Source organism: Clostridium sp. CAG:265 (assembly GCF_000436575.1).
Lineage (GTDB): Bacteria > Bacillota > Clostridia > Clostridiales > Clostridiaceae > Clostridium > Clostridium lentum.
This window is the reverse complement of record NZ_FR886585.1, coordinates 1-48,652: the sequence shown is the minus strand read 5'-3', so window position 1 is coordinate 48,652 and position 48,652 is coordinate 1. Positions and strand designations below refer to the sequence as shown.

Annotated in this window: 40 protein-coding genes, 2 tRNA genes, 1 pseudogene and 3 other annotated features; of the genes and pseudogenes, 8 read left to right on the top strand and 35 right to left on the bottom strand. The window is 29.8% G+C overall.

Annotated elements, in window-relative coordinates:
- Positions 1–436: 436 nt before the first annotated feature.
- On the top strand, positions 437–1,468 hold the full coding sequence (locus Q5O29_RS02340; protein WP_022211416.1) for a DUF5050 domain-containing protein: 1,032 nt from the start codon (positions 437–439) through the stop codon (positions 1,466–1,468).
- Between the two features lie 19 nt (positions 1,469–1,487).
- Here Q5O29_RS02340 and murD read toward each other — a convergent pair whose 3' ends face one another.
- The 3 genes from murD to Q5O29_RS02325 all read right to left on the bottom strand — a co-directional run bounded on the left by murD (position 1,488) and on the right by Q5O29_RS02325 (position 4,855).
- Positions 1,488–2,867, bottom strand: a complete 1,380-nt coding sequence (gene murD, locus Q5O29_RS02335; protein WP_022211415.1) for a UDP-N-acetylmuramoyl-L-alanine--D-glutamate ligase — start codon at positions 2,865–2,867, stop codon at positions 1,488–1,490.
- A gap of 160 nt (positions 2,868–3,027) precedes the next feature.
- Positions 3,028–4,419, bottom strand: a complete 1,392-nt coding sequence (locus tag Q5O29_RS02330; RefSeq protein WP_022211414.1) for a glycine--tRNA ligase — start codon at positions 4,417–4,419, stop codon at positions 3,028–3,030.
- A gap of 49 nt (positions 4,420–4,468) precedes the next feature.
- Positions 4,469–4,636, bottom strand: a binding site (T-box leader).
- Between the two features lie 144 nt (positions 4,637–4,780).
- A tRNA-Asn gene (locus Q5O29_RS02325) sits at positions 4,781–4,855 on the bottom strand.
- A 221-nt stretch (positions 4,856–5,076) separates the two neighbouring features.
- Here Q5O29_RS02325 and Q5O29_RS02320 point away from each other — a divergent pair.
- The 3 genes and pseudogenes from Q5O29_RS02320 to Q5O29_RS12030 all read left to right on the top strand — a co-directional run bounded on the left by Q5O29_RS02320 (position 5,077) and on the right by Q5O29_RS12030 (position 6,892).
- Positions 5,077–6,045: a polysaccharide deacetylase family protein gene (locus Q5O29_RS02320; protein ID WP_022211413.1), complete on the top strand. Its 969-nt coding sequence runs from the start codon at positions 5,077–5,079 to the stop codon at positions 6,043–6,045.
- A gap of 89 nt (positions 6,046–6,134) precedes the next feature.
- Positions 6,135–6,648, top strand: a pseudogene (locus Q5O29_RS12035) (transposase); the annotation flags it as partial.
- Positions 6,649–6,790: 142 nt separating this feature from the next.
- A complete protein-coding gene (locus tag Q5O29_RS12030) occupies positions 6,791–6,892 on the top strand; it encodes a hypothetical protein (RefSeq protein ID WP_022211410.1) in 102 nt (33 codons plus the stop codon).
- 34 nt (positions 6,893–6,926) lie between these two features.
- Here the strand turns inward: Q5O29_RS12030 and lysS are convergent, their stop codons facing one another.
- The 29 genes from lysS to purR form a co-directional block, all read right to left on the bottom strand.
- On the bottom strand, positions 6,927–8,438 hold the full coding sequence (lysS, locus tag Q5O29_RS02305) for a lysine--tRNA ligase (protein WP_022211409.1): 1,512 nt from the start codon (positions 8,436–8,438) through the stop codon (positions 6,927–6,929).
- A 14-nt stretch (positions 8,439–8,452) separates the two neighbouring features.
- Positions 8,453–8,935: a transcription elongation factor GreA gene (greA, locus tag Q5O29_RS02300; protein WP_022211408.1), complete on the bottom strand. Its 483-nt coding sequence runs from the start codon at positions 8,933–8,935 to the stop codon at positions 8,453–8,455.
- Between the two features lie 191 nt (positions 8,936–9,126).
- Positions 9,127–10,110 (bottom strand): tRNA dihydrouridine synthase DusB, encoded by a 984-nt coding sequence (dusB, locus tag Q5O29_RS02295; RefSeq protein ID WP_022211407.1) that lies wholly within the window; start codon positions 10,108–10,110, stop codon positions 9,127–9,129.
- Between the two features lie 5 nt (positions 10,111–10,115).
- A complete protein-coding gene (locus Q5O29_RS02290) occupies positions 10,116–10,895 on the bottom strand; it encodes a type III pantothenate kinase (protein WP_022211406.1) in 780 nt (259 codons plus the stop codon).
- 132 nt (positions 10,896–11,027) lie between these two features.
- Complete coding sequence (locus tag Q5O29_RS02285; protein ID WP_022211405.1) at positions 11,028–12,698, bottom strand: formate--tetrahydrofolate ligase; 1,671 nt, start codon at positions 12,696–12,698, stop codon at positions 11,028–11,030.
- 236 nt (positions 12,699–12,934) lie between these two features.
- Complete coding sequence (ftsH, locus tag Q5O29_RS02280; protein ID WP_022211404.1) at positions 12,935–14,740, bottom strand: ATP-dependent zinc metalloprotease FtsH; 1,806 nt, start codon at positions 14,738–14,740, stop codon at positions 12,935–12,937.
- Positions 14,741–14,768: 28 nt separating this feature from the next.
- Complete coding sequence (gene hpt, locus Q5O29_RS02275) at positions 14,769–15,305, bottom strand: hypoxanthine phosphoribosyltransferase (RefSeq protein ID WP_022211403.1); 537 nt, start codon at positions 15,303–15,305, stop codon at positions 14,769–14,771.
- A gap of 5 nt (positions 15,306–15,310) precedes the next feature.
- The gene (gene tilS / locus Q5O29_RS02270) at positions 15,311–16,705 is read right to left on the bottom strand and encodes a tRNA lysidine(34) synthetase TilS (protein ID WP_022211402.1); all 1,395 of its coding nucleotides are present in this window, start codon (positions 16,703–16,705) and stop codon (positions 15,311–15,313) included.
- Between the two features lie 113 nt (positions 16,706–16,818).
- Positions 16,819–19,203: a stage II sporulation protein E gene (gene spoIIE / locus Q5O29_RS02265; RefSeq protein ID WP_022211401.1), complete on the bottom strand. Its 2,385-nt coding sequence runs from the start codon at positions 19,201–19,203 to the stop codon at positions 16,819–16,821.
- Between the two features lie 253 nt (positions 19,204–19,456).
- Positions 19,457–19,543: transfer RNA gene (locus Q5O29_RS02260), tRNA-Leu, on the bottom strand.
- Between the two features lie 223 nt (positions 19,544–19,766).
- Positions 19,767–20,171, bottom strand: coding sequence for a S1 domain-containing RNA-binding protein (locus Q5O29_RS02255; RefSeq protein ID WP_022211400.1), 405 nt, complete (start codon positions 20,169–20,171; stop codon positions 19,767–19,769).
- Between the two features lie 79 nt (positions 20,172–20,250).
- A complete protein-coding gene (locus Q5O29_RS02250) occupies positions 20,251–20,526 on the bottom strand; it encodes a septum formation initiator family protein (protein ID WP_022211399.1) in 276 nt (91 codons plus the stop codon).
- A gap of 78 nt (positions 20,527–20,604) precedes the next feature.
- Complete coding sequence (yabQ, locus tag Q5O29_RS02245) at positions 20,605–20,994, bottom strand: spore cortex biosynthesis protein YabQ (protein ID WP_022211398.1); 390 nt, start codon at positions 20,992–20,994, stop codon at positions 20,605–20,607.
- Positions 20,995–21,002: 8 nt separating this feature from the next.
- The gene (yabP, locus tag Q5O29_RS02240; RefSeq protein ID WP_022211397.1) at positions 21,003–21,299 is read right to left on the bottom strand and encodes a sporulation protein YabP; all 297 of its coding nucleotides are present in this window, start codon (positions 21,297–21,299) and stop codon (positions 21,003–21,005) included.
- 53 nt (positions 21,300–21,352) lie between these two features.
- Complete coding sequence (locus Q5O29_RS02235; RefSeq protein WP_022211396.1) at positions 21,353–21,613, bottom strand: RNA-binding S4 domain-containing protein; 261 nt, start codon at positions 21,611–21,613, stop codon at positions 21,353–21,355.
- A 100-nt stretch (positions 21,614–21,713) separates the two neighbouring features.
- Entirely contained in the window at positions 21,714–21,989 is a 276-nt protein-coding gene (locus Q5O29_RS02230) for an HU family DNA-binding protein (RefSeq protein WP_022211395.1), read from the bottom strand.
- Between the two features lie 232 nt (positions 21,990–22,221).
- A complete protein-coding gene (mazG, locus tag Q5O29_RS02225) occupies positions 22,222–23,670 on the bottom strand; it encodes a nucleoside triphosphate pyrophosphohydrolase (protein ID WP_022211394.1) in 1,449 nt (482 codons plus the stop codon).
- Between the two features lie 29 nt (positions 23,671–23,699).
- Entirely contained in the window at positions 23,700–25,235 is a 1,536-nt protein-coding gene (locus Q5O29_RS02220) for a polysaccharide biosynthesis protein (RefSeq protein ID WP_022211393.1), read from the bottom strand.
- A gap of 119 nt (positions 25,236–25,354) precedes the next feature.
- Positions 25,355–25,903: a stage V sporulation protein T gene (spoVT, locus tag Q5O29_RS02215; protein ID WP_022211392.1), complete on the bottom strand. Its 549-nt coding sequence runs from the start codon at positions 25,901–25,903 to the stop codon at positions 25,355–25,357.
- Positions 25,904–26,141: 238 nt separating this feature from the next.
- Positions 26,142–27,194 carry a peptidylprolyl isomerase gene (locus tag Q5O29_RS02210; RefSeq protein ID WP_022211391.1) on the bottom strand — a complete coding sequence of 351 codons (1,053 nt, stop codon included), beginning with the start codon at positions 27,192–27,194 and terminating at the stop codon, positions 26,142–26,144.
- Positions 27,195–27,294: 100 nt separating this feature from the next.
- The gene (mfd, locus tag Q5O29_RS02205) at positions 27,295–30,801 is read right to left on the bottom strand and encodes a transcription-repair coupling factor (RefSeq protein WP_022211390.1); all 3,507 of its coding nucleotides are present in this window, start codon (positions 30,799–30,801) and stop codon (positions 27,295–27,297) included.
- Positions 30,802–30,824: 23 nt separating this feature from the next.
- The gene (pth, locus tag Q5O29_RS02200) at positions 30,825–31,400 is read right to left on the bottom strand and encodes an aminoacyl-tRNA hydrolase (RefSeq protein WP_022211389.1); all 576 of its coding nucleotides are present in this window, start codon (positions 31,398–31,400) and stop codon (positions 30,825–30,827) included.
- Between the two features lie 124 nt (positions 31,401–31,524).
- Positions 31,525–32,637, bottom strand: a complete 1,113-nt coding sequence (locus Q5O29_RS02195) for a S1C family serine protease (protein WP_022211388.1) — start codon at positions 32,635–32,637, stop codon at positions 31,525–31,527.
- 27 nt (positions 32,638–32,664) lie between these two features.
- Positions 32,665–34,068 (bottom strand): HAMP domain-containing sensor histidine kinase, encoded by a 1,404-nt coding sequence (locus Q5O29_RS02190; RefSeq protein WP_022211387.1) that lies wholly within the window; start codon positions 34,066–34,068, stop codon positions 32,665–32,667.
- Entirely contained in the window at positions 34,068–34,754 is a 687-nt protein-coding gene (locus Q5O29_RS02185; RefSeq protein WP_022211386.1) for a response regulator transcription factor, read from the bottom strand. Before Q5O29_RS02185 ends, Q5O29_RS02190 begins: the two co-directional genes overlap by 1 nt.
- Before the next feature lie 181 nt (positions 34,755–34,935).
- A complete protein-coding gene (locus Q5O29_RS02180; RefSeq protein ID WP_022211385.1) occupies positions 34,936–35,898 on the bottom strand; it encodes a ribose-phosphate diphosphokinase in 963 nt (320 codons plus the stop codon).
- A 59-nt stretch (positions 35,899–35,957) separates the two neighbouring features.
- Positions 35,958–37,328, bottom strand: coding sequence for a bifunctional UDP-N-acetylglucosamine diphosphorylase/glucosamine-1-phosphate N-acetyltransferase GlmU (gene glmU, locus Q5O29_RS02175; RefSeq protein ID WP_022211384.1), 1,371 nt, complete (start codon positions 37,326–37,328; stop codon positions 35,958–35,960).
- Positions 37,329–37,539: 211 nt separating this feature from the next.
- Complete coding sequence (gene spoVG / locus Q5O29_RS02170; protein ID WP_022211383.1) at positions 37,540–37,821, bottom strand: septation regulator SpoVG; 282 nt, start codon at positions 37,819–37,821, stop codon at positions 37,540–37,542.
- A 120-nt stretch (positions 37,822–37,941) separates the two neighbouring features.
- On the bottom strand, positions 37,942–38,757 hold the full coding sequence (purR, locus tag Q5O29_RS02165) for a pur operon repressor (RefSeq protein WP_022211382.1): 816 nt from the start codon (positions 38,755–38,757) through the stop codon (positions 37,942–37,944).
- A 250-nt stretch (positions 38,758–39,007) separates the two neighbouring features.
- Between purR and murC the strand changes: the two genes are divergently transcribed.
- Positions 39,008–40,384 (top strand): UDP-N-acetylmuramate--L-alanine ligase, encoded by a 1,377-nt coding sequence (gene murC / locus Q5O29_RS02160; protein ID WP_186835486.1) that lies wholly within the window; start codon positions 39,008–39,010, stop codon positions 40,382–40,384.
- Positions 40,385–40,412: 28 nt separating this feature from the next.
- Complete coding sequence (locus Q5O29_RS02155) at positions 40,413–41,231, top strand: purine-nucleoside phosphorylase (protein ID WP_022211380.1); 819 nt, start codon at positions 40,413–40,415, stop codon at positions 41,229–41,231.
- Positions 41,232–41,266: 35 nt separating this feature from the next.
- On the opposite strand, the gene Q5O29_RS02150 is transcribed toward Q5O29_RS02155, so the two are convergent.
- The gene (locus tag Q5O29_RS02150; protein WP_022211379.1) at positions 41,267–42,343 is read right to left on the bottom strand and encodes a Xaa-Pro peptidase family protein; all 1,077 of its coding nucleotides are present in this window, start codon (positions 42,341–42,343) and stop codon (positions 41,267–41,269) included.
- Between the two features lie 137 nt (positions 42,344–42,480).
- On the opposite strand from Q5O29_RS02150, the gene Q5O29_RS02145 reads away from it, so the two are divergent.
- Entirely contained in the window at positions 42,481–43,179 is a 699-nt protein-coding gene (locus tag Q5O29_RS02145; RefSeq protein WP_022211378.1) for a metallophosphoesterase, read from the top strand.
- A gap of 162 nt (positions 43,180–43,341) precedes the next feature.
- Positions 43,342–43,575 (top strand) — a binding site (T-box leader).
- Positions 43,576–43,626: 51 nt separating this feature from the next.
- A complete protein-coding gene (gene asnS / locus Q5O29_RS02140) occupies positions 43,627–45,021 on the top strand; it encodes an asparagine--tRNA ligase (protein WP_022211377.1) in 1,395 nt (464 codons plus the stop codon).
- A gap of 210 nt (positions 45,022–45,231) precedes the next feature.
- Here asnS and argS read toward each other — a convergent pair whose 3' ends face one another.
- Both argS and Q5O29_RS02130 read right to left on the bottom strand, forming a co-directional pair.
- The gene (gene argS / locus Q5O29_RS02135; RefSeq protein WP_022211376.1) at positions 45,232–46,989 is read right to left on the bottom strand and encodes an arginine--tRNA ligase; all 1,758 of its coding nucleotides are present in this window, start codon (positions 46,987–46,989) and stop codon (positions 45,232–45,234) included.
- 48 nt (positions 46,990–47,037) lie between these two features.
- Positions 47,038–47,255: a binding site (T-box leader), on the bottom strand.
- Between the two features lie 73 nt (positions 47,256–47,328).
- A complete protein-coding gene (locus tag Q5O29_RS02130) occupies positions 47,329–48,369 on the bottom strand; it encodes a helix-turn-helix domain-containing protein (protein ID WP_022211375.1) in 1,041 nt (346 codons plus the stop codon).
- Positions 48,370–48,652 lie beyond the last annotated feature (283 nt).

The following is a 48,652-nucleotide window of genomic DNA, read 5'->3' as shown; positions in this document are numbered from 1 at the left end:
GACTTAAAAGAATTGCTGGTTTTATATTAACTATATTCTGTTTAATTTTCAAAGATCATCTCGCGTCTCTCGACTGCTTTTTTATGATAACATTTCTGTTTTCATCTGTCAACATATTTTTTTAAATTCTTTTTTAGAACTTTTTTCTACATGCTAACCTTTCTTTCGAGGAAGTTTGTTTGCTCCCTGGAACGCTTATTATCTTAACATTTTAAATAGGCTATATAAACTTATTTATTATTATTTTTGATTATTTATTCTTTATATACTCATTATATCTTTATTTTTCTAACAAATTCATATATAGATACACCTGGAACGGTGTTACTGATTTAATCTCATAATTCATAATAATCATCTATTCCTTAAAGTTAAACATCAATTACTACGAAAATTAAGTATATATTAAGATATAAATTGTAGGAGGGCTTATATTTTGAAAAAACTAATTTTAATACCTTTAATTTATTGTGTTTTATTAATAGGGTGTAGTAAAGCTAGCGATCCAACTACTACTGATTCAACTTCCAAAACTTCATCTAATGCAGAAAGTAGTTCTTATTCAAGTACTAAAGTAACATTGCCATCTAAAACAATTAATTATAATGAAAGTACTCAAAACTTAAATTTTATTGCCTCTGACTTATCCTATAGTAAATTTATATCCATTGGACAATTGCTATTCTTTTCAGACAGCAATAATAACAATAAACTTTCAGTAACATCTTCATCATTATCAAAAAATTATATCGAAGATGAAAATATACAAGATATCTATGATTATTCAGTAGAATCTATGACCTCTATTGATAATATAATATACTTTACAAACACATCAGAAAATAATAACTTATATAAATTAGATTATGAAAAAAAATCAATAACATTAGTTTCGTCTGATAGCTTTAGTAAAATAGCTAGTTCAGCAAATGATATAATTTATATAAATAAAGCTATGGGTGACACTCTTGGATGTTATAATACAAAAAATAACACTTCCATACAACTATCTTCAGATAAATGTGGTTCCTTCATCGTTAACGGTGAATATATACTTTATCAAAACTTAAATGATAATTTATCATTATATGTAATAAAAAAAGATGGCTCTGGAAGACAAAAACTTACCAGCACAGGCGTAGATAGTTTTGCTACATATAAAAACTTTATAATTTATATAAATGCTGAAGATAACTATCTATATTCATTAAATCTATCATCAAAAAAAAGTCAAAGAATTGATTTATTAAAGGGTACAAATTTAAAGCATCATAATGAATCCTTTTATTTCATCAGTCTAGAACATTCAAATCATCTTTATTCTTTCTCCATTGATGATAAATTAAATGTAATAGGAAAAACGCCTCGTATAAATGATGCCATAAGCGATTATTATCTTACAGAAAGCGGAATGTTTTCTAAGCAAGGTATCAATATAAATAAAAGTTATTTTACAGCATATGAATAAAAGCAGGGAAAACCTGCTTTTATTTTATCTTATTTACCATTTCCTTAAAGTTGTTACCTCTTACCATAAAGTTAGGGAACATATCAAATGATGCACATGCTGGTGATAAAGTAACTATATCTCCTTCCTTAGCTATTCTCTTAGCTGTCATTACAGCCTCTCTTAAAGTTTTTACCATATATATAGGCATATTTAACTTCTCAGCTTTTATAACCTTATCAAATTCTTTTTTAATAGATTCTTTAGTAGCACCTAAAAGAATTAATGATTTTATATAAGGATAGCCTTCTTTAGCTAATACATCGAATGATATATGCTTATCATATCCACCAGCTATAAGGATTACTTGTGTATCAAAAGATTTCAATCCTGCTAAAGTTCTTGTAGGACTTGATGCTATTGAATCATTGTAGTATTTTACTCCCTTATATTCTCTTACAAATTCACATCTGTGTTCTACGCCTTGAAATGTTTCAGCAACTCTTCTCATTGTTGAATTATCTACATCATCTCTTGTAGCTTCAAAAGCAGCTAGAAAGTTTTCAACATTATGCATTCCCTTTATTATTATATTTTCTCTTCTACATATTTCTTTTCCATCTAGATATAGTATTCCATTTTCATATGAAGCTCCATAATCTAATCTCACTCTTGATGAAAAATCCCTTACTCTGCATTTTGCTTCATTTCTAAAGCTATTAGTAATTTCATTTTCACAATTTAATACTAATATATCCTGACTCTCTTGATGTAAGAATATATTTTTCTTAGCATTAATATATTCTTCCATATTTTTATGCATATCTAAATGATTTGGTGCTAAATTAGTTACTACTGCTACATCTATAGGAAGGTTCATTGTCATAAGCTGGAAACTTGAAAGTTCTAAAACTACCATATGATCTTCTTTAATTTCTTCTATCTTAGAAAATAAAGGAGTTCCTATATTTCCACCAACCCAAGTTTTATACCCTTGTGCTTCTAACAATTTTGAAATAATTGTTGTTGTTGTTGTCTTTCCATCTGAACCTGTTACTCCATAAACCTTACCTTTACAATATCTAACGAACTCTTCCATCTCTGAAGTTATATATGCTCCCTCTTCTTTTGCCTTTAAAAGCTCTTTATTATCAATTCTCATAGATGGGGTCTTAAATATAACATCAAAACCTATAAGTTTATCCAAATAACCTTTTCCTAGCTGGAACTCCACACCTTGCGTCTTAAATTCAGCAACTACACTTCCTAACTTTTCTTCTGTATTTCTATCAAAAGCAGTAACACTAGCCCCTAATTCTATTAAAAATTTTATTAAAGGTATGTTGCTTACTCCAACTCCTACTACTGCTACTTTTTTTCCTTTTATATAATTTTTAAATTCTTGAAAATCTTTTTTCATCTTTCCTCCACACCAATTTTCTTTTTCATTTAATATAGCTTCATTTTAAAATTTATTATAATTATAACATTATAGAAAATTATATTCCATAATTATTTCCATTAATTTACATGAATTTTCATGCAAAAAAAGAAAGAAGCTTAAAGCTTCTCTCCCTTAACTAAAATTCTAAACTCTTAGCTATAAAATCATTTAATTCTTCTATCTTAACTCTTTCTTGAGTCATACTATCTCTATGTCTTATAGTAACACATCCATCATTTTCTGTTTCAAAGTCAACAGTAATACAGAATGGAGTACCAATTTCATCTTGTCTTCTATATCTCTTACCAATACTTCCTGTTTCATCATATTCTATGTTGAAGTTCTTAGCTAATAATGAGTACACTTCATCAGCCTTTTCAGAAAGCTTTTTAGATAATGGTAATACAGCTGCTTTATATGGAGCTAAAGCTGGATGTAAATGAAGTACTGTTCTAACATCTCCACCTTCTAATTCCTCTTCATCATATGCATCTACTAAGAATGCTAAAGTAACTCTATCAGCTCCTAATGATGGTTCTATAACATATGGTACATACTTTTCATTTGTAGTAGGATCCATATATGTCATATCTGTTCCTGAATGTTCAGCATGCTTATTTAGATCGTAGTCAGTTCTATCTGCTATGCCCCATAATTCTCCCCAACCAAATGGGAATAAGTATTCTATATCAGATGTAGCATTTGAATAGAATGATAATTCTTCTTGTCCGTGATCTCTTATTCTTAAGTTATCTTTATTAACACCTAAGTTCATTAAGAAATTCCAGCAATAATCCTTCCAGAATCCAAACCATTCTAAGTCAGTTCCTGGCTTACAGAAAAACTCCAATTCCATTTGTTCGAATTCTCTTGTTCTAAATGTAAAGTTCCCTGGTGTAATTTCATTTCTGAAAGATTTACCTATTTGTGCTATACCAAATGGAACTTTCTTTCTTGAAGATCTTTGAACATTTTTAAAGTTAACAAATATACCTTGAGCTGTTTCTGGTCTTAAAAATATTTCACTTGAAGAATCCTCAGTTATACCTTGGAAAGTTTTAAACATTAAGTTGAACTTTCTTATTTCAGTGTAGTTTAATTTACCACACTTAGGACATACTATGTTATTTTTAGTTATATACTCCATTAACTGTTCATTTGTCCAACCATCTGCTGAAGCAACTTCTGCACCATTTTCAGTCATATGATCTTCAACTAACTTGTCAGCTCTAAATCTAGCTTTACATTCTTTACAATCCATTAAGGGATCTGAAAATCCTCCAACGTGTCCTGATGCAACCCAAACTTGTGGATTCATTAATATTGCACAATCAACACCTACATTATAAGGACTTTCTTGTACGAATTTTTTCCACCATGCTTTTTTTACATTGTTTTTAAATTCTACTCCTAATGGGCCGTAATCCCATGAATTTGCTAATCCTCCATATATATCTGATCCAGGGAATACAAACCCTCTGCTTTTACATAGAGCTACTATTTTATCCATAGTTTTTTCTACTGCCATCTTTTTACCTCCAAAATAATTTTATGTATTAAAAAAAGCCTTAATACCATAAAGGGACGAAATTATCATTCCGCGGTTCCACCCTTCTTGGCATAAGCCCAACTTTCACATACTATGCTCAAAAGTTCCCTTCATTTTAACATTCTAATGATTCTCACCAGCCATCATCTCTCTAAAAGAATATATTAAAATTACTCTTCTTTTTCACTGCATATATTAAATTATACCTTAATTTTATCAAATGCGATTTATATGTCAAGTATCCTCTAAAATTTTATTAAAACAATTATACTATAAAGAAAAAAAGAGTTTTATATAAGCAGATAATATCTGTTCATATAAAACTCTTTTAAAATAAAAGTGGCTCCGCGAAGAGGGCTCGAACCTCCAACCTATCGGTTAACAGCCGAGTGCTCCACCATTGAGCTATCGCGGAACGTTACCACAATGAATATTATATATAGTAATTTTTAAAAATGCAACCCCTTTTTTTAATTTTTTTTTAAATTTTACTTTTAATCTTATAATTTTCTTATAAATTACAAAAACTTTTGTAACGAATTTATATATAGATATGTTGTATAGTATTATTAGAAAAAAGAGCAGATTTATAATAAAATGAATTAGACAAAAAGTTGTGGAGGGAAACATAAAATAATGAATCATAAGAAAAAAAGATTTAATAAAAAGAAGAAAAGGCAAAGAAAAAGGGCAATATTAGCAATACGTATTTTAATAGTAATTACAGTATTTGTAGGAGTTAAATTTATTCCTAAACGTGAAAATCAAAATTTACAAATGGAAAATAATAGGACAAGTGATAGTGAACAATCCAATAATACTGAAGAAACAGAAAATAAGGAGGAAATAGAAACTCCTAAATTAGATAATAGTGGGTATACATCCTTTGAAGAGGACCCTAATGCAGATGATGCAGCTGTTGTTGCAGCAAATACTAAAGGACTTTTAAATAGAACTAAGACATATCCAGTAAGAACAGATGGTAAAAAGGTTGTTTATTTAACTTTTGATGATGGTCCATCACCGACTAATACGCCAGGTGTATTAGATGTATTAGATAAATATAATGTAAAGGCAACATTCTTTGTTTTAGGAACATCAATAGATGCTAATGATCAAGCAAAAGCATTACTAAAAAAGGAGGTTGCTAGAGGACATGCAATAGGAAATCATACATATAGTCATAATTATTCATACTTATATCCTAATAAAGTTATGAATGTAAATAATATTGTATCTGACCTTCAAAAAAATGAAAATGCAATGAAAGAGGTACTAGGAAAAGACTTTACAACAAGAGTTATTAGATTACCTGGTGGATATTGGTCATGGGATGGGCGTACAGCTATGAAAGAGGCTATGGAACAAGACGGATATTACAATGTAGACTGGAATGCCTTAGATAAAGATGCTGAAGGTCCAAAGAAAAATGCAGATCAATTAGTACAATGTACTAAAGAAAGTGTAGAAGCTTTAGGACCTAATGCAGATAGTGTTGTTTTATTAATGCATGATACTTATGGAAAAGAAGAAACTGTAAAAGCTCTTCCAAGAATAATTGAATATTTACAAAGTCAAGGATATGAATTTAGAACAATTAAATAAAAAAATGAGGCTGTTGCAAAAGCAACTAGCCGATTATATGGGAAAAGGTGGATTTGATAGAATCCACCTTTTTTGCATAAACTTAAATTATGAACATATTCAGTTTATACAATACTAATCAACAATTAGTATTGCCAATAGATCTAGAAATTATGATACCAGAAACTGATTCTGTTAGATTGCTAAGCACAGTATTGGAGGGACTAGATTATTCAGAATTATATAATGCATACTCTACAAATGGTAGAAATCCAGCAATCTCACCAAAGACTCTTTTTATGGTATTAGTTTATGCAAACTTAAATGATATTCACAGTTGACGAGAGATAGAAAAAGCATGTAAAAGAGATATAAATTTTATGTGGTTACTACAAGGCGAAAAATCTCCTAGCTACTCAACTATATCAAGATTTAGAACTGGTAGATTAAAAAAATGTTGTGAAAATTTATTTTATCAATTTGTGATGAAATTAGGTGAGTTAGGTGAAATAGACTATAAAAATATATTTATTAATGGGACTAAGATAGAAGCCAATTCAAATAAATACTCATTTGTTTGGAAGAAAAGTGTTGATAAATTTGAAAGAAAACTTAAGAAAAAAATGATTGAAAAAGTTAATGAAATAAACGAAGAGTTTGGTAAGTGCTACGCTACCGATAGCGATAGCTTAAATGTTACTCTATATTCAGAAATAATTGATGATTTAAATAAAATAATTAATGAAAATAAGGAATAATACTAAGAATGAATAGGTCTATTCAAGCAGAGGGTACATTTGGGGTAATTAAGGAAGATCATGGGTTCAGAAGATTTTTACATTTAAAAAAAGAGGCCGCTACAAAATGATTAAAAATCATTTTGCAACAGCCCCTTTAAAATACTAATTATTATTTAATGGTTTCATTGTTGGGAATAGTATAACATCTCTTATTGATGCTGAATCAGTTAAGAACATTATTAATCTATCGATACCTATTCCTAATCCTCCTGTTGGTGGCATACCTGTTTCTAAAGCACTCATGAATTCTTCATCAATCATGTAAGCTTCATCATCACCAAGTTCTCTTTCTTTTTCTTGTTGAGCAAATCTTTCTCTTTGAACTATTGGGTCATTTAATTCAGAATATGCATTACATAATTCTCTACCAAATACGAATCCTTCAAATCTTTCAGTAAACATTTCATTTCCTCTCTTCTTCTTTGTTAAAGGAGAAATCTCTACCGGATAATCAATGATAAATGTTGGTTGAATCATGTGTTCTTCACAGAATTCCTCATATAAAGCATTTAACACTTCACCTTTAGTTACAGTATTTAACGGCTTAGAGAATTCTAAATTTTTTTCCTTAGCAACAGCTTGTGCATCTGCATCAGATTTAAATTCATTATAGTCAACTCCTGCATATTCTTTAACAGCATCAACCATAGTTATTCTTCTCCAAGGTGGCATGAAGTCTATTTCTGCTCCTTGATAAGTAACCTTAGTAGTTCCATTTACCTTCTTACATACTTCTGCAACCATGTTTTCAGTTAATTCCATCATATCATTGTAATCAGCAAATGCTTGATATAATTCAATCATAGTAAATTCAGGATTATGTCTTACTGACATACCTTCATTTCTGAAAGTTCTTCCTAATTCATATACTTTTTCAAAACCAGCTACAATACATCTCTTTAAATATAATTCTGGAGCAATTCTTAAGAACATATCTAAATCTAAAGTGTTGTGGTGAGTAATAAAAGGTCTTGCAGAAGCTCCACCAGCTATAGTAGCAAGCATTGGAGTTTCAACTTCTAAGAATCCTCTATTATCTAGGAATGTTCTTATTCCACTTATTATTTGACTTCTCTTTATAAAAGTATCTTTTACTTCTGGATTAGTTATAATATCAACTTCTCTTTGTCTGTATCTTAAATCTGGATCTTTTAACCCATGCCATTTTTCTGGTAATGGTTTTAATGACTTACTGATTAATTCAACAGTTTTAACTTTAACAGATACTTCACCTGTTTTAGTTTTAAATACTTCCCCTGTAGCAGCAACCCAGTCACCTAAATCATTAGTCTTATATTGTTTTAAAGCTTCTTCTCCAACTTCATCAATTTTTATGAAAAGCTGAATTTTTCCATCTCTGTCATATATATCAGAGAACACAACTTTACCTTGCCCTCTTTTAGACATTATTCTTCCAGCAACAGTTACTTCTTTTCCTTCTAATTCTTCGAAGTTATCTTTAACTTGCTTAGATGAATGAGTTCTTTTTACTTTATATACATCAAAAGGATCTTTTCCTTCTTCTTGTAATTTAACTAACTTTTCTCTTCTAAGAGATTCTTGTTCACTAAATTGTGACTCAAGCTCTTGTAAATTCATTTCTTCAGTTGACATTAGTATCCCTCCAATTAATCTCTTCTTATTCCTAAGACTTCAAACTTATTTATTCCGTCTGGTACTGAAACCTCAACTATATCTCCAACCTTTTTACCTACTAGAGCACTTCCAACTGGTGATTCATTAGATATTTTAAAATTCATTGGATCTGCTTCTGCTGAACCAACAATTGAATATTCTACCTCTTCATCAAAGTCATAATCTTTAACTTTAACAATAGAACCAACTGATACTACATCATTAGGTAATTCACTTTCATCAACAACTACAGCATTCTTTAACATATTTTCTAATTGAAGAATTCTTCCTTCTGTAAATGCTTGATCGTTCTTAGCTTCATCATATTCAGAGTTTTCACTTAAATCTCCATATCCTAAAGCTACTTTGATTTTCTCAGTAATTTCTTTTCTTTTTACAGTTTTTAAATATTCTAACTCTTCTTCAAGTTTTTTTACACCTTCATAAGTCATTATGAATTGTTTTGTTTGGCTCATATCTTTCTCCCCTTCGAACATTCACTTTACTGATGTCTATTTTAATAGATTATTATTCTTGAAATCATTTTAAATATTATAAATCAGCGTATTTAATATGTCAATAAACCTATAATTTGCTGATAGTATTCCTTGATAATTAATTTATATTCATTTTAATAATTTTTGCTATAATAATTATATACAAATTATTATATAATTTCTATATTTCTTAAACTTTCTCTATATTCCTCTAATATTTCCATAACTCTAGCGCTATCATCTACAGTATTTATTATATTCCTTATTTCACTACTATTATGTAATCCCTTAATATACCATGATGAATGTTTTCTCATCTCTCTTACAGCTTTATGCTCTCCATCATATTTAAGAGCTAATTCATAATGTCTTATACACATTTTTATCTTTTCTTCCGGAGTTATAATTAGAGGCTCTTTTCCTTTATACAGATTATCTATCTGTTTAAATATCCATGGATTACCCATGCTTCCTCTAGCAATCATAATTCCATCTACATTTGTTTCCTTTTTTCTCTTAAGCGCATCTTCTGCTGTAAAAACATCGCCATTTCCTATTACAGGAATACTTACGCTTTGCTTTACTTTAGCAATTATATCCCAATCAGCTTTACCTTCGTACATTTGCTGTTTAGTTCTTCCATGTACTGCAATAGCATCAGCTCCTGCTGACTCCATAACTTTAGCGAATTCAACTGCATTTATATTTTCATTATCAAATCCTTTTCTAAACTTAACAGTAACTGGCTTTGTGGAAACTTTTTTTATAGCTTCAACTATATTTCCGGCTAGCTTTGGATCCTTTAATAATGCTGAACCTTCACCATTCTTAGTTATTTTATTAGCAGGACATCCCATATTTATATCTAAAATACATATATCTTCCCTTGGGTTAAAATGCCTTTGTACCATTTCAGCCATTATTTGAGGATCATTTCCAAAAATTTGTGCTGCTACTGGCATTTCTTCTTCTGCTATTCTTAGTAAACTTTTAGTGTTTTCACTTCCATAATATAGGGCTTTAGCACTTACCATTTCAGTATATACAAGTTCACAACCCATTTCTTTACATAATCCTCTAAAAGAAATGTCTGTTACACCTGCCATAGGCGCTAAGAAAACTCCATTTTCAAAATTAAGGTTTCCTATTTTCATTTGTTTTACTCCTTATTTTTTTCGTATATAATTCTTAACCCCTCTAAAGTTAAACTTGAATCTACTTTATCTATTATATTCGTTTCTTTTGCTATTAAATTAGCCAATCCACCTGTAGCAATTACATATGGATTATCTATTCCAAGTTCATTCATTTCTCTTTTCATTCTTCTTACTATATATTCAACCTGCCCTATATACCCATATAGTATTCCCGCTTGCATGCTTGTTATAGTATTCTTACAAATAACACTCTTTGGTACTTCTAATTCTATTCTTGGTAGTTTAGCTGCTCTTTCAAATAATGCATCTGATGCAATTTTAACTCCTGGAGATATACATCCACCTAAATAATCACCTTCTTTTGTTACTGCACAATAAGTTGTAGCAGTTCCAAAGTCTAAAATAATTAAATCTCTTTTATAAATATCATGAGCCGCTACAGAATTTACTATTCTATCTGCACCAACTTCTTTAGGATTATCATATCTAATATTTATTCCTGTTTTGACCCCTGGCCCTACAACTATAGGTTCAATATTGAAGCTTTTTCTAACCATATTCTCTAAAGAATGCATTATATTTGGTACAACAGATGATATTATTATACCCTTAACCTCTTTAGGATTTAAATCATATTGATTAAGTAATTGCATAACTTGAATTGAATATTCATCTGAAGTTTTTTTCGTATCAGTGCTGATTCTCCAACTAACTATACATTCATTTTCTTTATATACACCTATAACTATATTAGTATTTCCAACATCTACTAATAAAATCATAAAAGCACCACCTTAATATAATTAAAGCAGCCTTTAAGCTGCATTTATTATCAAATATTACGTAACAATTTAAATTAACACTCTAATTTTAACAATTACATATTATTTGTCAAGTATTATATTTGTAAAATTTTAGAATAAACCTACTATTTCGCCATTTTGTAAAATATCTATCTTATTAGCAGCTGGAACCTTTGGTAATCCTGGCATTGTCATTATATCACCAGTAAGTGCTACTATAAATCCAGCACCATTTGATACTCTTACTTCTTTAACTGTTATCTCAAATCCTTCTGGTCTTCCAAGAAGAGAAGGATTATCTGACAATGAGTATTGTGTCTTAGCCATACATATAGGTAACTTATCAAGATTGAATTTTTCTAATTCTTCTATCTGCTTACAAGCTGCTGTAGTGTAATTTACACCTTTTGCTCCATATATTTCTCTGGCAATAGTCTCAATCTTTTCTTTTATTGTATCTTTTTCATCATATAAAACTTTAAAGTCAGCAGAATTATTTTCTAAGACATCACTAACTATATCTGCTAATTCTAATCCACCTTCTCCACCTTTTTCCCAAACATTACATAATGCTACTCTTACGCCTCTTTCATTACAGAATTCTTCAATAAATTTAATTTCAGCCTCACTATCACTGACAAATTTATTTATTGCAACAACAACTGGCACGTTATATTTCTTCATATTTTCAATTTGTTTCTCTAAATTTACTACACCTTTTTTAAGTGCTTCAACATTTTCATCATTTAAGTGAGCCTTTGCTACTCCACCATGATGTTTTAATGCTCTTATTGTAGCTACTACAACAACACATTCTGGCTTTAAATCACCATATCTACATTTTATATCTAAGAATTTTTCAGCTCCTAAATCTGCTCCAAAGCCTGCTTCTGTAATAACTACATCGCCTAAAGTCATAGCCATTTTTGTTGCTATTATAGAGTTACATCCATGAGCTATATTAGCGAAAGGTCCTCCATGAATTATTGCTGGGGTATTTTCTAAAGTCTGTACTAAGTTTGGTTTAATAGCTTCTTTCATTAATAATGTCATGGCACCTTGAACTTCTAATTGCTTTGCATAAATTGGATTACCGTCTAAATCATAAGCAACCATGATATTGCCTATTCTTTCTTTTAAATCTTGCAGGCTAGTAGCTAAACAAAGAATTGCCATTATTTCTGAGGCTACTGTTATCATAAAGCCATCTTCTCTTAAGAAACCATTTATTTTTCCACCCATTCCCACTACTATGTTTCTTAAAGCTCTATCATTCATATCCATAACTCTTTTGAATACTATTCTTCTTGCATCTATTCTTAGAGTATTACCATGATGTATATGATTATCTATAGCTGCACACAAAAGATTATTAGCAGTTGTTATAGCATGCATATCTCCTGTAAAATGAAGATTTATATCTTCCATAGGAACTACTTGTGCATATCCACCACCAGCTGCTCCACCTTTCAACCCAAAAACAGGTCCTAAAGATGGTTCTCTTAAAGCTACTATGGCTTTTTTATTTCTTTTATTCAAAGCCTGACCAAGCCCAATAGTTACTGTAGATTTACCTTCTCCTGCTGGTGTTGGATTTATAGCTGTTACTAATACTAGCTTTCCTTTTTTTTCTTCCTTACTTCTTTCTAGTACATCTAAAGATATTTTACATTTATATTTACCATATTGATCAATGTCATCTTCACTTAAGTTTAATCCTGCTGCAATTTCTCTTATATTTTTCATCTTAGCTTCTTGAGCTATCTGTATATCGCTTTTCATTTAGTATACCTCCACTACTAATTAACTTTATAATTAATTATATCATTGAAAAAAAATATTTAAAACATCAAATCGAATATTATTGTTGATTTTTATAATATTTTTCGTATTTTATTGATTCTTATTACTCTTTTTATATATTTAAAAATATAATGTATGTCTTTTCTTTATTATTTTAAAATTTCTCTTAAAAAAATAAGCTATATCAAAATATATCTTGATATAGCTCATTATTTTTAGTTGGCATCAAAAATTTCTTCAAACTCCTTGCCATCAATTTTTTCTTTTTCTAACAAAGTACTAGCTACTGCATGTAGCTTATTAACATTTTTCTTTAATAACTCTTCAGCAGTATTATAAGCATTACTAATTAAACTCTTAATTTCCTTATCTATCATTGCTCCTACTTCTTCACTGAAGTTTCTTCCTCTTCCTAAATCCCTACCTAAAAATACTTCATTGCTATCACTACCATATGATATAGTTCCTATTTTATCACTCATACCATATTCCATAACCATAGATCTGGCAATGGAACTTGCTCTATCAATATCATTCTTAGCACCTGTACTTATATCTCCTAAAATTAATTTTTCAGCCACACGACCACCTAAAAGTCCAACCATTTCATCTAATAACTTTTCTTTTGATGTATATGTCCTATCCTCTGTTGGAAGATGCATTGTATATCCGCCAGCCATACCTCTTGGAATTATACTTATTTCATGCACAGGATCTGAATTTTTTAAACATTTCATTACTACAGCATGACCTGCTTCATGATAAGCAGTAAGCTTCCTATCATGTTCACTTATTGTCCTACTTTTCTTTTCTGGCCCTGCTATTACTCTTGTTATAGCTTCTTCAAATTCATCCATGCCTATTTTCTTTTTGTTCTTCCTAACAGCTAAAAGTGCAGCTTCATTCGCTAGATTTTCTAAATCAGCTCCACTAAATCCTGGAGTTCTTTTTGCTAGAACATCCAAACTAACATCGTTGTCTAACGGTTTTTTCTTAGTATGAACTTCTAATACAGCTTCTCTACCTTTTCTATCAGGCCTACCAACCATTATTTGTCTATCAAATCTTCCTGGTCTTAAAAGAGCCGGATCTAATATATCAGGCCTGTTAGTAGCAGCTATCATTATAATACCTTCATTAGCTCCAAAACCATCCATTTCTACTAGTAATTGATTTAATGTCTGTTCTCTTTCATCATGTCCTCCACCAAGACCAGCACCTCTTTGTCTTCCCACGGCATCTATTTCATCTATAAATATTAATGATGGAGAATTTTTTTTAGCCTGTTCAAATAAATCCCTTACTCTTGATGCACCAACACCAACAAACATTTCAACAAAATCTGATCCTGAAATACTAAAGAAAGGTACTCCTGCTTCTCCAGCTATTGCTTTTGCTAGAAGTGTTTTCCCAGTACCTGGAGGCCCAACCAATAAAACTCCTTTAGGAATTCTTGCTCCCATTTCTACATATCTTGCTGGTTGCTTTAAAAAGTCAACAATCTCTTCTAATTCTGCTTTTTCTTCATCAGCTCCTGCTACATCATCAAAAGTTACCCTCTTATTATCAGGAGTAACCATCTTAGCTTTGCTTTTTCCAAAGTTCATTACTCCTCTTCCACTGCTTCCGCCACCCTGTGACTGTTGTGTAAAGAAGAAGATAAATACTACAAACAATATAATTATCATTATAGTAGGAAGTAGACTTACCCATATACTGCTATTAGACGGTGCAACATATTCTATTTTAATATCATCTTTAGGATATTGTTCATTTAAAAATTCAATCATAGAACTTGGTGCATATACCGTATACTTATTTTCATCCCGTGTTGTTACCTCAATAGTCATCTTATCAGAATTTACATTTATACTTTCAACCTGATCATTAATCCACTTTTGTTGAAAATCACTATATACCATTCTATTTGACACACTGCTTCCATCAAGCATGAAAGTTGCTATTGCAAAAAACAACAACAATCCTATTATCCAAATAGTTGCACTTGAATATTTTTTCATCCAAGGCCCCCCTTTCATCTAGTACTTTTTAACTATATATTTCTTCTTTTAATATACCTATAAAAGGTAAATTTCTATACTTTTCAGCATAATCTAAACCATATCCTACTAAAAATCCATCTGGTGCTTCAAAACCTATATACTTTACATTAACATTTACAGCTCTTCTAGCAGATTTATTTAATAATGTAACAATTTCTACTGAAGATGCACCTTTACTACTTAAATAAGACATTAAATATTTCAATGTAATGCCGCTATCAACTATATCTTCTACAATCAATACTTCTTTTCCTTCTATACTTCTATCTAAATCCTTAAGTATTTTTACTACGCCACTACTTTTTGATTCCTTTCCATAAGTAGATATTGCCATAAAATCTATTTCACAAGGATTATGTAATCTCTTTAGTAATTCTGATATAAAGACTACTGAACCTTTTAAAACTCCTACAAGCAATAAGTCTTTCCCCTTATAATCCTCGTCAATAATTTTAGCCAATTCTTTAGTTCTTATACTAATCTCCTCTTCACTAAATAAAATTTCCTTAATGCCTTCTTTCATAATACTTATTCCTTCCCTTCAAAAGATATTTTCAGCACTCTCTTAGTACTTTTTGTAATTTTAAAACTTTCAGAAACCTTATACCCAACTATCCAAGCTATTTCATCATCAAAGCATATAAGTGGAATAACGTCTCTTTCCTCTCTAGGAACTTTAAGATTAATAAAGATATCCTTTAGTTTCTTTGTACCCTTTATCCCTAAAGGTTTCATCTTATCTCCATCTTTTCTATTCCTAATTACAATTCTCTCTTCTATCTTATCATAATCAAAAAGTTTTATTAAGGCATTATTGGAAAATTCTACGTTTTTTTCTCTATCTATTACCTCCATTTTAATCATGTAATTTTTAAATTTGATTTCTTCAATTACACTTTCTTTCATAATAGAGACTTCACTTTCTTCTTTAGTGATTTTCATATTATTTTTCTTCTTAAATATAATATCTCCATAAGTATTTTCAGCTATGATACTATTAGTTAAATTTATACTTTTTCCTGTTCCTTTATTATATAAATCAATGACATCATATATATGTTTCATTTCAAAATTTTGATGACTTTTGGATATTTCTTTAAAAGCTCGCTTTATCACTCTCGTTACTATTGCTTCTTTTTCTTTTACAAAAAGATTTTGTTCTATAACTATCTTATGATTTGTGCATTTACAATACTCTTCATAACATTTATTAGACTGCTCTTCAATATATTCATTATCCTTGCTTAATATTAATGCCATCCTATTCAAAGTATCTATAATATCCTTATTAAAGTTTTCTTTCATATAAGGAAGTATATCCAGTCTCACTTTATTTCTGCTATAAATTCTCTCCATGTTACTTTTATCTATTCTTGGCATTAAATGATTTTCTGCACAATAGCTTTCTATCTCACTACGATTTAAACAAAGTATAGGTCTGATTATTCCTCCTTCCCTTACAGCCTTTATACCTACTAATCCTTCTAAACCAGTTCCTCTCATCATACGCATAAGTATTGTTTCTGCTTGATCATTTGCATTATGAGCTACAGCAATTTTATCATATCCGTATTTTTCTTTTATTTTTTGAAATGCCTTATAACGTTCTTCTCTACCAGCCATTTCTAGAGATATACTATTTTCACTGGCTACTTTGTTTATGTCTATTCTCTCTATATAGCAGTCTATTCTTAATTTTTCACAGATATCATTTACATATCTTTCGTCTTTAAGTGCTTCTTCTCCTCTAAGCATATGATTTATATGTATAGCACCTAACTTTATATTTAACTTTTCTTTAAGGCTATACAATATATGTAAAAGACAAACTGAATCTGGACCACCAGACAAAGCTACTAGTATTTTTTCTTCTGCCTTTATCATGTTATTATCTATAATGAAATATTTAACTTTTTTAATCACTTTATATCCCCTACTTTGCTTTATATTTTCATCCTTAATAATACCTTTACATTTTTTTAAAGTAAATATATAAATCTAATATAAAATATTAAAGAAGGGACTAATCCCCTCTTTTAATATAATGAATATAATTTTGATACCACTACTGTCATATCATCCATTACCTTTCCATTACTTAATTCTTTTGCCTTATCTAAGATATCTCTTGATAATTGCTCAGGATTAGTTGCTGCCTTCTCTAAATAAGTCCTCAACCATGAATAATCACCAATATTATTTTTATCTACATCTAAAATTCCATCACTGATGGTTATAACAATATCTCCATGCTTTAACTTCTTTTTCTTCTTCTTGTATTCAATTTCTTCCACAGCTCCAAAAGGTAATGAATTATCACTTATTACCTGAACATCTTCATACCTCTTTATAAACGTTGCCACTGCCCCTGCTTTTATAACTGAAAGTTCTCCGCTATATAAATCAACCATGGACATGTCTAATGTTGTAAATTTTTCATCTTCACTAAATTTCATATTCATAATTGAATTTATAGCTTTTATAGCTATTTCTTCATCATATCCACATTTTATAAATTCATCAATTATATCTATGGCAACACTACTTTCTAACCCTGCATCAGGACCTGATCCCATACCATCACTTAAAGCTATTACATAAATTCCATTTTTATTTTTACCAAAATTAAAACTATCTCCTGAAAATTTTTCTCCATCTTTTGGTATTGATGCCACATATGATAACATATGATACTTAGGACTTTCTTCAATAACCACTGAACACTCATTAGTTTCTGGATTTATCCTGCAACCTTCATCACTTATAGAAAAAGGTACTCTTAAAACTTCCTTTAAAATAGGAAGTATTGCTTTTCCACATATATTTTCTCCATAGCAATTTTCCATAAGCATTTTAATCTTTAACCTGCCCTTTTTATCAGTATAAGAATATATATTCTTATATGCTATATTTTTTCTAGACACAGCTTTCTTAAGGACTTTATCCAGCTCATAACAATTATCTACATCTCTTGTAAATTCCTTTATTACATCATCCATCGCCTGAGATATGCCAGCAATATTTTCTGCAATAAGTTGTCTTCCTTCACCCATTCTTTCTTTTAAGACTTCATTAACAGTAGTAGTATTATAAAATTCCTCACAACTCTTAATTAAAGTATTACTTTTAACACAATTTTCTTTAAGGTTTTTATTTATCTTTCCTTTTCCTTGTTCGAACATCTCAATGAGTTCTGAAAATTCAAAGAAAGTTTTATTTAATTCCTTTCCCCAACACTTGCTGTTCATTTCACAATTACTACATACTCGATCTGCAAGATTCTCTATCATAGCTGAGCTTTTATCTTTTACTAACAACTTATGATTTCCTGATAATTTATTCATAGATTTAGATAATCTATCTAATATTTTTTTTAAGTTTTCTATTCTTTCTACAAATTCACTCTTAACTCCATCTATCTGTGCTTCATTTATTATCCTATTTTTTTCTTCATTACTTAATTCCTGCAAAATACCCTCTATAAACTTGGCTGGAGTTAACAACATAATCACTGCTGGCACTGCTATTTCCACTGCTCCATATATATTTATTGTTACTGAATATCCTACTATTATTGAACTTACAATTAAATACGCCAAAGCCGAAAATATTTTACCAGTTTCTTTAAACACACCAACAACTAGCCCACAACAACTATATAAACTTATAAAAAGTAATATATTTTTACTGGTTACACCTACGATTATTCCCATGGTTACTCCAATAACTGTTCCTATTGATGCTCCTCCTGCATATGCTATTACTATTATAATAGCCAAAGCTGCGATATTTCTTATACTTACACCGAAGCAAGCAATATTTCCAATCCCTGCAACCATTAAGCATAATACTATGGCCATACTTATCAATTCTTCCATATTAAAAAAATAATTATGCTTTATTTCATCTAAACAACTTATGCCATAATTAACAACATAAAATACTGGTATTATGCTTAAGCTTTCAATTAATGCAAAGGCTATATTAACAGATAAACCTTGACTACCAAAAATACTTTCAATTATTAAGAATTCTACTACACATATTATACATATATTATTAGTCTTAATTCTTCTCCCTGCTTTATCTGCTATATAGAAAATCAATAGTATTGAAATTGCTAAAATAGGATATACATATGAATCAGCATCATTACTATAAACACTTAACCCCCCTATAATCACTCCAAAAAAAGCAATTATAGTCTCTTTACTTCTTCTTTTATTTATAACTGAAATCAAAAATGCCATACCAAAAGGTGTAATAGTCAATCCATCCACCACTCTAAACTTTACCCTACTTAACATAAATCCGCATAATAATATAAGTATAATTTTAGCTGCTGTTAATTTATATTTAGTAATTCTATCTTTTTTACTATCAATTCTCTTATATACCGAAACCCCTGCATCATATTGCATTTCAATCACACCTTTCTTAACAATAACTTAATGATATCATTTACCATTAAATTATTATGTCATTTAGTGTTTTCCAGTATTTTTTTCGTAAGACATTAATTTTCCATTTTCATTTTATCATGCTAGTTTTTTTATTTTATTTCTTTTATATTCATATTTTTTCTTCTTTAAATAAATACTTTTTGTCGTAATTATCTATTTTTTATTATTTTTATGAAAAGAAAAAAGAGACTCAAATAAAATTTGAATCTCTTGGTGCTGAAGACCGGAATCGAACCGGTACGGTATCGCTACCGCAGGATTTTAAGTCCTGTGCGTCTGCCTGTTCCGCCACTTCAGCTTATTCTTACTTTTCGTCGCCGCCTGACGACAAAATTAATTATATATTATGTTTTATAACGTGTCAACATTTTTTCGCTATTTTTTTTATTTTTTTGCGACTTTTTATGTAACCCTAATAAAATAGCTATTTGAGAACAATATTTTCCCTATGTTAATAATAAAAACACAGAAAAAATTCTGTGTTCTTATTTATATATTAAATTAAAATATTATATTTCTATCTAAAAACCTTTTTTATTTCTGCTTCTAAATTCTTGATGTTTTTTAAAGTCTTGTTGTCTTTCTTCACTATCTTTTAAGAATCTAGACATTATATCTTCAAATTTTTCTCCAGATTGAGCTTTTTTCTTTTCTTGTTTCCATTCAATTTCCGCTGGCTTTGCTGACTTTTTAACAACATTTGCTTGCTTTATTGATAAGCTTATCTTTCCATTATCATCTATTGATATTACCTTCACCTTAACTTTATCTTGTTCATTAAGATGCTCTCTTATATCTTTTACAAAAGAATCTGCTACTTCAGATATATGAACTAAGCCTGTTTTTCCTTCAATTTCTACAAAAGCTCCAAAATTTGTGATATTTACTACTGTACCTTCTAATATGTTTCCTGCCATTAAGGTCATGTTACAAAGAATCCTCCTTAAATTTTATTAATATATGTTATTAAAATAATAACCTTTTTAATCTTAAATAATACTATTCTTAAGGCTCTAAACTTTCTATAACTTGCTCACCATCTTTGATTAACCCTAATCTTTCTCTAGCAAGCTTTTCTATATACTCATGATTAGATTGAGCACTTTCAACTTCGGCTTGTAACTTTTCATTTTCTTCTTTTAGCTGATTTAAATTTTGCCTTTCCACTGAAAGATTTTCTTTAATTCTTTTTAGAGCAACTCCTTGTCTAATCAGACTAAATATAAATACAGCAAAAATCACAATTATAATTACTTTATTTAATGTAAGCCTCTTTTTCATAAAATAGTACCTTCTTTTATATAATATAAATATATTTTAAACATTCTAACTACTTTATTCAAGTAATTTTTTGAGTATTTATCTTTTTCCTGTAATAAAAGAAAAAATCAGTTTTGCAGCATAGCATACATTATTTAGCAATACTCTTACTACTTTTGAAATAAAATCAAATATAGACCTTTCAATAGAAATAAATGTTGGACTAATAAACTTCATATAAATAAATATTGCCAAAATTATAAATATATACACATATGCTCCCAAAAAAGCATAATCAGTATATAACAAAAATGTAAATACTATCATTGCTGCTAAAATACTAAACAATATATCTTCAATAACAAGGATAGGTTTTGGTACCTTGCTTCCTCTAATAATTCTATATAAATCAAACATTCCGCCTGTTAATAATCCTGATAAAAACGAATATACTATTATACTAAATTGAATATTTATTGGTAATGGCATGCTCTCACCTATTTAAATAGCCTTCCAATTATACTTTCTTTTTCTTTCTTAATCTCCTTGCTACTATATATCATTGCACTTATTTCTCCCACAATGATCACATCACCATTTTGTACATCTAGTTTATTCATTTTTAATCCTAAACCTTTTATCGTTAAAGGACCTAATTTAGTATTTAGCATTATTTTTTCTTCATCAAAGCTTATTACTTCAACTATTCCAGTCATAGTAAGTTTTTTTCTACATTCTAAAATTAAGTTTCCTCTATTATCTTCTAACTTACTATTTTCAACCTTTTTCTCCATTATCTACTCCCCCATATATTCCTTATTTAAAATATATGAAAGTAGCCTATAATTTATTCTTTATCTTCTTCCCCTTCAATTATTATATACATTTCTTTGGCTTCTTCTTTTCTAACATGCTCAGCTATATTAACTATCTTAGCTTTAAGCTTTCTTGTAGCAAAAGTAATTTCAATTATATCCCCTTCTTTAACATCTGTAGATGGTTTTGCTACCTTATCATTTATAGCAACTCTTCCATTTTCACATGCTTCCTTAGCTATAGTTCTTCTTTTAATTATTCTAGATACTTTTAAGTACTTATCTAATCTCATTTTCTCTTCCTCCAAACACTTCTTTGTAATATTTATTTTATTATATTTTTTCTATATATTAAAATAAAAACCCGAGAAAAACTCGGGTTCTTATAAAAAATTATTTGTTTACTCTATCTTTAAATTCTTTACCTGCTTTGAATACTGGAACTGTTGATGCAGGAATAGTGATAGTTTCCTTAGTTCTTGGGTTTCTACCTTCTCTAGCAGCTCTTTCTCTTGTTTCGAAAGTACCAAATCCTATTAATTGAACTTTTTCACCACTTTCTAAAGCTTCTTGAACTGAATCAATAAATGCCTTTAATGCACTTTCTGCATCTTTTTTAGTTAATTGGCTTTTTTCAGCCATGCTAGTAATTAATTCTGCTTTATTCACAATTACATCCTCCTTAAATAAACAGCTATTTTTTATTGTAGTTAACTGTTATACCTATGTACTATAACTACATTACCTTATTATATAACCACTTTTAACACTAGTCTATAGCAATACAGCTATTTTTCTATAAAAATGTAGCTATCACAACATTTTCATGTAGCATAGTTCAATAATCTACTTTAAATTAAATATTCTCCATAAATCTTGAAATTCCTTTTAACAAACAGTATTATTCATTATTTTTAGCTTCATCCCAAAATTTATTTAGTTCATCAATAGACACGTCCTTCATAGATTTATTATTCTGCAATACTTTATCTTCTACGTATTTAAACCTTATTGCAAATTTTTTGCTTGCTTTATTTAAGGCTTCCTCTTCATCTACCTTCAATAATCTAGCTAAATTTACACATGCAAACAGTAAATCACCAACTTCATCTATTATTCTTTCCATATTATTAGAATTATATTCAGTTAATATTTCGTTTAATTCCTCTTGAACTTTAGCTGCTGCTTCTAATGTATTTTCAAAATCAAACCCAACTCTTGCTGCCTTCTTTTGTACTTTATGTGCTTTTAATAAAGCTGGCAAAGCATTGGCTATAGCATCTATCTCTTCTGATATAGTATTAAACTTCTTTTCCTTACTCTTTATATCATCCCAGTTTTTAAGCACCTCTTCACTTGTATCTGCAGTTTCATCACCAAACACATGTGGATGTCTATATATCATCTTGCTACATATTCCATCCACTACGTCAGATAGATTAAAGTAGCCATCTTCCTCTCCAATTACAGCATGGAAAATTACATGAAGAAGTACATCACCTAGTTCTTCTATTAATAAGTCTATGTCATCTTTTTCAATGGCATCCATCACTTCATAACACTCTTCTAATAATTGATTTTTAATGCTCTCATGAGTTTGCTCTCTATCCCATGGACAACCTTCTTCACTTCTTAATGTTCTTATTAAGTTTACAAGATCATATACATCTTTCTTATTCTCAAGATTTTTAGGAATATATACAGACGTAAGATAATCTATATCTTCTTGCATATCCAGCTCATATAGCAGTATCTTTCTTACACTTTCCTCACCCTTTATCCCTGCTGCTCTTACATAATAAATTTCTGTATCATCATTATAATACTCTAAAAGTTCTAACTTTACTTCTGACGCAATTAAAGGATTATATACCTGTGTTATAATTGTCCCTATTCTTTTATCAAGAACCTGATTTTTAATATCAAATGCATCAATAACCTTTAATCCTTCTATTGGATCAATCTTAAGAACATCCATCATTGCATCAATAAAGCTTACTGCTGGCAATATTTCATATGTTATATTATTTTCATCACAAAGCTTCATTAAGTTAAATACAGATCTTTCTGCTACAAGAGGATGCCCTGGAACAGCATATACAAGTTCCCCTTTTTCTTGATAATTGCTAATTAAATCCTTTGCAATCTTTTCATAAACTTCGTCAAAACTATCACTTGTTTCATAATAGTTATCACAAGTGTTAAAATCCTTTAGTTTTCCCTTTAAATAATCAACGGTAGGATGCTTTTCTGTTCTAAAGAAAAGATTGTCACTATCTTCTAATGCTTTAATTGCTCCATATGTTAACGCTTCTGGAGCTCCTGGACCAAGACCTACTATCTTTATCATAAACCTTTCTCCTTTTGTATTTCTTTTAATTATTTTTTTACTAACCTGCCTTTTATATCTTCTAAACGAAAGACTTTCAAAAGCATAATTGCTATCATATATATAATAATACCCACAAATATTGCTAATAAGCAAGAAATACTATCACTTTCTATGGACTTCATCACTTTCACATAAGTCATTACTACGCCTGCAGACATAGCAAGTGCTGCTGCAAGAGGTTTAAAAAAACAATTATAGTAATCTATAGTTACCTTAAGCTTACCTTTTAAAGATATCATATTAAGCATTGCCACAGTTATATATGCCCCTATACTTGCTATGACTGCTCCATATATATTTATCTTAGGTATCGGTACTAAATACCATGTTAATAGCACCTTTACTAAGCACCCTATAAATAAGTTTATAACAGGTCTTATATAATGATTTGATGCTTGCAATACAGATGTAGATGTTTGAGTAATTATTATGAATGGTATGGAAAGTGAAAGGTATCTTAATATTTCTATTCCTTGATAATTCTTAAAGAAAATTAATTTCATGATAGGTTCTGCCAAAAAGAATAATCCTAAAGTGCTTGGAAAAGCTATCACCGTTGACAGCTTCATAGACATATTTATCTTACTTTCCATGCTCTTCTTTTTATTTAATATAAAGCTTTCAGCAATGATTGGTATTAATGAAGTACCAATTGCCATAGATATTGTTAATGGTATATTTACCAAAACTGATGCTTTACCTGTAAGTTGTCCATAAAGTATGGTTGCATTAGCTTCGCTTATACCACTTAATAAAAGTTTTTGCGGCACAAGTATTGAATCTATCAAGCTCATTATAGTTCCCACTGTAGTTCCAATAGAAATTGGAATAGCTATTTGAAGTATTTTATTTAATACTTCTGGATTACTCTTAACTTTCTTTATTCCATTTTCCTTTCTTACTTCAGAATATTTAATATATAAATATGCTAATGCTAATATGCCTCCACCTGCAGCCCCAAGTGAAGCACCTCCTGCTGAATATTCAATACCCTTTGGTAAAAGAATTATTGCCATCCCTACCCCTACTATAACTCGTCCCATTTGTTCTAATATTTGTGAAACTCCCGTATGTGTCATGTTCTGCATACCTTGAAAAAATCCTCTGAACACATTTACAAATGATATCATCATAGGTGCAAAAGAAATAGCTATTAATGAATAGTATGATTTAGAATTCCATTTAAGAAATGATATTATAGGTTTTGCTAAGAAAAATAATAATAAAGATGTGCCTATACCTAGTGTTGCCATTAAATAAACTGATTCTTTAACAACTTCATAGCTTCCTTCAATATCTCCCACAGCATTTTTTTCAGAAATCATTTTAGAAATTGCAATGGGTACTCCTGAAGCCATCGCTACAAAAAACATATATAAAGGATATGATAATTGATAATATCCAATTCCAGTATCGCCTATAAGCATTATTAACGGCCATCTAAAAAAGAAGCCTAAAAATTTCGCAATAATTCCAGCTAGTCCAAGAATTATGCTTCCTTTAATCAAAGATTGCTTCTTCATATTTAATACCTCCAAACTTATATTACTAATTAATTCTTATTTCAAGCCTAGAGGTATTATGCCTTTTATTTTTTCTTTTCCTCCTTTCACCGCAAGTTTTCTTTGTATGTTAATTACTTTTATTGTTCCATTTGTTTTCCTAAAAAAGCTGCTGCTGTTTCTGCAAGTTTCAATTCTATCTCGCTGAATTTCTCTCCAGGAGTTTTAGAAAGTATCATTACTGCACCAATAGCATCACCTTCAGCTATGATAGGTGCTATAACTTGATTGCTATACTCTCCTACATCTTCATCGTTATGTAAAGGTATTGTCTTACCTTCTTCAACAATTAAAGTGGCTTTTCTCCCATCCATAATTCCTTCTAATTCATTACTTATTTTTCTTTCTATATAATCTTTCTTTGATGCACCACTTACTGAAACAAAAGCATCTTTATCTGCTATTAATATTATATGTCCAATTGCTTGCTGTAAGCTTTCTGCATATTCTTTTGAGAAATCAGTTAATTCACCAATTGGAGAATATTTCTTTAATATTACTCCACCTTCTCTATCTGTAAAAATTTCTAAAGGATCTCCTTCTCTTATCCTTAAAGTTCTTCTTATTTCCTTTGGTATTACTACTCTTCCTAAATCATCAATACGTCTTACAATTCCAGTGGCTTTCATTTCTACGAGCTACCTCCCTTTTTCATTTGACTAGTATTTACGCTATTATTATTTGGAGTATTAGAAATTTTATGCACTTATACCCATTATTTATAATGGGTAGTCTAGAGAGGGTTTAATTCTAACCTATTCCAACATATTTAAATTCTGAATTCTCAGTAATGAATAATAAATTCAAGAAATTTTTATCTATATTTATTCAAAAAAATAGTGCAGGAAACTACTCCTGCACTACTAATTATGAAAGCTTATCTTCATAAGTTTTAACTTTTAATTCTTTTTTCCACTCTTCTAATTTAGTATTATAAACTTCTTTCTTCTTTTCAGTTAATAGCTTTTCTTTAATGCTGTCTTTAACTTCATCAAAACTTTTAACTGTTGATTCTTTCACAACATTTGTAGCTTTTATTATATGATACCCAAAAGAACTTTTAACTGGAGCTGAAATTTCACCTTCTCCAAGTTTTTCAAGTCCTGCTAGGAAATCTGTATCATAACCAGATTTATCATATTCAACTGTTCCTAAACTTTCTGATATAGGATATACTCCTGCTGCTTTATTTCCTGAGTATTTTTCAAATAATGCATCAAAAGTAACTTCACCTGAATCAATTTTAGCTTTTGCTTCATTAGCTTGAGCTAGAGCTTCAGCATCTGCTGCCTCCTTATCTTCATTATTAGACTTAAATAATATATGGTTTGCTGTAGCAGATGGTTTTGTTGTGTAATTAGCTATATTAGTATTATAGTATTTTTCCACTTCTTCATCAGATATAGTAACATCTTTAGTCATATATTCTGTTACTATTTCACTAATTACTTGAGTTTTCATAAATTCTTTGAAAGTTTCATCAGTATATCCATAATACTCTAAAGCTGATTTGAATGCTTCCTCTCCACCATAAACACCTTTTAATTCTTCTGTTTTCTCACTTATTTTACTTTCTAATTCTTCATCTGAAGGAATTAAATTTAGTGCTTTTGCTTTTTGAGACATTATCTGTTCATTAACTAATTGATTTAAAACTTGAGTTCTTACAGTCTTTAATTGCTCTTTTAAAGAGTCAGGTATAGATGATTCATAATCTTGCCCATAAGTTTGTTTTAAATTGTCTATATCAGCCTTTAACTCTGAATCAACATCTCCAAGTGTTATATTAGTATCTCCAACTTTAGCTAATACAGTCTTAGCTTTTGATTCAGCTGTTTGTTCTATCATATTGCAGCCTACAACTGATAATGACATAACAGATACCATAGCTGCTGCTACTAATTTCTTTACTTTTCCCAAAGTTACTCCCTCACTTTACATCTTTTTTAAGTATCTACGTCTAAGTATAACAGTATTATTGCTTTTATTCAATTTTTATAGTGTATTTTTTTTGTGAATTTTAACTTATATCTTCTAATAATTTTTTATAATATTCTAATGCGGCTTCTTTCTTTATATTATCTAACTTTATTGCAAATGATGGCGTTTCTCCAAAGTACAATATCACATCATCTTTATATTGCTTCAATAAAACACTATATATACCTTCGAAGCCTTTATATCCCTTAACAAATTTAAACCTTAACTCTTTAGCAATTTCCTTTATATCTTCAATATATAAGCCTTTACATAGGCTCTTGATATATGCTATATCCATCAAGTTATACACTGAATCAGGAATATTTGAATATCTATCTTCTAATTCACTCTTTATTTCCATAAAATCATTGATATCTTCAATGGCGGCAATCTTTTTATAAACTTCTATCTTTTGAATTTCATCAGTTATATATGATGATGGTATAAATGCATCCACCTTCATATCTACTGATGTTTCTATAGGTTCATTTTCAATTTCACCCTTTACTAATTTTACGGTGTCTTCTAACATTCTACAATATAAATCATAGCCAATACTCGCCATATGCCCATGTTGAGATGACCCCATCATATTTCCAGCTCCTCTTATTTCTAAGTCTCTCATGGCAATTTTGAATCCTGATCCAAGTTCAGTAAAATCCTTTAATGCTTTTAGTCTTTTTTCAGCTACTTCTGTAAGTATCTTGTCCTTAGTATAAATAAAGTAAGTATACGCTACCCTATTACTTCTTCCAACTCTTCCTCTTAATTGATAAAGCTGCGAAAGTCCCATCTTATCTGCATCATGCACAATCATTGTATTAACATTTGATATATCAATACCAGTTTCAATAATTGTAGTGCATACTAAAACATCATATTCCTTATTCATAAAGGCTATCATCTCAGTTTCTAACTCTTTTTCTGTCATTTTACCATGCATAATCCCAACCTTACATTCAGGTACAAGATCTCTAATATAGTTAGCCATACTATCAATGTTCTGCACTCTATTATATACAAAATAAACTTGACCATCCCTACTTATTTCTCTAAGTATGGCATCTCTTATAAGCTGATCATTTTGTTCCACAACATACGTCTGAATAGGATATCTATCTTCTGGTGGTGTTTCAATTACTGATATATCACGCACTCCTGTAAGGGACATATGAAGTGTTCTTGGAATAGGAGTTGCACTTAATGTAAGTACGTCCACATTTTTTTTCATACCTTTTATTTTTTCTTTTTGAGAAACACCAAACCTTTGCTCTTCATCAACAACTAGTAATCCTAAATCCTTAAATACAATATCTTTTGATACAAGCCTATGAGTTCCTATCAATATATCAACATTACCTTCCTTTAAAGCTTGAAGTGTTGCCTTTTGTTGCTTTGGTGTCCTAAACCTGCTTATCATATCTATTTTTATAGGAAAATCAGAAAATCTTTTAATAAAATTATTATAATGCTGCTCTGCTAGAATAGTGGTTGGCACTAAGAAAGCAACCTGTTTTCCATCCATTACAGCTTTAAAAGCAGCTCTTATGGCAACTTCCGTCTTACCGTATCCAACATCTCCGCAAAGCAATCTATCCATTGGTTTATCTGATTCCATATCACTTTTTATTTCTTCTAATGATGCTAATTGATCTGGTGTTTCTTCATATGGAAACTCATCTTCAAACTGTCTCTGCCACTCAGTATCTTTTCCAAAGCTATGGCCTTTAAGCGTTGCTCTTGCTGCATAAAGTTTCACTAAATCCTGAGCAATTTCATTGATAGATTTTCTTGCCTTTGCTTTTGCCTTTTGCCATTCTGCTCCACCTAACTTATTAATCTTTGGTGAATTTCCTTCACTACCAATATATTTTTGTACTAAATCAAGCTGATCTACTGGAACATATAACTTATCGCCTTTATCATAAACAATATCTAGATAATCTCTAGTGGTTCCACCAGCTACCATTTGCTTAATTCCCTTATATATACCAATTCCATGGTTTGCATGAACTACATAATCACCAGGTTTTAACTCTGCAAAACTAGTTATTTTAGCAACACCTTTTCTTTTTACTGCCTTGCCAGAATGTTTTCTTCTTGTCTCACCAAAAATATCTTTATCAGAAATAATACTAAGTTCTAATTCTGGATAATCAAATCCTCTTATAAGATTACCAAAAGTAATTACTACTTCTCCAGCTTCAATTTTATCTATTGAATCTTTATATGTGCTGGAAATCCCTTTTTCCATAAGGGTTTTCACTAACCTTTCGCCTCTTGGTCTTGTTCCTGCAAGTATGACAGTTTTATATTTCTTTTCCTTACGCTCCTCAATATCTTCAATAAGTAAATTTAACTGTCCATTATATTTATTTAATGTAATTTCCTCAAAACCAATATCTACAGTATTAAATAAATTGTCACTTTTATTTAAGAATGAACTTAATGTTATAAGGCTACTATTTTCTAATTTAGATTCCAGTTCTCCTTTATTTAATAAAAGATTATTTTGTAGTGGAAGTATGTCTCCTCTTTGCAGGAATGATATATAATTTTCATTGAATTCATAATAAATACTATCCATTTTTCCTAAGCTTCTTTTAAAATCATCTACTATAAAAGTATATCCATCTAAATAATCAAAGAAACTATCTAATTTTTCATAGAAAAATGGTAAATAACTATCAATGGTTTCAAAATAATAAGTATTATTTAGTAACTCAATATTTTTTCCTACTATTCCCTTTATTTTTTCTACACTTTCTTTATTTAAATTAGATACATTAGCAACTATATTTTTTAATTCTTCATTAATAGTTTGCACTGCCCTATTTCTACCTTCATCATCTACAATAACCTCTTTAGAAGGGAAAATACTAAATTCCTTTACCTTTTCAATACTTCTTTGGGATTCTGTATTAAATGTCCTTATTGAATCTACTTCATCACCGAACAATTCAACTCTATATGGGTATGCTGATGTAGGAGGGAATACATCAAGTATCCCTCCTCTAAATGAGAATTCACCTTTTCCTTCAACAACTTCTACTCTTTCATAGCCACACTGAAGAAGACTTTTAGATATTTCTTTTAAATCAACATTATCTCCCGTCTTTATTATCATACTATATCTTAAATAATACTCTTTAGGAGTATATAAAGATGTAAGTGAATCTATAGAAGTAACTATTATTTTCTTTCTTTCGTTTTGTAATATTTCCTTTATTACCTTTAGCCTTGCCCATCTTAAATCTCCTGAAATAGCATCTACATTATAAAATACTACTTCTCTCACTGGAAAATAAAAAACATCCGTTGTATAAAAACTTAAATCTTCATATAAATTTTTGGCATCTACATCACTATGAGTTACTATCACCATAGAATTATCATTCTCTTCAAATATTCCATTTATAATGTAGCTTTTACCTGATTCCGATATGCCATATATATTTATAGGGAATGTTTTTTCTGAAATTTTCTCAGTTATTGATTTAAATTTCATATTATCCCTTAAGGGCTGCATTACCCCCTGTAATCTCATTTATACACACCTTCCTTAAAAGTTTAAACACACTTTAAAGCATCAAATCCGTTACACTTATTCATTGCTTCCTTAGTATCTTTATCTATCATTATTTCCACAGCTTCTGTTACTGCCCTTAATGTCTTATCTAAAACTTCATTTTCCTCTTTAGAAAATTTCCCTAAAACATGCGAAACTAAATCTCCTTTTGGTGCTCCCACACCAATTTTAACTCTTGGAAATACATCTGTTGCCAAATTAGCTATAATGCTCTTTATCCCATTATGTCCTCCATGACTTCCTTTCTCTCTTACCCTAAGCCTTCCAATAGCTAAACTTATATCATCATATAAGACAATAATTTCTTCATTAGAAAGCTTATAAAAATTAGCTACCTCCCTTATACTATCTCCACTTAAATTCATATATGTAGTTGGTTTTAATAAAATTACCTTTTTACCTTGAATAAATCCTTCACCAAAAACACCTTTAAATTTTTCCCTATTTAATTCTATATTATACTTATCACTTAAATAATCTATGGCTTCAAATCCTATATTATGTCTTGTTCCCTCATATTCTTTACCTGGATTTCCCAATCCTACTACTAAATACATTCTGTCAATTCCTCTCTGTACTAAAATAATCTACTTTATATTATACCATTTTTTCCTTTTATAAAATAATAATAAATTTAATAAAAGGATACTTAGCATAAATCACCAAATATCCTTTTATATATTAATTATATATTTTTATTTCTACTTCTTTTATAATTCCATCACTTAAGACTTCACAAGATATAGTATCTCCTTTATTTTTAGAATTTAACATTTCAGTTATTCCATTAATATTAGATATATTAACGCCTTCAATTGATACTATGATATCTGTTGGCTTAATACCAGACTTATATGCATTTCCGACTTTTTTCAATTGTCCAACATAAAAACCATGTTTATGATGCTCTATATCCATCAATATTCCACCTTCTGTAATACCTAATACTTCTTTTATTATTGATGTTGAATTTATTATATTATCTAAGTTTTTCAATTCAATACCATAATAAACGCCTTCTAAACCAAATTTTTCAGTAAGATAAAGACTACCTATTCCTATAAGTTCACCATTAGCATTACATATAGGACCACCTGTATTATTTAAGTTAATAGGTGCACTTATTTGAAGCAAGGTACATTCTTCTACTAAAGTATCGTATTTTCCTGACTTATTATACCTAGCGACAATTATTCCTGGAATAATACTTTCTATTTTTTGACCTTCAGAGTATACACTGCCTAATACAGCTATTCCCTGTCCTTCCACAATGCTATCTTCATCAGCCAACTTAATAGCCTGAATATTCCCTTCATAATCTACTTGAATTAGTGCTAAATCAAATTCTTCATCCTTTAATAAAAGCTTTCCCTCTACAGATTCTTCTTCATCATTATTAAAGATCACATTTAAGTGTTCCATATCCTTGATTCCTGAATAATTAGTTAGTATTACTCCTCTTTCAGTTATGACTACGCCTGTAACACTATTAGCTTCTCCATTATCTTCAGTTATAGTTACCAATGACTTTGATACTTTCTTTACCACTGAAGTATAATCACTAATAATCATATTATTTTTATTAAATTTTGTATTTTTAACTTCTTCAATAACATCTCCGTATTTATATTTAATAATAAAATTTAAAAATACACTTAATACTATTAATGCTATTATTACTATAATTCCTAAGTTAATTCCTATGCGTATATTAGTACGAGTATTTTTCTTTTCAAAAATTATCTTATAGATCTTATCATTTTCTTTAGTTTTTCTATCAACATTATCATCCATCAATTACACCTCCGAAACAATTCCCTTTTAGTGAGATTTCTTTAGCGTAAATATAAAGCTAACACCTTTTCCCTCTATATTCTTCACCCATATATCTTCATTATGTTGTGATAATATAGACCTTACTATAGGAAGCCCTAATCCAGTACTAAGCTTATTAGTTCTTGATTTATCACTTTTATAAAATCTATCCCATATCTTATTAAGTTCTTTTTCCTCTATACATTCTCCAGAATTAAATATATCTACATATATTTTTTCTCCTTTAGAATATACATCTATCTTTATTTCGCCATCATCATTACTATATTTAATTGAATTTTCAATAATATTTGTAACTACTTGTATTATTCTATCCCTATCACCTAATACATAAGCCCTGTTATTGTGGAATGTGGCTTTAACATTTAACCCCTTTTCCTGAATCTTGTGCTCTAAGTTTAAAATACAAAGGCTTATAACTTGGTTAATATCAAATTCAGTAATTGCCAAATTAAATTTTCCTGACTCCATAGCCGACATATCTAATAAATCATTTACTAGCCTTGCTAGTCTATCTACTTCATCATAAACAATTTTAAGATAATAATTTTCTCTGTCTCTTGGAATTACTCCGTCTAAAATACCTCCAATAAATCCTTTTATAGACGTAATTGGTGATCTTAGCTCATGAGATACATTTGATATAAATTCTCTCCTTTTTGTATCTGACTTCTCTAAGCATTCTGCCATCATATTAAATGATTCTGCTAACTCTCCAATTTCATTATTACAATTTACCACTACTCTCTTTTCTACTTCACCTTTTGCTAACCTTTTAGCTACATTATTAATATTATCTATTGGCCTTATGATTATCTGATTAGTTACTATTTTAATTACTATTGCAGAGATTATTATTTCAATGATAACTGTTATCCAAATAATAAACATATTAAAATTTCTTTCACTTTCATTTTGCATAACCATAATCATATATCCATCAATTTCACCATCTTCATATATAGCTTTTACATATCCCTTTATTGAAGCATTATCTACCTTAAATACTTCTTTCTTAAATTCTATATTGGAAGATAAAGACTCTGTATTTAATTTAATTTTGCTATACATTAAATTCTGATAATCTTCCCCATTCACTAAATATACATATCCTAGCCTATCGGTAATTATAGCTTCAGTATTAGTTGATATGCAGGCCATCTTTATTATTTCTTTAAGTTGGCTATATGAACCATCCTGTTGATTTAAATAATTATTTATGGAATTCTCAATTATACCCATCTGCTTTTCTAAATTTGATAATTTTGTACTGTGGTAATTTTTATTAAATAATATCGTCATAATTGAACCTAGAAAAATCAACACTATACTTGTAACAGAAATAAAGGTGACTATTATCCTTTGGTTTATACTTTCTTTCCTTGACATTACTTCACCTCAAACTTATATCCAACACCCCATACGGTCTGTACCTCCCATGTTTCTCCGCCTTTTAGTTTTTCTCTAAGCCTCTTGATATGGACATCTACAGTTCTTGAATCCCCTGGATAATCATATCCCCAAACTTCATACATCAGTTGTTCACGAGTAAATACTTTATTGGGAGAACTAGCTATGTAGTGTAGTAATTCCAACTCTTTCGGTGCAAGCTTTACCATATTATCCCTATAAATTACTTCATATCCTCCTATATCAATAGTAAGATCACTAAACTTTATAACATCATTATTTTTAACTTCTGGACTATATCTTCTAGTTACAGCCTTTACCCTTGCTAAAAGCTCCTTTGGATCAAAAGGTTTTACCATATAATCATCTGCACCTAGTTCTAAAGCAAGTACTTTATCAAAGACTTCACCTTTTGCCGTAAGCATTATCACTGGTACATTGCTTTGCTTTCTAATAAATTTCAGTACTTCCACACCATCTTTTCCTGGAATCATAATATCTAAAATTACTAATCCTATATTATCATTAGTAACTATATTACAAGCATCTAGCCCATTAAAACATTTTTTTGTTTCATAACCTGAGCTTTTTAAATACATGTCTATTAGCTCATTTATATTTTCATCATCATCTACAATTAAGATTTTTCCTAACTTATCGTCCATTTTCTTACACCATCCTTATAAAAATATTCTATCCTAAAACCTAGCAAACTACCTTACTTTTCTTATAAAATTAACATTTGTTACATTTTTTTATATTTATTATTTTAAAGAAATCTTGCTATAATTTTAAAATAAAAAATAATCCTCAAATTAATTATAACTTGAAGATTATTTTATGTAATTAGTTTTCGAATAATTTACTTATTGGCTTATCATCATAAATTCTTCTAATAGCTTCTGCAAATATAGGCGCAACAGATATTGAATTGAATTTTTCTAAATTTTGCTCGTCTTCTGGTAATGGTATTGTATTTAACATAACTAGCTTTTCAATAGCAGAATTATTTATTCTTTCAAAAGCTGGTCCTGATAATACACCATGAGTACAACATGCATATACATTTTTAGCACCTAAGTCTTTTAATGCATTTGCTGCATTGGCAATAGTTCCAGCAGTGTCGATCATATCATCGATAAGTATACATCTCTTATCTTTTACATCTCCTATAATGTTCATTATTTCAGAAACATTTGCCTTAGGTCTTCTTTTATCAATTATAGCAATTGGTGCATGAAGCTTATCTGCAAATTTTCTTGCTCTTGTAACACTTCCAAGATCTGGTGATACAACAACTACATCATCTTGTTCTTCAAATCCATTTTCAATGAAATGTTCTGCCAATATTGGTGATCCTAATAAATGGTCTACTGGTATATTGAAATACCCTTGAATTTGTGATGCGTGTAAATCCATTGTTAATACTCTATCTGCTCCTGCTGCAGTTAATATGTCAGCCACTAACTTAGCTGTAATTGGATCTCTTGATTTTGCCTTTCTATCTTGTCTTGCATAACCATAGTATGGAATAACTGCTGTTATCCTTCCTGCTGATGCTCTTTTAAAAGCATCTATCATGATTAGAAGCTCCATTAAGTTGTTATTTACTGGGCTGCTAGTAGATTGAACGATAAATACATCTGCTCCTCTAACTGTTTCATTTATATCTACTGATATTTCCCCATCACTAAAAGTTGAAACTTTTGAATTTCCTAATGTCAATCCTAATAAATTTGCAATTTCTTCTGCTAATTCTGGATGTGAATTACCTGCGAATATTTTTATGTTTTTTCCATGAGCTATCATACTTATTAGATCCTCCTTATTTTGGCTGTCTAGCTATTTATATTATAAAGTAAGAATACTTACTTTTTAATTAACCCTCTTTTTTCAACCCAACCTTCAATGTTTCTTTGCTTAGCTCTTGCTACTGCAAGTTCGCCCTCTTTTACATCATTAGTTATTGTTGATCCTGCTGCAATATAAGTATTATCTTCAACCTTAACTGGAGATATAAGATTAGTATTGCATCCAATGAAACTATTGTTTCCTATTATTGTTTTATTTTTATTTTTTCCATCATAATTAACTGTTACTGTTCCACAGCCAAAATTACAATTTTCTCCTACTTCAGCATCACCAACATATGTTAAATGTGATACTTTCGTATTATGGCCAATTGTTGATTTCTTTATTTCAACGAAATCACCAATTCTAACATGGCTTCCTATGATAGATTCTGGCCTTATATAAGCAAATGGACCTACTGTTGTATAACTTCCTATTTTACTATCTATTATTACAGAACTTTCTACTTGAACATTATCTTCAATGACACTATTATTTATTCTTGAATTTGGATATATAATGCACCCACTTCCAATCTTACTTACACCTTCAATAGTATTTCCTGGATATATAATAGTATCTTTGCCTATTTCTACATCAGCACCTATATACGTAACACTTGGATTTATTAATGTGACTCCATTATCCATATGTCTGTTGTTTATTCTGTTTCTTAGTATTTCTTCAACTTCTGCCAGCTGTCTTCTTGAATTTACACCAATTGTTTCTTCATAATCAACAACAACAGCGCCAACTTTTTTACCTTCGCTTTTTTGAATCCCTATAACATCTGTTAAATAGTATTCTCCTTGTGCATTGTTATTAGATAATTTTTCTAAAGAGTTTAAAAGATTTTCAATATCAAAGCAGTAAACTCCTGCATTCATTTCATTAACCTTTAATTCTTCTTCATTACAATCTTTATGTTCAACTATCTTAAGGACTTCTTCTCCATCTCTGATGATTCTTCCATACCCTGTAGCATCATCTAATATAGATGTTAAAAGTGTTGTGCTATTTTCATTATTGATATGTTCATTAAATAATCTTCCTATCGTTTCTTCTGTTATCAATGGAGCATCTCCACAAAAAACTGCTACAGTTCCTTTTTTCCCACTTAAAAACTCTATAGCACTTTTAACTGCATGACCTGTTCCAAGCTGTTCTGTCTGAAGTGAATAGCTAACATTTCTGCTATTAGTTTTTTCTTTAACTAATTCTGCACCTTTTCCAACAATAACATTTACATCTTCAATTTTTGCCTTTCTTAATGTATCTATAACATGATTAACCATTTCTTTTCCACAAACTTTGTGTAATACCTTTGGTAAATCAGATTTTATTCTTGTCCCTTGCCCTGCTGCTAAAATAAGAGCACACTTATACATAAATTCACCTCTTCAATTATGAGGACAAAATTTCATTTTATCCATTTATTGTTCGCATACCTTAATATATTATATTTCATTAACGTTTTGATTTCAACCTTCCTCTATAAAATATATATAGCTTACATTTAACTATAATGAAATAATATACTATATTTATTTTAACAAAAAAGAGGCTATGCCTCTTTTTAATTAATATTTGATATAAATTTTATTCACTTACAGTTAGGCTTTCTTCAGAAACTGCCTTTTCATAAGCTTCTAAAATTGCACTTTGTATTCTTTCTCTTGTTTCAGTATTGATTGGGTGTGCAATATCTTTGAATTCACCATCTGGTGTCTTTCTGCTTGGCATTGCTATAAACAAACCATTTTGCCCCTCAATAATCTTAATATCATGTACTACAAATTCATTATCAAATGTCACAGATACAATAGCTTTCATTTTTCCTTCTGATGCTATTTTTCTAACTCTAACGTCTGTGATTGTCATTTCACTCCACCTCCAGTTGCTTTTATATAAATATATTTCTATAAAAAGTTTAAAAATCCTTTTTTTTACTTAATTTTTTTTAAATTTTACAAAAAAATATATCAAACAACTGGTTTTTTCTTATTTTATTAGATTGGAAGGAGTTACTTTTATCTTACCGTCTTCACTTATATACTCAATATCGATGATTGAAACATAATCCGTTACTCTCTTATTGACAACACCTATATTATCAACTAACACCCCAGTACCAACTAATTCACTATCAAATTCTTTTAATAAATCAGTTATCCCTTGAGCTGTTCCGCCGCCTCTTAAGAAGTCATCTATAAATACACATCTGCTAGAAGGCTTCATAGATTTCTTTGCTAAAGACATTTGTTGTATTCTTCCACTTGTGCCTGATAAATAATTAATAGAAACAGTAGGCCCTTCTGTAACTTTATTTTCTCTTCTTATAATTACTAACTCTATACCTAAACTCTTAGCAACTTCATAAGCCAGTGGAATACCTTTTGTTTCAACTGTCACAACATAATCTACATCCATTGATTTGAAATAAGAAGCTAATATGACACCTGCCTTACTTATTATTTGTGGATTATACATTATATCTGTTAAATAGATGAAGTTACCTGGAACAACTCTTCCTTCTTCCATAAGTGCATCACATAATTCATTAGCAAACTCTTCTTTAGCACTAACGCCCATTTGAGGAATGAACTTTATTCCTCCAGCTGCTCCAGATATAGTTTCAACTTTACCCATTTCTAATTTTTCTAGTACTTCTCTAACAATAACTATATCTTCACTTATTGTTGACTTAGCTGCATTTAATAATTCTGAAAATCTATTTAAGCCTATTACCTTATTGGGATTTTCAACTAAAATCTTAGTAATGATTACAACCCTATTATTTCTGCTTAATTTTTCCATTTTTTCTCCTTTCTTTATATGCCTCATCACGAACTTTCATATTTTTTCTACCCTATAATATTCATATTTTATTCTAAATATAGCTTATTATCAATAGTTTTACTCACTAATTTTAAAAATCTTTCTAAATATATATAATTGCCTTATCCCCTTTTTTTCAATATATATTTTCATATATTTATTATTTTATATGTTCAAATTGTAAATTTTGTATATAATTATAGATAGATTATATAAAGGAGTTGATATGATGGCTTTTGACTTAAATATCGATAAACATAAGAAAGTCCACTTCATTGGAATTGGTGGAGTAAGTATGAGCGGACTTGCTGCTATACTACTAACAAAAGGATATAGAGTTTCTGGTTCTGATTCTAAGGAATCTGAAGTTTTAAATAAATTAAGAGAAGCTAATGCTGAAATATATATTGGACATAAAAAAGAAAACTTAAGAAACGTTGACTTAGTTGTTTACACAGCTGCAATTCCTGCTGATAATCCAGAATTAATAGAAGCCAAAGCTCAAAACATAGAATTGATGGATAGAGCTGAATTCTTAGGCTATATCATGAAAGGACATAAGTATAATGTAGCTATTGCTGGTACTCATGGGAAGACCACTACTACTTCTATGCTTTCCCACATAACTATTGAAGCAAACTTAGATCCAACTATCCTTGTAGGTGGAGATGTTGATGCTATCCATGGAAACTATAAGATTGGCGAAAGTGAATACTTTGTAACAGAAGCATGTGAATATAAAGCATCTTTCTTAAAATTCTACCCTTACATAGGTATTATCCTTAACATAGATGCTGATCATTTGGATTATTACAGAGATATCAATCATATTGAAGATACTTTTAAAAAGTTCTCTGACTTAATCCCTGATGACGGATATCTAGTAGGTTGTGCAGAAGATCCTAGAGTAGTGGAAGTTCTTAACTATGCAAAATGTAAAACTTTAAGCTACGGATTTGATAAAGGCGATGTTACAGCTGGTAATATTTCATTTAACAATAAGGGTTGTGCTACTTTCACTGTATTCCATCATCATAAGGAATTATTTGATGTTACTTTAAGCACAACAGGAAGACATAATATCCTAAATGCTCTAGCAACAATATGTACATCTTTAATCTTAGAAATTCCTAATGAAGCTGTTATTAATGGCTTAGCTGCCTGCAAAGGTGCTCATAAGAGATTTGAATACAAAGGAGAATTTAATGGTGCTACTATAATTGATGATTACGCTCATCATCCAGTAGAGATTGCTGCCACTTTAAATACAGCAAAACTTATTCCTCATAATAAAGTATACTGTGTATTCCAACCACACACTTATACTAGAACAAAAACTTTATTTGATGACTTTACTACTTGCTTTAAAGATTCTGACGAGCTTATCCTAATGGATATCTATGCTGCCCGTGAAAAAGATACTGGTCTTGTTTCATCAGATGAACTTGGTGATTCTATAAGAGCAAAAGGTTTTAACTGCATAAATCTTCATAGCCATGAAGAAGTAGCAAACTACTTAAAAAATAAAGTTAAAAAAGATGATCTAGTTCTTACTGTAGGAGCTGGAGATGTTGTTAAAGTAGGAGAACTTCTACTTAATTCTTAATAAAAAATAAACTTAAGAGGTGATACTAATGGATTTATTAAGCAAAATATCAGTAGCTGCTGAATTTATAAAAAGCAAAAGCAAATATACCCCTGAAATAGGATTAATATTAGGTTCTGGTCTTGGTTCTTTAGCTGATACAATAGAGCAAGCTGAATTCTTTGACTATGCCGATATTCCTAACTTCCCTACATCTACTGTAGAAGGACATAAAGGAAGACTAGTAATTGGTTTATTAGAAGGAAAGCAAGTTATAGCTATGCAAGGAAGATTTCATTTCTATGAAGGATATTCAATGCAAGAAGTTACCTTCCCTGTAAGAGTTATGAAGCTTTTAGGAGTTTCTAAACTTGTTGTAACTAATGCTTGTGGAGCTGTAAATACAGATTTAAACCCTGGAGATTTAATGATTATTAATGACCATATCAATCTTTCTGGTACAAATCCTTTAATTGGTAGAAATCTTGATGAGTTTGGTCCAAGATTCCCTGATATGTCTGAAGCATATAACAAAGACCTAAGAAATAAAGTATTAGAAGCAGGCCAAGATTTAGGATTAAACTTAAAGCAAGGGGTTTATGTGATGCTATCTGGTCCAACATATGAAACTCCAGCAGAAATTCGTATGGTTGGAATTTTAGGTGGTGACACTGTTGGTATGTCTACTGTTCCAGAAGTTATCATTGCAAACCACTCTGGTATAAAGACTGTGGGAATCTCTTGCATTACTAACATGGCTGCTGGAATACTAGATCAGCCTTTAAGCCATGAAGAAGTTATGGAAACTTCTACAAAAGTTAAAACTAACTTCATTAATTTAATGAATAGAATAGTTAAAACAATTTAAAAAAGCTGTACCTTGCGGTACAGCTTTTTAGCTTTTTATAATACAACTATTTCTTTAGTTACTGAATTTAGTATTTCGCAACCATCTTTTGTCACTAATACTAAATCTTCTATTCTTACACCTATATTGTCTTTTAGGTATATTCCAGGTTCTACTGAGAATATCATGCCTGCTTTTACTTCTTCATGATTTACTCCGCTTACATCACCGAAATCATGTACTTCTATTCCAATACTATGACCTGTTCTATGAGTAAAATACTCTCCATAACCAGCATCTTTAATAAGATTTCTTGCTGCATTATCTATATCTGAGAACTTCACACCTTCTTTAATGATTGAAATAGCTTTTTCGTTAGCACTCTTTACAATATTATATATATCAGCATGTTCTTTACTTGGCTCTTTTCCAATAAATACTGTTCTCGTCATATCTGAACAGTAAGAATTATATTTTCCACCAATATCTAAAACAATACTATCGCCATCTTTGATAAGGTCCTTGCCTGTGCCATGATGTGGATCTGCACCATTAGGGCTAGTGGCTATTATTGGAGAAAATGAAAATCCTGATGCTCCTTCACTTTCATATAATTCTTGTAAAAGACCTACATAATACTTTTCAGATTTACCTACTTCTAAGTTATTCCAAAGCTTAAGCATTACTGCATCATTTATTTTTGATGATGCTTTCATTATTTCTATCTCTTCAGCATCTTTAATCATTCTTACTCTATCAATAATTGGCGAACCATTAACAAATCCCTTAGCTACATTACTATTAATAAGTTGTATTAAAAATTTCGCTGGCCAATCTTTATCTATTCCTAAAATTTCATTCTTATCAATACATTTATTTAAGTGGTCTATAGGATTTTCAGTATCTTCATACCAAATCATTTCTACACCTAAATCTTCATATACAGGGAATAACCTATTAATAACCATTTTATGATTGCCATTTTTATTTATATATAAAGCAATCATTCTTTCACCTGGATGTATCCACTTTCCTGTTAAATAAAATATAGATGCTGGAGATGTAATTATCATTTGTGATAATCCTTCTCTCATCATTCCTTCTAAAACCTTATTTACTCTACTATTTTTCATAAAAAACACCTCCAAAACACTATCAATTCTTTCTATAATAATACTTTATATTTTCAATAATATCCACTTCTATTTTTGTCACTAAAATTATAATTAATGATATAATTATCTTAGTAAATACATTGGAGGATTTAAAAATGAAAATAGCAGCCATATCAGATATTCATGGAAATATATACGCATTAATGAAAGCATTAGAAGATATAGATGATCAAAAAGTAGACAAGATAGTATGCTTAGGAGATTTTGTAGGTTACGGACCTCATCCTAATGAAGTTATTGCTTTAATAAAGAGAAGAGAAATTCCTTGTATAAAAGGTAATTATGATGCTTCAGTGGTGGATGGTGCTTATACTTATATAAGAAATACTGAAATTAACTCTTTTTCTTTACCTTGGACATGCTCTGAATTAAGAACTTCAAATAAATTTTATTTAGATTCATTGCCTGAAAAATTAAAATATACAGTTAACGGTATTAATTTATGCTTTACTCATGGAAGTCCTAACTTAATAAATGAATACCTATTTGAAGATGCAGAAAACACAAAAAAAGTTATGGAAAACTTTGAAGATGATGTTTTAATTTGTGCTCATACTCATATACCATATATAAAAAAATTTAATGATAAACTTATTGTTAATATAGGAAGTATTGGAAAACCTAAAATAGGTAGACCTAATATTACATACGCAATATTAGATATTAACAATTTAGGTAAAATTGATGTTACTATCAGAGAACTGAAATATGAATACAAAAGAATCATGAAAGACTGTACTATGTTAAACTTCCCTTCAGCCATAGTAAACTCATATGAAACAGGACAAGAGTAATAAAATAGAGCATTGAAAGATGCTCTACTTTAGTTAAACAATGAATGTACCCTTCACGTTAATTTATTTATTTTAAGTAGCCATAAATAGCTATTATATTATGAATTTAAGTTGCAAATGTTAGCAAACTATTGTAAAATCGAATTATTAAATATAAATATCGTAATTACTATGAAGAGAAGAGTAGCATTTGAAGGTAGTTTTTAGCGAATAAGGGATGGTGTAAGCCTTATACGAAATCATTTGTGAAGAACATCTCGGAGTTTCTAACCGAACCAGTAAAACTTTAGTAGGCTTAGACGGGTTTAATCCGTTATTAATTTTGCATTATGCACTAAGTGGCCTTAATATAGGCAATTTGGGTGGTACCACGTAAGTTATCCTTTCGTCCCATTATTTATGGAGATGAGAGGTTTTTTTATTATAAAAATTTTTAGGAGGTAAATTATGAAAGACGTAGTTTTAGTAAAATCACTTTACAGAAATTCTCAAGAATATTTAACTAAAGAAATTGCTATTTCTGGTTGGATAAGAACTTTAAGAGCTTCAAATGCATTTGGATTTATAGAAGTTAATGATGGTAGCTTCTTTAAAAATATTCAGGTGGTTTTTGATAACAACCTATCAAACTTTAAAGAAATCTCAAAATTACCAATCAGCTCATCAATAAAAGTTATTGGTACTTTAGTAGAAACTCCAGAGGCTAAACAGCCATTTGAAATTCAAGCTAAAGAAGTTGTAATAGAAGGTATGTCAGATTCTGATTACCCATTACAAAAGAAAAGACATACTTTTGAATACTTAAGAACAATTGCTCACTTAAGACCAAGAAGTAATGCTTTCTCAGCAGTATTCAGAGTAAGATCTGTAGCAGCATATGCAATCCACAAGTTCTTCCAAGATCAAGGATTTGTATATACTCATACTCCAATCTTAACAGGAAGTGACTGTGAAGGTGCTGGAGAAATGTTTAAGGTTACAACTTTAGATCTTAATAATATTCCAAAAACTGAAGATGGAAAAATTGATTACAAAGAAGATTTCTTTGGCAAAGAAACTAACCTTACAGTTTCAGGACAATTAAATGGTGAAAGTTATGCCTTAGCATTTAGAAATATCTATACATTTGGTCCTACTTTCAGAGCTGAAAATTCAAATACAGCGAGACATGCAGCTGAATTCTGGATGATTGAACCTGAAATAGCATTTGCTGATTTAGATGATAATATTGAACTTGCTGAAAACATGTTAAAATACGTAATTAAATACGTTATGGATGAATGTCCAGAAGAAATGGCTTTCTTCAACCAATTCATTGAAAAAGGATTATTAGATAAGTTAAATCATATAGTAACTTCAGATTTCGGTAAAGTTACTTATACAGAAGCAGTTGAACTTCTTAAAAACTGTGGAAAAGATTTTGAGTATCCAGTTGAATGGGGTATTGATCTTCAAACAGAACATGAAAGATATTTAACTGAAGAAATCTTCAAGAAGCCAGTATTTGTTACAGATTATCCAAAGGATATCAAGGCATTCTACATGAGACTTAATGATGATGGAAAAACTGTTGCTGCAACTGATTGTTTAGTTCCAGGAATAGGTGAAATCATAGGAGGAAGCCAAAGAGAAGAAAGACTTGATGTCTTAAAGACAAGAATGGCTGAATTAGATCTTAATGAAGAAGATTACTGGTGGTACTTAGAACTTAGAAAATATGGAGAAACTAAACATGCTGGATTTGGTTTAGGATTTGAAAGACTTATCATGTACATAACTGGTATGTCTAACATCAGAGATGTAATACCATTCCCAAGAACAACTGGTCAATCCGACTTCTAAATATTGTAAAAAGAGCACTTTAGTGCTCTTTTTATTTTAAAATTATTTTTTATTTTTTGTATAATTTTATTAATAAAGTCAATACTATAAATGTAGATATAAACCTGTGTAAAAACAGGTTCCCATCCCCCCATTATTTAAAAGAGCACCTGTTGAAGGTGCTTTTTTTTATAAAAAATTAAATTATTCAGTTTTAATTTTTCATTTTTACTACATTCTTTCAACGCTTTCCATACCTAATAATTCTAAGCATTCTTCTAAGATGTTTTTCACAAGATTTATTAATGCAAGCCATGATGCTTTCTTAGCTTCATCTTCTTCTGATATTATTCTTGTATCGTTGTAGAATTTATTGAAGTTATTGGATAATTCATATATATATTCACATACCTTATGAGGTGCTCTATCTCTAAAGCTGCTTTCTATCATTTCATTGAACTTAATTGCTTGAAGCATTAAGTTTCTTTCTGCTTCAGTTGTTGGTATATCTATAGATACATTAGAAATATCCATGGCAGCTTTATTTAAGATAGACTTAATTCTTACTATTGTATAAAGAATATATGGCCCTGTGTTTCCTTCAAATGAAGCAAATCTATCTATATCAAAGATATAATCTTTTGAAGCTTGATTTGATAAATCACCATATTTTAAAGCAGCTAACCCTACTTTTGATGATATTTCTTCAACTTCTTCTGCTGTTATATTTTTATTATCTTTAAGTTTTTCTTTACCAGCTTCTTTAATCATGCTTATTAAGTCAGCAAGTCTCATTACTCCACCTTCACGAGTTTTAAATGGCTTACCATCTTTTCCATTCATTGTACCAAAACCAATAAAGTCTAATACTATATCTTCCCTAGCAATTCCTGATTTTCTTGCTGCTCTAAAGAATTGTTCATAGTGAAGTCCTTGCCTCTTATCAGCTAAGTATATTATTTCATTAGCTCTTAAATCTCTAACTCTTTCTACAACTGTAGCTAAATCTGTAGTTCCATATAGTGACGCTCCATCAGATTTTAATAAAAGAAGTGGTGGAATAGGTGCTTTATCATCTTCTTTACTTACATCAACAACTAAAGCTCCTTCACTTTCATGTGCATATCCATTTTCCTTTAATTCCTTAACCATATCTGGAATTAATTTTTGTGCATCACTTTCACCATTCCATAATTCAAAGCTTACATCTAATGCTCCATAATTTTTCTTTAAGTCAGCAACTGATACATTTAAGATATGCTTCCATAAAGCAACATATCCTCTTCTTCCTTGTTGAAGTTCCACTGTTGCCTTCTTAGCAGCTTCCATTACAACTTCATCTGATTTAGCAAGCTTACTTGCATATGGATATATATCTTCAAGCTCATCTATTGTAAATGGTGCTTCAGCAGGATACTCTCCTTCAAAGCTTGCATCAAAGTATGGTAATTCTGGATTTCTTCTTTCCACTTCTGAAATAACCATACCCATTTGAAGACCCCAATCTCCTAAGTGAACATCACCAATAACATCATGTCCTAAGTATTTAGCAATTCTCTTAATACTTTCACCAATGATTGCAGATCTTAAGTGCCCTATATGTAAAGGCTTAGCAACATTTGCTCCACCGTAATCTACAACTATTTTTTTAATTTCTGTTGCTGGTGAAGTACCAAATTTTTCATCCTTGTTCATCTTATTAATATAATCAATTAAGAACTCATCATTAATTGTTATATTAATAAACCCAGGTCCTGCTATTTCTAATTTAGAGAAAATTTTATTTTCTTTTAATTTAGCTACTACTTCTTCTGCTATAACTCTTGGTGCTTTTCCATGTTTCTTAGCATTAGGTAACGCCCCATTACATTGATATTGGCAAAGGTCTGGTCTATTTGATACAGTTACCTTTCCTGATTCCCTGTCATATCCAAGTCCTTCAAAAACATCTTTAACTATATCGCTGATTTGATCAATAAATATTTTCATAATCTGCCTCCTATTTTTTTAATATAAAAAAACCGCCTCTTTATAATACAAAGAGACGGAATATTTCCGTGGTACCACTCAATTTAACTAGAAAATTCTAGTTCACTCAAAACTTTAACGCAGTTAACGTCACACCCTTACATATAAATGCTCAGGTAGCTTCTCCAAGTTCCTCTTCCTTATTTCATATCTTATAAGACTTCCACTCTATTCTTACTCGCTAGTAGATAATTATAAATAAGTACTCTTCTTTTCATAGAATTTTTTATTCTTCTTAATATTAATATAAAATATATGATAAAACAAATTTAATGAAAAATCAAATTATTATTTTATTTATTAAATATTGTTTATTAATTCATTAAATTCTTCATTATTTTTTACAAAACCTAGTTCACCTTCAACATCACTTTTCAGAGTATTTACAAAGGTATCAATAAATTGTTCAAATCCTTCTTCACTTTGATTAACCTTCATATTTGCATATAGTTTAGATTTTGATGGGTTCCATGGCTTTTTCATTGCTTCTAGCATTTTTTTAAGTACAATTACAAAGTTATCTGCATCTTTTTCATCACTGTATAATTTGAAATATCCAACTTGTCCATTGTAATCCAATAGGTCATATAAATCTGTTGTTTTGTCTAAAATCTCTGCAAAATATTTGGCATCCTCTTTTCTACCATCCTTTAAAGCTATTTCCATCATGGATATTAATATTGTAAAAATATCTGTGGTTGCTTCTATTAACTTATAGCTAAAAAGTTCAGAGGCCTTATCAAACTCACCTTTTTTAATATAAAGTCTTCCTTGTAACCTATCTTTATCATATGTAACAGTAGGTAATTTATCTATACAGCTTTGTGCTTTTTTATATTCATTTCTCTCTAAATATTTATTTATAAGCATAGAGGTTGCCTCATTTTTAACCTCTAAGTCTTCACTTTCTAGCACTCTTACATATAAAGCTTCTATTTGTCCTTCATAGTATTCTCTATTATCTACTCCAAACATACAAATCATTCCTGATAACATGGTTGCAGTGCTTAGAATCAACTTATAGCAATTAGGAAATTGCTGAATCTTATCAATAGCTACTTCATATGCTGTATTAAAACCTTTAGTGCTTACAACTTCATATAATTCATTTAAAAAATTACCTATTTCCTTCTCTGATAAGTCATCATTAAAAGAAAGTAATGTATTTAAATCTACTTTTAAAAGCCTAGCTAGTGCTGGTAATAATGTTATATCAGGATAACAGCCACCTTTTTCCCACTTATTCACTGCTGGTGTTGAAACACCAAGATAATCTGCAACTTGCTCCTGTGTCATTCCTAGTGTAATTCTCTTTTTCTTTATAATATCATTTATTTTCATAGTATTATTAACCTCTCATTTTAAATAATATCAAAAGCCTTTGGTATTATTATTTTAACAAGATATTTTAATGTAAACAATTGAGCTGTAGTTAATTGTAAAGATAAAAATTTAACCATGAGTTAATTAATATAAATAATTAATATAAAAGTTATACAATTTATACTTTAATCTCCCCTATAAATTCCTGATTATCAGTGAATTGAAAGTGAAACTATCTAATCTTATAATTCATTTCTTGTGAACTGGTCTTATGTCAATATTTTGGACACAAAAAGTCAAA

Coding starts and splice junctions, on each gene's coding strand:
- spoVT (WP_022211392.1), bottom strand. CDS start 25,903: ATGAAAGCCACTGGAATTGTAAGACGTATTGATGATTTAGGAAGAGTA.
- Q5O29_RS02330 (WP_022211414.1), bottom strand. CDS start 4,419: ATGGCAGTAGAAAAAACTATGGATAAAATAGTAGCTCTATGTAAAAGC.
- Q5O29_RS02320 (WP_022211413.1), top strand. CDS start 5,077: ATGAATCATAAGAAAAAAAGATTTAATAAAAAGAAGAAAAGGCAAAGA.
- spoIIE (WP_022211401.1), bottom strand. CDS start 19,203: ATGCAATATGATGCAGGGGTTTCGGTATATAAGAGAATTGATAGTAAA.
- Q5O29_RS02155 (WP_022211380.1), top strand. CDS start 40,413: ATGGATTTATTAAGCAAAATATCAGTAGCTGCTGAATTTATAAAAAGC.
- hpt (WP_022211403.1), bottom strand. CDS start 15,305: ATGAAAGAAGGCATTAAGGAAATTTTATTTAGTGAAGAGGAGATTAGT.
- purR (WP_022211382.1), bottom strand. CDS start 38,757: ATGGAAAAATTAAGCAGAAATAATAGGGTTGTAATCATTACTAAGATT.
- greA (WP_022211408.1), bottom strand. CDS start 8,935: ATGAGCCAAACAAAACAATTCATAATGACTTATGAAGGTGTAAAAAAA.
- Q5O29_RS02290 (WP_022211406.1), bottom strand. CDS start 10,895: ATGATTTTATTAGTAGATGTTGGAAATACTAATATAGTTATAGGTGTA.
- dusB (WP_022211407.1), bottom strand. CDS start 10,110: ATGAAAATAGGAAACCTTAATTTTGAAAATGGAGTTTTCTTAGCGCCT.
- Q5O29_RS02180 (WP_022211385.1), bottom strand. CDS start 35,898: ATGATAGCTCATGGAAAAAACATAAAAATATTCGCAGGTAATTCACAT.
- yabQ (WP_022211398.1), bottom strand. CDS start 20,994: ATGCCATTACCAATAAATATTCAATTTAGTATAATAGTATATTCGTTT.
- Q5O29_RS02235 (WP_022211396.1), bottom strand. CDS start 21,613: ATGAGATTAGATAAGTACTTAAAAGTATCTAGAATAATTAAAAGAAGA.
- murD (WP_022211415.1), bottom strand. CDS start 2,867: ATGAAAAAAGATTTTCAAGAATTTAAAAATTATATAAAAGGAAAAAAA.
- Q5O29_RS02145 (WP_022211378.1), top strand. CDS start 42,481: ATGAAAATAGCAGCCATATCAGATATTCATGGAAATATATACGCATTA.
- glmU (WP_022211384.1), bottom strand. CDS start 37,328: ATGTATAAGTGTGCTCTTATTTTAGCAGCAGGGCAAGGGACAAGAATA.
- yabP (WP_022211397.1), bottom strand. CDS start 21,299: ATGGAGAAAAAGGTTGAAAATAGTAAGTTAGAAGATAATAGAGGAAAC.
- mfd (WP_022211390.1), bottom strand. CDS start 30,801: ATGAGATTACAGGGGGTAATGCAGCCCTTAAGGGATAATATGAAATTT.
- Q5O29_RS12030 (WP_022211410.1), top strand. CDS start 6,791: ATGAATAGGTCTATTCAAGCAGAGGGTACATTTGGGGTAATTAAGGAA.
- Q5O29_RS02285 (WP_022211405.1), bottom strand. CDS start 12,698: ATGAAAAGCGATATACAGATAGCTCAAGAAGCTAAGATGAAAAATATA.
- ftsH (WP_022211404.1), bottom strand. CDS start 14,740: ATGAAAAAATATTCAAGTGCAACTATTTGGATAATAGGATTGTTGTTG.
- Q5O29_RS02220 (WP_022211393.1), bottom strand. CDS start 25,235: ATGAAGAAGCAATCTTTGATTAAAGGAAGCATAATTCTTGGACTAGCT.
- murC (WP_186835486.1), top strand. CDS start 39,008: ATGGCTTTTGACTTAAATATCGATAAACATAAGAAAGTCCACTTCATT.
- Q5O29_RS02185 (WP_022211386.1), bottom strand. CDS start 34,754: ATGGACGATAAGTTAGGAAAAATCTTAATTGTAGATGATGATGAAAAT.
- argS (WP_022211376.1), bottom strand. CDS start 46,989: ATGAAAATATTTATTGATCAAATCAGCGATATAGTTAAAGATGTTTTT.
- Q5O29_RS02190 (WP_022211387.1), bottom strand. CDS start 34,068: ATGTCAAGGAAAGAAAGTATAAACCAAAGGATAATAGTCACCTTTATT.
- Q5O29_RS02255 (WP_022211400.1), bottom strand. CDS start 20,171: ATGACCTTAATGGCAGGAAACATATTAGAAGGTACAGTAGTAAATATC.
- mazG (WP_022211394.1), bottom strand. CDS start 23,670: ATGATAAAGATAGTAGGTCTTGGTCCAGGAGCTCCAGAAGCGTTAACA.
- asnS (WP_022211377.1), top strand. CDS start 43,627: ATGAAAGACGTAGTTTTAGTAAAATCACTTTACAGAAATTCTCAAGAA.
- Q5O29_RS02195 (WP_022211388.1), bottom strand. CDS start 32,637: ATGGATGATAATGTTGATAGAAAAACTAAAGAAAATGATAAGATCTAT.
- Q5O29_RS02150 (WP_022211379.1), bottom strand. CDS start 42,343: ATGAAAAATAGTAGAGTAAATAAGGTTTTAGAAGGAATGATGAGAGAA.
- pth (WP_022211389.1), bottom strand. CDS start 31,400: ATGTATTTAGTAGTAGGATTGGGAAATCCAGGTAAAGAATATGAGGGA.
- spoVG (WP_022211383.1), bottom strand. CDS start 37,821: ATGACAATCACAGACGTTAGAGTTAGAAAAATAGCATCAGAAGGAAAA.
- Q5O29_RS02130 (WP_022211375.1), bottom strand. CDS start 48,369: ATGAAAATAAATGATATTATAAAGAAAAAGAGAATTACACTAGGAATG.
- lysS (WP_022211409.1), bottom strand. CDS start 8,438: ATGTCAACTGAAGAAATGAATTTACAAGAGCTTGAGTCACAATTTAGT.
- Q5O29_RS02250 (WP_022211399.1), bottom strand. CDS start 20,526: ATGAAAAAGAGGCTTACATTAAATAAAGTAATTATAATTGTGATTTTT.